Annotated in this window: 53 protein-coding genes and 1 tRNA gene (1 of these 54 only partly in view); 29 read left to right on the top strand and 25 right to left on the bottom strand. The window is 70.0% G+C overall.

What is annotated here, in order from left to right:
- Both N177_RS12465 and N177_RS21685 read right to left on the bottom strand, forming a co-directional pair.
- On the bottom strand, window positions 1-2,153 hold the 5' portion of the coding sequence (locus N177_RS12465; protein ID WP_023432703.1) for a DUF3772 domain-containing protein. 397 nt of this gene lie to the left of the window's left edge; the window shows 2,153 of its 2,550 coding nt (coding positions 1-2,153); it begins with the start codon at window positions 2,151-2,153; the stop codon falls past the left edge of the window.
- 526 nt (window positions 2,154-2,679) lie between these two features.
- Complete coding sequence (locus tag N177_RS21685) at window positions 2,680-2,838, bottom strand: hypothetical protein (RefSeq protein WP_160170931.1); 159 nt, start codon at window positions 2,836-2,838, stop codon at window positions 2,680-2,682.
- Window position 2,839: 1 nt separating this feature from the next.
- On the opposite strand from N177_RS21685, the gene N177_RS12460 reads away from it, so the two are divergent.
- Complete coding sequence (locus tag N177_RS12460) at window positions 2,840-3,166, top strand: hypothetical protein (protein WP_023432702.1); 327 nt, start codon at window positions 2,840-2,842, stop codon at window positions 3,164-3,166.
- 111 nt (window positions 3,167-3,277) lie between these two features.
- Here N177_RS12460 and N177_RS12455 read toward each other — a convergent pair.
- Window positions 3,278-3,354: transfer RNA gene (locus N177_RS12455), tRNA-Arg, on the bottom strand.
- Here N177_RS12455 and N177_RS12450 point away from each other — a divergent pair.
- Complete coding sequence (locus N177_RS12450; protein ID WP_152527913.1) at window positions 3,327-4,160, top strand: thermonuclease family protein; 834 nt, start codon at window positions 3,327-3,329, stop codon at window positions 4,158-4,160. The two genes, N177_RS12455 and N177_RS12450, sit on opposite strands and share 28 nt — an antisense overlap.
- A gap of 34 nt (window positions 4,161-4,194) precedes the next feature.
- Complete coding sequence (locus N177_RS12445; RefSeq protein WP_023432700.1) at window positions 4,195-5,649, top strand: M48 family metalloprotease; 1,455 nt, start codon at window positions 4,195-4,197, stop codon at window positions 5,647-5,649.
- A gap of 30 nt (window positions 5,650-5,679) precedes the next feature.
- Here N177_RS12445 and N177_RS12440 read toward each other — a convergent pair whose 3' ends face one another.
- The 6 genes from N177_RS12440 to N177_RS12415 all read right to left on the bottom strand — a co-directional run bounded on the left by N177_RS12440 (window position 5,680) and on the right by N177_RS12415 (window position 12,623).
- Window positions 5,680-6,543: an RNA polymerase factor sigma-32 gene (locus N177_RS12440; RefSeq protein WP_040485749.1), complete on the bottom strand. Its 864-nt coding sequence runs from the start codon at window positions 6,541-6,543 to the stop codon at window positions 5,680-5,682.
- A 144-nt stretch (window positions 6,544-6,687) separates the two neighbouring features.
- Window positions 6,688-7,275, bottom strand: a complete 588-nt coding sequence (locus tag N177_RS12435; protein ID WP_023432698.1) for a CarD family transcriptional regulator — start codon at window positions 7,273-7,275, stop codon at window positions 6,688-6,690.
- Window positions 7,276-7,567: 292 nt separating this feature from the next.
- Window positions 7,568-7,906 (bottom strand): ferredoxin FdxA, encoded by a 339-nt coding sequence (gene fdxA, locus N177_RS12430; protein ID WP_023432697.1) that lies wholly within the window; start codon window positions 7,904-7,906, stop codon window positions 7,568-7,570.
- Window positions 7,907-7,989: 83 nt separating this feature from the next.
- Entirely contained in the window at window positions 7,990-8,280 is a 291-nt protein-coding gene (locus N177_RS12425; RefSeq protein WP_023432696.1) for an RNA-binding S4 domain-containing protein, read from the bottom strand.
- Window positions 8,280-11,555 carry a helicase-related protein gene (locus N177_RS12420; RefSeq protein ID WP_023432695.1) on the bottom strand — a complete coding sequence of 1,092 codons (3,276 nt, stop codon included), beginning with the start codon at window positions 11,553-11,555 and terminating at the stop codon, window positions 8,280-8,282. Before N177_RS12420 ends, N177_RS12425 begins: the two co-directional genes overlap by 1 nt.
- A gap of 213 nt (window positions 11,556-11,768) precedes the next feature.
- Window positions 11,769-12,623, bottom strand: a complete 855-nt coding sequence (locus N177_RS12415) for a DUF3108 domain-containing protein (protein ID WP_023432693.1) — start codon at window positions 12,621-12,623, stop codon at window positions 11,769-11,771.
- A 254-nt stretch (window positions 12,624-12,877) separates the two neighbouring features.
- Here N177_RS12415 and rpmB point away from each other — a divergent pair, with 254 nt between their 5' ends.
- The gene (gene rpmB / locus N177_RS12410) at window positions 12,878-13,171 is read left to right on the top strand and encodes a 50S ribosomal protein L28 (protein ID WP_040485746.1); all 294 of its coding nucleotides are present in this window, start codon (window positions 12,878-12,880) and stop codon (window positions 13,169-13,171) included.
- A gap of 64 nt (window positions 13,172-13,235) precedes the next feature.
- Window positions 13,236-13,808: a queuosine precursor transporter gene (locus N177_RS12405; protein WP_023432691.1), complete on the top strand. Its 573-nt coding sequence runs from the start codon at window positions 13,236-13,238 to the stop codon at window positions 13,806-13,808.
- A 27-nt stretch (window positions 13,809-13,835) separates the two neighbouring features.
- Here the strand turns inward: N177_RS12405 and N177_RS12400 are convergent, their stop codons facing one another.
- The 4 genes from N177_RS12400 to N177_RS12385 all read right to left on the bottom strand — a co-directional run bounded on the left by N177_RS12400 (window position 13,836) and on the right by N177_RS12385 (window position 18,451).
- The gene (locus N177_RS12400; protein WP_023432690.1) at window positions 13,836-14,819 is read right to left on the bottom strand and encodes an esterase-like activity of phytase family protein; all 984 of its coding nucleotides are present in this window, start codon (window positions 14,817-14,819) and stop codon (window positions 13,836-13,838) included.
- A 20-nt stretch (window positions 14,820-14,839) separates the two neighbouring features.
- Window positions 14,840-16,744 carry a cobaltochelatase subunit CobT gene (cobT, locus tag N177_RS12395; RefSeq protein WP_023432689.1) on the bottom strand — a complete coding sequence of 635 codons (1,905 nt, stop codon included), beginning with the start codon at window positions 16,742-16,744 and terminating at the stop codon, window positions 14,840-14,842.
- Window positions 16,745-16,764: 20 nt separating this feature from the next.
- Window positions 16,765-17,751: a cobaltochelatase subunit CobS gene (cobS, locus tag N177_RS12390; RefSeq protein WP_023432688.1), complete on the bottom strand. Its 987-nt coding sequence runs from the start codon at window positions 17,749-17,751 to the stop codon at window positions 16,765-16,767.
- 70 nt (window positions 17,752-17,821) lie between these two features.
- Window positions 17,822-18,451, bottom strand: coding sequence for a J domain-containing protein (locus tag N177_RS12385; RefSeq protein ID WP_040485743.1), 630 nt, complete (start codon window positions 18,449-18,451; stop codon window positions 17,822-17,824).
- A gap of 137 nt (window positions 18,452-18,588) precedes the next feature.
- On the opposite strand from N177_RS12385, the gene N177_RS12380 reads away from it, so the two are divergent.
- From N177_RS12380 to chrA, 3 genes are all read left to right on the top strand, one after another.
- Entirely contained in the window at window positions 18,589-18,858 is a 270-nt protein-coding gene (locus N177_RS12380; protein WP_023432686.1) for a BolA family protein, read from the top strand.
- A 131-nt stretch (window positions 18,859-18,989) separates the two neighbouring features.
- Complete coding sequence (locus tag N177_RS12375; RefSeq protein ID WP_023432685.1) at window positions 18,990-19,814, top strand: chromate resistance protein ChrB domain-containing protein; 825 nt, start codon at window positions 18,990-18,992, stop codon at window positions 19,812-19,814.
- Between the two features lies 1 nt (window position 19,815).
- Complete coding sequence (chrA, locus tag N177_RS12370) at window positions 19,816-21,222, top strand: chromate efflux transporter (protein WP_023432684.1); 1,407 nt, start codon at window positions 19,816-19,818, stop codon at window positions 21,220-21,222.
- A gap of 16 nt (window positions 21,223-21,238) precedes the next feature.
- Here the strand turns inward: chrA and N177_RS12365 are convergent, their stop codons facing one another.
- From N177_RS12365 to N177_RS12355, 3 genes are read right to left on the bottom strand one after another with little or no spacing between them, the layout of a single operon-like run.
- The gene (locus tag N177_RS12365) at window positions 21,239-22,549 is read right to left on the bottom strand and encodes an HlyC/CorC family transporter (protein WP_023432683.1); all 1,311 of its coding nucleotides are present in this window, start codon (window positions 22,547-22,549) and stop codon (window positions 21,239-21,241) included.
- 27 nt (window positions 22,550-22,576) lie between these two features.
- Window positions 22,577-23,716, bottom strand: coding sequence for a 3-dehydroquinate synthase (gene aroB, locus N177_RS12360; RefSeq protein WP_023432682.1), 1,140 nt, complete (start codon window positions 23,714-23,716; stop codon window positions 22,577-22,579).
- Between the two features lie 7 nt (window positions 23,717-23,723).
- Complete coding sequence (locus N177_RS12355; RefSeq protein ID WP_023432681.1) at window positions 23,724-24,341, bottom strand: shikimate kinase; 618 nt, start codon at window positions 24,339-24,341, stop codon at window positions 23,724-23,726.
- A gap of 143 nt (window positions 24,342-24,484) precedes the next feature.
- Here N177_RS12355 and N177_RS21885 point away from each other — a divergent pair, with 143 nt between their 5' ends.
- The 4 genes from N177_RS21885 to N177_RS20640 all read left to right on the top strand — a co-directional run bounded on the left by N177_RS21885 (window position 24,485) and on the right by N177_RS20640 (window position 28,146).
- A complete protein-coding gene (locus N177_RS21885) occupies window positions 24,485-24,631 on the top strand; it encodes a hypothetical protein (protein ID WP_023432680.1) in 147 nt (48 codons plus the stop codon).
- The gene (locus tag N177_RS12350; protein WP_023432679.1) at window positions 24,628-25,587 is read left to right on the top strand and encodes a site-specific tyrosine recombinase XerD; all 960 of its coding nucleotides are present in this window, start codon (window positions 24,628-24,630) and stop codon (window positions 25,585-25,587) included. The genes N177_RS21885 and N177_RS12350 overlap by 4 nt, the downstream gene beginning before the upstream one ends.
- 53 nt (window positions 25,588-25,640) lie before the next feature.
- On the top strand, window positions 25,641-26,594 hold the full coding sequence (locus N177_RS12345; protein WP_023432678.1) for an acetyl-CoA carboxylase carboxyltransferase subunit alpha: 954 nt from the start codon (window positions 25,641-25,643) through the stop codon (window positions 26,592-26,594).
- Window positions 26,595-26,769: 175 nt separating this feature from the next.
- The gene (locus tag N177_RS20640; protein WP_152527912.1) at window positions 26,770-28,146 is read left to right on the top strand and encodes a L,D-transpeptidase family protein; all 1,377 of its coding nucleotides are present in this window, start codon (window positions 26,770-26,772) and stop codon (window positions 28,144-28,146) included.
- 162 nt (window positions 28,147-28,308) lie between these two features.
- On the opposite strand, the gene N177_RS12335 is transcribed toward N177_RS20640, so the two are convergent.
- Window positions 28,309-29,202: an AraC family transcriptional regulator gene (locus N177_RS12335; protein WP_023432676.1), complete on the bottom strand. Its 894-nt coding sequence runs from the start codon at window positions 29,200-29,202 to the stop codon at window positions 28,309-28,311.
- A gap of 147 nt (window positions 29,203-29,349) precedes the next feature.
- Here N177_RS12335 and N177_RS12330 point away from each other — a divergent pair, with 147 nt between their 5' ends.
- Window positions 29,350-30,075, top strand: a complete 726-nt coding sequence (locus N177_RS12330) for an SDR family oxidoreductase (protein WP_023432675.1) — start codon at window positions 29,350-29,352, stop codon at window positions 30,073-30,075.
- Between the two features lie 63 nt (window positions 30,076-30,138).
- Here N177_RS12330 and N177_RS12325 read toward each other — a convergent pair whose 3' ends face one another.
- The 3 genes from N177_RS12325 to secA form a co-directional block, all read right to left on the bottom strand.
- Entirely contained in the window at window positions 30,139-31,302 is a 1,164-nt protein-coding gene (locus N177_RS12325) for a mandelate racemase/muconate lactonizing enzyme family protein (RefSeq protein WP_023432674.1), read from the bottom strand.
- Between the two features lie 109 nt (window positions 31,303-31,411).
- The gene (locus tag N177_RS12320) at window positions 31,412-32,293 is read right to left on the bottom strand and encodes a lipid kinase (protein ID WP_023432673.1); all 882 of its coding nucleotides are present in this window, start codon (window positions 32,291-32,293) and stop codon (window positions 31,412-31,414) included.
- 169 nt (window positions 32,294-32,462) lie between these two features.
- The gene (gene secA, locus N177_RS12315) at window positions 32,463-35,282 is read right to left on the bottom strand and encodes a preprotein translocase subunit SecA (protein WP_023432672.1); all 2,820 of its coding nucleotides are present in this window, start codon (window positions 35,280-35,282) and stop codon (window positions 32,463-32,465) included.
- A gap of 349 nt (window positions 35,283-35,631) precedes the next feature.
- Between secA and N177_RS12310 the strand changes: the two genes are divergently transcribed.
- The 4 genes from N177_RS12310 (at window position 35,632) to N177_RS12295 (ending at window position 38,456) form a co-directional block, all read left to right on the top strand.
- A complete protein-coding gene (locus tag N177_RS12310) occupies window positions 35,632-36,588 on the top strand; it encodes a peptidylprolyl isomerase (RefSeq protein WP_023432671.1) in 957 nt (318 codons plus the stop codon).
- 67 nt (window positions 36,589-36,655) lie between these two features.
- A complete protein-coding gene (gene argJ, locus N177_RS12305) occupies window positions 36,656-37,846 on the top strand; it encodes a bifunctional glutamate N-acetyltransferase/amino-acid acetyltransferase ArgJ (RefSeq protein WP_051402362.1) in 1,191 nt (396 codons plus the stop codon).
- Complete coding sequence (locus N177_RS12300; RefSeq protein WP_023432669.1) at window positions 37,843-38,253, top strand: (deoxy)nucleoside triphosphate pyrophosphohydrolase; 411 nt, start codon at window positions 37,843-37,845, stop codon at window positions 38,251-38,253. The genes argJ and N177_RS12300 overlap by 4 nt, the downstream gene beginning before the upstream one ends.
- 17 nt (window positions 38,254-38,270) lie before the next feature.
- Window positions 38,271-38,456: a Flp family type IVb pilin gene (locus tag N177_RS12295; protein ID WP_152527911.1), complete on the top strand. Its 186-nt coding sequence runs from the start codon at window positions 38,271-38,273 to the stop codon at window positions 38,454-38,456.
- 22 nt (window positions 38,457-38,478) lie between these two features.
- On the opposite strand, the gene N177_RS12290 is transcribed toward N177_RS12295, so the two are convergent.
- On the bottom strand, window positions 38,479-39,384 hold the full coding sequence (locus N177_RS12290; protein ID WP_023432667.1) for a methyltransferase domain-containing protein: 906 nt from the start codon (window positions 39,382-39,384) through the stop codon (window positions 38,479-38,481).
- Window positions 39,385-39,512: 128 nt separating this feature from the next.
- On the opposite strand from N177_RS12290, the gene N177_RS12285 reads away from it, so the two are divergent.
- From N177_RS12285 to N177_RS12265, 5 genes are all read left to right on the top strand, one after another.
- Window positions 39,513-40,334, top strand: a complete 822-nt coding sequence (locus N177_RS12285) for a ComF family protein (protein WP_023432666.1) — start codon at window positions 39,513-39,515, stop codon at window positions 40,332-40,334.
- A gap of 34 nt (window positions 40,335-40,368) precedes the next feature.
- The gene (grxC, locus tag N177_RS12280; RefSeq protein ID WP_023432665.1) at window positions 40,369-40,632 is read left to right on the top strand and encodes a glutaredoxin 3; all 264 of its coding nucleotides are present in this window, start codon (window positions 40,369-40,371) and stop codon (window positions 40,630-40,632) included.
- 7 nt (window positions 40,633-40,639) lie between these two features.
- Window positions 40,640-41,500: a nitrilase-related carbon-nitrogen hydrolase gene (locus N177_RS12275; RefSeq protein ID WP_023432664.1), complete on the top strand. Its 861-nt coding sequence runs from the start codon at window positions 40,640-40,642 to the stop codon at window positions 41,498-41,500.
- Complete coding sequence (locus N177_RS12270; protein WP_023432663.1) at window positions 41,497-41,961, top strand: DUF1178 family protein; 465 nt, start codon at window positions 41,497-41,499, stop codon at window positions 41,959-41,961. Before N177_RS12275 ends, N177_RS12270 begins: the two co-directional genes overlap by 4 nt.
- Window positions 41,962-42,060: 99 nt before the next feature.
- Complete coding sequence (locus N177_RS12265; RefSeq protein ID WP_023432662.1) at window positions 42,061-43,230, top strand: glycine cleavage T C-terminal barrel domain-containing protein; 1,170 nt, start codon at window positions 42,061-42,063, stop codon at window positions 43,228-43,230.
- A gap of 76 nt (window positions 43,231-43,306) precedes the next feature.
- On the opposite strand, the gene ubiG is transcribed toward N177_RS12265, so the two are convergent.
- Window positions 43,307-44,071 (bottom strand): bifunctional 2-polyprenyl-6-hydroxyphenol methylase/3-demethylubiquinol 3-O-methyltransferase UbiG, encoded by a 765-nt coding sequence (ubiG, locus tag N177_RS12260; protein WP_023432661.1) that lies wholly within the window; start codon window positions 44,069-44,071, stop codon window positions 43,307-43,309.
- Between the two features lie 147 nt (window positions 44,072-44,218).
- Between ubiG and N177_RS12255 the strand changes: the two genes are divergently transcribed.
- The 5 genes from N177_RS12255 (at window position 44,219) to N177_RS22065 (ending at window position 51,026) form a co-directional block, all read left to right on the top strand.
- Window positions 44,219-45,472: an aspartate kinase gene (locus tag N177_RS12255; protein ID WP_023432660.1), complete on the top strand. Its 1,254-nt coding sequence runs from the start codon at window positions 44,219-44,221 to the stop codon at window positions 45,470-45,472.
- A gap of 86 nt (window positions 45,473-45,558) precedes the next feature.
- The gene (ptsP, locus tag N177_RS12250) at window positions 45,559-47,820 is read left to right on the top strand and encodes a phosphoenolpyruvate--protein phosphotransferase (RefSeq protein WP_023432659.1); all 2,262 of its coding nucleotides are present in this window, start codon (window positions 45,559-45,561) and stop codon (window positions 47,818-47,820) included.
- An 81-nt stretch (window positions 47,821-47,901) separates the two neighbouring features.
- Window positions 47,902-48,993 (top strand): peptide chain release factor 1, encoded by a 1,092-nt coding sequence (prfA, locus tag N177_RS12245; protein ID WP_023432658.1) that lies wholly within the window; start codon window positions 47,902-47,904, stop codon window positions 48,991-48,993.
- Window positions 48,990-49,859 carry a peptide chain release factor N(5)-glutamine methyltransferase gene (gene prmC / locus N177_RS12240; protein WP_023432657.1) on the top strand — a complete coding sequence of 290 codons (870 nt, stop codon included), beginning with the start codon at window positions 48,990-48,992 and terminating at the stop codon, window positions 49,857-49,859. Before prfA ends, prmC begins: the two co-directional genes overlap by 4 nt.
- A gap of 393 nt (window positions 49,860-50,252) precedes the next feature.
- Window positions 50,253-51,026, top strand: a complete 774-nt coding sequence (locus N177_RS22065; RefSeq protein WP_040485706.1) for a DUF4167 domain-containing protein — start codon at window positions 50,253-50,255, stop codon at window positions 51,024-51,026.
- A 136-nt stretch (window positions 51,027-51,162) separates the two neighbouring features.
- On the opposite strand, the gene N177_RS12230 is transcribed toward N177_RS22065, so the two are convergent.
- The 3 genes from N177_RS12230 to N177_RS12220 form a co-directional block, all read right to left on the bottom strand.
- Window positions 51,163-51,534, bottom strand: coding sequence for a YdeI/OmpD-associated family protein (locus tag N177_RS12230; RefSeq protein WP_023432655.1), 372 nt, complete (start codon window positions 51,532-51,534; stop codon window positions 51,163-51,165).
- Between the two features lie 107 nt (window positions 51,535-51,641).
- Window positions 51,642-52,388, bottom strand: coding sequence for a class II aldolase/adducin family protein (locus N177_RS12225; protein WP_023432654.1), 747 nt, complete (start codon window positions 52,386-52,388; stop codon window positions 51,642-51,644).
- Entirely contained in the window at window positions 52,385-53,524 is a 1,140-nt protein-coding gene (locus N177_RS12220; RefSeq protein ID WP_023432653.1) for a TauD/TfdA family dioxygenase, read from the bottom strand. The genes N177_RS12225 and N177_RS12220 overlap by 4 nt, the downstream gene beginning before the upstream one ends.
- A 104-nt stretch (window positions 53,525-53,628) precedes the next feature.
- Between N177_RS12220 and N177_RS12215 the strand changes: the two genes are divergently transcribed.
- Both N177_RS12215 and N177_RS12210 read left to right on the top strand, forming a co-directional pair.
- Window positions 53,629-54,609, top strand: coding sequence for a LysR substrate-binding domain-containing protein (locus tag N177_RS12215; protein ID WP_023432652.1), 981 nt, complete (start codon window positions 53,629-53,631; stop codon window positions 54,607-54,609).
- 273 nt (window positions 54,610-54,882) lie between these two features.
- Window positions 54,883-55,116, top strand: a complete 234-nt coding sequence (locus N177_RS12210; protein ID WP_023432651.1) for a hypothetical protein — start codon at window positions 54,883-54,885, stop codon at window positions 55,114-55,116.
- Window positions 55,117-55,197 lie beyond the last annotated feature (81 nt).

Raw genomic sequence — 55,197 nt, 5'->3', positions numbered from 1 at the left:
TTCTTGACCGTGCCGGTGATCAGGTCGGAGTTCGGGACGATGACGGTGCCGCGGTCGAAGGTCTCGATCTCGGTCGCGCGGATCGAGATCTTGCTGACATAGCCCTGCTCCGGCCCGACGACGATCCAGTCGCCCTCCTTGATCGGCCGCTCCGTCAGCAGGATGAGGCCCGACACGAAGTTGTTGACGATCGACTGGAGGCCGAAACCGATACCGACGGAGAGCGCGCCGGCGAGCAGGGCGACGTTCTCGAGGTTCAGCCCGACATAGGAGAAGGCGAACACGGCGGCCGCGATCACGCCGACATAGCCCGACATCGTGCGGATGGAGTTCCGCATGCCGACATCGAGCCGCGTGTTCGGCAGGTAGTTGTTGCCGAGCCAGTTCTGGATGGCGCGCGTCGCCACCATCCCGCCGCCGAGCAGCAAGAGCGCCGTCAGGATCGCGGAGATCGAGATCGTGACCTCGCCGACCTTGAAGCCGAAGAAGGCCGCCCGCAGCCATGCCGTCCAGCGGTCCGCCTCGAAGCCCCATGGCAGGAGGATCAGCATGCCGGTGAAGACGATGAGGGACAGTCGCACGATCCCGCTGACGAGCACCGCGACCTGCCTGACGCCGCTCGAGGTGAGGCCGAAGCCGGCCTGGAGCGCGTGGCCGATACGCTGGCCCGGCCGGACGAAGTTCGTGATGAGGTCGTCCGTCACGCCAAGGGCGAGCCACAGGAGCGCGAGCATCGAGACGGCGAAGACGAGCTGCACGGCGAGGAAGCTCGCGAGCGGCACGTAGCCGAGCACCAGCGCCGCGGCGATCACGGCGAGCACCGCCCAGAGCACGGTCAGCAGGATGACCGCCCACGGCCCCTGGTCGCGATCCGCCTCCGCGCCGCCGCCATCCGTCCACTCCATCGCGAGCCGGCGCAGCGCCATGATGAAAAAGAACATGATCAGGAAGGCCGTGACGACCCGCCGGGCGATGTCGAGGGAGACGGTGGCGACGAGCACGTCGTTCAGCACCTGCAGGAAGATGCTCCCGCCGAGCACGCAGCCCACGGCCGTCACGTAGACGCTCATGCGGTGGGCGGCGCGGTCGCTCAGGCGCAGCACGCGCCAGCGCGGCGAGTTCGGCTCCAGGAGGGCGCGGGCGAGCGCGAAGACGAACACGACGGTGCCGATGCCGACGAACAGCCCGCGCAGGAGGCCCGTCGCACGGTCCGGCAGGACGACGTAGGACTCCAGGATGACGAACAGGGCGACGAGGAGGAGGTTCGGCAGGACGCCGATCGACAGCGTGATGAGTGCCGCCCGCAGGAGCTTGCGCGAGGCGGAGGCTTCCTCGCCCTCGAGATCGACGACGCCGTAGCGCGCCTTGAGCCCCCGCACGAGGCGCAAGCCGAAGACGACCATCCCCAGCGACAGACCGAGGGCCACGAAGGGTCCGGCCGCGAGCCGCTCCCACGCGACCCCGCCTGTTTCGACGACGAGGTCGACGAGCTCTTCCACGCCCCGCGCGCCGTCCTGCACCACCTCGCTCCAGAGGGTGGGGCTGAGGGCGCTGGGGCCCTGTGCCGTCAGCCGCTCGGTCATGCGCGCGCGCCGGGTCGCCGAGATGTCGAGCGCGAGCTGTTCGCCCTGAACGGCCACGAGCCGGATGTTCCTCAGCGCCGCATCGGTGCGGGTGAGCTCGCCCTGCTCGGCGAGCCTGCGCTCGCGCAGCTCACGCGGCTCCTCGGCCGGATCGTCCGGAGCCGCCCCCAGCTGGTCGAGGCGGGCCCGCACCGCCTGGAGCTGCGGCTCGAGCCTGGCCTCCTGCGCCCGGGCATTGGCGGCGATCGACTCGACTTCCGCGCGGAGCGTCGCGAGCCCCTCCTCCCCCAGCTCCTCGCCCGTCAGGCGGTCGGAGATCACCTGCAGCCGCGCGCGCCATTCGTCGGCCCGAGCGTTCGCCCGGTTCGGATCGACGACGGAATCGAGCGACGTCCCGGTCATCGGCTCGCTCGGCTGCGGTCGCGGCTCCGCCTCCTCCGTCGCCTCCGGCTGCGCCTGCCCGCCCCGCGTGACGATGTCGGGCAGCGGCTGCGCGAGCGCGGCGACCACCGAGACGACGAAGGCCAGGACACATAGGAAAGCGAGACGGAGGGGCTGGCGGCGGGTCATGCCGGGCTCGAGGGTCGTGTGGCGGGAGGGCGACGCCGCCTTGATAGCCGAGCAAAAGCGACCGCACAAAGGCAGGCTCGGTCACGACTTGCAGGGCCGGCGGCCGGCGGCTCGCCCTGCCCCGCGCCGAGGCTGAGATCCGCTTCTCCCCCCGCCGGATCCGGTGCATACTCGGGGAAGCTCCCCCGGGCGCGGGGCCCATCGGGAGACGGGCGGCCGGTCATGTCGCTGGTCAGGCGGGTCTTCGCGGGTCGGGGGGCAGGCCGACGTGGCGCAGGAGCGTCAGGTCGGCGCGAGCGTCCGCGCACCTTCCGCTCCGCCATCGCAGTGGCCCTCGCCGCCGCCTTGGGACTTGGCCTTCACGTCTCGTCGGCGGAGGCCGCCTGTCCCTCCGCCGTCGGCTCGCCGCTGCCGTCGGCGGGCAGTACCAGTCCTTCTTCCACGGCGAGATCGCGCACTATTCCGCATTCCCGGGCGGCGCCTCCACGCCGGAGTGCCCGTTCGGCTTCAACCACTACGTCGCGTTCTACCGCGAGCCCTGCAACGACGACGACTGCAGGGACGCGGCGGGAGACGACGGCAACGAGAGCTTCGGCTTCTTCGAGGCGACGCCGTGGCGCAGCTTCGAGACGTACCGGGCCGAGGTCCTGCAGAAGAACGAGCCGGAGGACTTCGTCTTCGACAAGGTGAACGTCTATCGCAGCCCCACGGGGCGCATCATCAGCTTCATGGTGAAGAGCGACGACGAGAACTGGGACATCGTAGGCCTGAACAATGCCGGCTCCGCGGTCAGCCCCGAGCGCAGGTTCGACAAATGGCCGATCGCGCAGGGCCCGCTCGTCTCGTCGCCGCAGAAGGCCTGCATCCTCGTCGACAATCTGAACCTCGCGCAGCGGCTGATCCTCGACCACACCGATGTCGGAAGGCCCCGGCGCGCGGTCATCGAAGCCGCCATGGCCGGCCGGTGCGGCTGTCCGCTCCAGGATTATTGCCTCTCGCCGCGATCGGAATGACGCAGGTGCCCCGCCAGCCGCAGCCACCCGTCAGCGCATGCACGGCATGTCTGCCCCTCCCCGCGCAGGCGCGGGACATAGCCGTTCGCATTCATGATGATATGAAAAGAGTGGTGTCCCCGACAGGATTCGAACCTGTGACCCTCAGATTAGGAATCTGATGCTCTATCCTGCTGAGCTACGGGGACATATGGGCATCTGCCTATCACAGCTTGGGCGCCGCCGCCATGCCCTCGCGACGCTCCTGGCAGCCATGTCGCTCTGCGCGGTAGCGCACGGGCCGGCCGTCGCGGCCGCCTGTGGCGCCGGTGCGGAGAAGGCGGAGCCCGTCGCCGTTTCGGGCGTCCGCGAGGACGGCGGCATCGTGCTGGCGGACGGTCGCGCCGTCAGGCTGTCCGACATCGTCCTGCCGCCGCCGCCCTGGCGGGAAGACGTCCTCGCCGCGATCGCGCCCGTCGCGGCGGAGGCATACGCGCTCCTGCCGCGCGACGGGAGGCCCGACCGCCACGGCAGGCTGCCGGGCAACCTTCTGCTGAAGCAGGACGCGACGCTTTCCTGGCGCCTCGCCGAGAAGGGCCTGGCGCTCGCCATGCCGGAGGAGCGCGAGCCGTGCGGCGAGGCGATTCTCGCGGCGGAGGCGGAAGCGCGTGCCGCCGGCGCGGGGCTGTGGGCGCAGGGCGGCTTCGAGGTGCTGCCGGCCGAGGACCCGGCGCGGATTCTCCTCAGGCGTGGCGAATTCGTCCTAGTCGAGGGGACCGTTCTGTCCCTAGGTGAGCGGCCGCGGCGGACCTATCTGAATTTCGGCACATTCTGGAACGAAGACTTCACCGCTTATATAGACACTGACACGGTCGCGGAGATCGCACCGGAGGGGCATTCCCTAGGCGATCTCGTGGGCCGGCGCGTTCGAATCAGGGGCTACGTGCTTGACGAAAGGGGACCGGCGATCGCGGTCAGTCGGCCGACGCAGCTGGAACTGGTCGACGATCGCTAGCGCATGCACCACGCGTGCCGGGGCGGCGCGGGCGGTGGCGCTGTCGCTCGCGCTGGTGCTCGCCGGCTGCTCCGGCGGGCTGACCGGCCTCGGCGGCACGGGCGGCGTGGCCAACCTCTCGCCCCAGCCCGCCAGGCACGATGGCGCCTATGATGCCCGCGAGGCCGCACTCGGCGCGCGCGAGCATCCCGAGGTGGTCGCGGCGTTCGGCGGAGCCTATGCGGACCCGCAGCTCCAGGCCTATCTCGACCGCACGATCCAGCGGCTGCGCCCGGCGTCGGACCGGCCGGACTACGGCTATCGCGTCACGATCCTGAACTCGCCGTCGATCAACGCCTTCTCGCTGCCGGGCGGCTACATCTACGTCACGCGCGGGCTCCTCGCCCTGGCCAACGATTCGGCCGAGGTCGCTGCCGTGCTCGCCCACGAGATGGCGCACGTCACCGCCCGCCATGCGATCGAGCGCGAGCAGAAGGCCGCGAACGCCGCCGTCGTGAGCCAGGTCGTCAACGACATGGTGGGCGACCCCGAGGCCGGCGCCGCCGCGGTGGCACAGACGCGGGGGGCGCTCGCGCAGTTCTCGAGGCAGCAGGAGCTTGCCGCCGACGAGATCGGCATCCGCACCATGGCGAAGGCCGGCTATGATCCAGACGGCGCCGTCACCTTCCTGCGCGCGCTCGAACGGCAGGTCTCGCTGCAGAGCAAGATCCTGAACCAGGAACGCGAGGCGGGCAGAGTGGACATCTTCTCGAGCCATCCCGCGACGCCGCAGCGCATCCTGGCCGCGGAGGCCGGCGCCCGCGCCATGGCCGCCGCCTACAGGGGCGAGCGCGACCGCGACGGCTATCTGCGCACGCTGCAGGGCCTCGCCTATGGCGACGACCCGAAGGAAGGCTTCGTGCGCGACCGCACCTTCATCCATCCCGGCCTCGGAATCACCTTCTCGGTGCCGGAGGGCTACGCGCTCGAGAACACGCCGAGCGCGGTCGTCGGGTTCTCGCCTGGCGGCGACATCATCCGGTTCGACGCGGTGTCGGTGGCGCGCGAGGTCTCGCTCGAGACCTACCTGAAGCAGGACGCGGTGCGCGGCGGCGACGTCAGCGAGGTGACGCCCGTCACGATCGGCGGGCTTTCGGCGGCGACCGCCATCGTGCGGAGCGACGACTGGGAGTTCGCCGTGGCGGCGATCCGCGGCAACGGCACCGACGTCTACCGCTTCATCCTGGCGTCGCGGCAGCTCCACGACGGCCTGCGGCGGGAGCTCGCGCAGTCGGCGGGAAGCTTCCGGCTGATCTCGAGCCAGGAGGCGCGGGCGGTCAGGCCGCAGCGCGTCGAGATCGTGCAGGCGCGGCCGGGGGACAGCGTCGGGTCACTCGCCGCTCGCATGGATTTCTCCGACCACCGGGAAGACCGGTTCCGCGCGCTCAACGGCCTCTCGCCCGGCGACAGGGTGCAGCCGGGCCAGCTCGTCAAGATCGTCGCGCGGTAGGCGGCCACGGCCCACCGCGGGCCGCAGCGATCACATGACGGGGCTCGCCCCCTTCTCCACGAGCGCGCTTCTGAGCTTCTCGAGCGCCCGGCTCTCGATCTGACGCACCCGCTCCTTCGAGATGCCGAGGGTCGTGCCGAGCGACTCGAGCGTCGCGCCGTCCTCGGAGAGGCGCCGCTCGCGCACGATCTGCAGCTCGCGCGCATTCAGCACCTGAAGCGCCTCCTGGAGCTGCTTGCTCCGCTTCTCCCGGTCGAGCGATTCCCCCACCATCTCGTCCGGCAGCGGGTCGTCCGCCACCAGGAAGTCCTGGCGCTCGGCACTGCCTTCGGACGATTCGAGGAGCGGCCCGTTGAGGCTCGTGTCCGGCGCGGACAGGCGCGAATCCATCAGCGCCACGTCCTCCTCGGAGACGCCGACGGCCAGCGCGATCTGGCGGTGCACGTTCCGGTCGACGGAATCCGGTTCCGCGCCGCTCGCCAGCCGGGCCCGCAGGCGGCGAAGGTTGAAGAAGAGCGACTTCTGGGTCGAGCTCGTCCCGCCCCGCACGATCGACCAGTTCCTGAGGATGTAGTCCTGGATGGAGGCACGGATCCACCAGGTGGCGTAGGTCGAGAAGCGCACCTCGCGCTCGGGCTCGAAACGGGCCGCAGCCTCCAGCAGGCCGACATGCCCCTCCTGGATCATATCGCTCATCGAAAGGCCGAAATGGCGGAAGCGGCCGGCGATCGCGATGACCAGGCGCATGTGCGCCTGCGTCAGCCTGTGAAGTGCTTCCTCGTTACGGCCTTCGCGCCAGGTCACGGCAAGGAGATGCTCTTCCTCCCTGTCGAGATATGGCGCGCTCATTGCCGCGCGAACGAAGCTCCTGCGCGAACTCGTCTCTGTCTGCATGGCGACCCCGACATTCACTGCGGAAGGTAAGACGCATCCAGGGGTACGCCGGTTCCACGAAATCGGTTCATCCAGACATGGAAACGCCGCCCGGCTAGGGCCGGACGGCGTGAAATCAAGCGATCGTGATCTCTAGGGTGCCGCTCAGGCGGCCTCTTCCTGCTCGTCCTCTTCGTCGTCGGCCTCGGCCGCCACGGCGGTGGCCCGCTTCGGCGCCTTCGCCAGCGTCGTCTCGATCTCGCGGACGGCTTCCGTCTCGGTGATGCGCTTCACGGCCGAGATCTCGCGGGCCATGCGGTCGAGCGCGGCCTCGTAGAGCTGCCGCTCGCTGTAGGACTGCTCGGGCTGCGTGTCGGCGCGATGCAGGTCACGAACGACCTCGCCGATCGAGACGAGATCGCCGGAATTGATCTTCGCCTCGTATTCCTGGGCGCGACGGCTCCACATCGTGCGCTTCACGCGCGCACGGCCCTTGAGAACCTCGAGCGCGCGGCCGACCACGTCGTCCTCGGAGAGCTTGCGCATGCCGACAGAGCCAGCCTTCGCGGTGGGAACGCGCAGCGTCAGCTTGTCCTTCTCGAATGTGATGACGAACAGCTCAAGCGTGAGGCCGGCGACCTCCTGCTCCTCGATGGAGACGATCTGGCCGACGCCGTGAGCGGGATAGACGACGTGCTCGCCCGTCTTGAAGCCCTGACGCTGAGCCGACTTCTTGTTGTTTCGGATGGTCATACTCGATCTCGAACTCCTGCGATCCGCAGACCCGAGAGGGCCACGCTTTCGCACGAAATTCCATCGACCGCGGCTTGTACCGGAACCCGAAAAGGGCTACTCAGCGCTTCGGCCGACCTGATTTCGTTACCTCGTGCGGAAAACGACCTGCCGACGGCGGCATGCGTGTGTGAATTGCCGGCAGACACAGAACCGTAACACAAAATGTAGGGTCCGCCAACGGCCGTTCCACCCCAAGATAGGGGAAAATTCGTACGCGCTTGCGTCTTCCGGCTGCGTCGCTCCGGGGCGGTCAGTCGCCCTGGCCGGGCTCCGCCGAGAAGTACTGCTCGAACTTGTTCGGCTTCCCGTCCCACTCCTTGGCGTCGTCCGGCGCCTCGCGCTTCACCGTGATGTTCGGCCACTTGTCGGCATATTCGGCGTTGACGGTGAGCCACTTCTCGAGGCCCGGCTCGGTGTCGGGCTTGATCGCCTCGGCCGGACATTCCGGCTCGCACACGCCACAATCGATGCACTCGTCGGGGTGAATGACGAGCATGTTCTCGCCTTCGTAGAAGCAGTCGACCGGACAGACCTCGACGCAGTCCATGTACTTGCACCGGACGCAGTTGTCGGTCACGACGTAGGTCATAAGAATCTCCTGATACGCGGAAAGCCGGCGCTTTCGCGCCGGAACGCGAGCCGCGTGCTCCGTACCCGCTCACGATATGGGTTTCAAGTCGCTTCGGGGCCAGAGAGCTCTTCGTAGAGCAGCCTTGCATCCGCCGGAGAGCCGCGACGCTCGGCGAAGCCTAGAACCTTGATCACGCGGGCTCCGCCGACCGACAGCGTGACGACATCGCCGGCGCGCACCGGGCGCGCCGGCTTCTCGACCCTCAGGCCGTTCACCCTCACCTTGCCCCCGGCGACGAGCGCCGCGCAGGCGGAACGGGTGCGGGCCACCCGGGCGTGCCAGAGCCACAGGTCGAGCCGCTGCCCGCCTGCGCTGCCGGCCGCCTCCGCCATCAGCGCCGCCGGCCTGCCAGTTCGTCGCGCAGGGCGGCGAGCTTGGCGAAGGGCGAATCGGGATCGGGCTCCTTCTCCCGGCGGGGCGCGGGCTTGCCCTCGGGCCGCGGGCGAGGCGGCGGCGCGCCCTTCTTGCGCGGCGGCTGGCCGCGGCCGCGCCCCTTGCCCCGGGCCTCCTCGCGCCCTTCCGGACGCTCGCCGTCTCGCGCCGGGCCAGTGCCGGCCCCGGCCCCGGCCTGGGCCGGCTGCTCGCCGCCACGGCGACCCCGTCCTCCCTGGCGCCGCGGGGCGTTCGCGGGCCGGCCGCCACGGGCGGGACGCCACACGACGTGCTCCTCCTCGGCGGGCGTCTCCGCTCCGGCCTCGCCGGCAGTCGCCTCGGCCTCGGCCTCGGCCTCGGCGACGAGAGCCTCCGCCAGCGGCTCGGCAGCCTCGGCGGGCGCCGCGATCGCCTCGGGCGTGGCGCCCTGTTCGGGCGTCGCCGGAACCTCCTCGGTGTCCGGCAGCGCGGGCTCGGCGCCCGCCGGCGTGGCGGCTGCGACCTCCGGCCCGGCCGTCCCGGCCTCTTCGGGGAGGACGGCGGCAGGCTCCGCACCGCCCCCGCCTTCGGGCGAGGCCGCGATATCGACGGCAGCGGCGTCGGGCAGATCCTCCCCGGCCTGCGGCAGCGCCTGGACCTGGGCCTCCGCGGTGTCGGCCGCCTCCACGGGGGCGCCGGCGGCATCGGTCGCGGGCGCGGTCGAACCCTCAAGCGGCGCCGCCTCCGGGGTCCGCCGCTCGACCGGTGCCGTCGAGGCGACGCCCGACCACGGGCGCTGCAGCGGGCCCTTGCGCGTCTCGCTGCGATAGCCGAGCGAGCGCAGGATCGCGTCGAAGTCCTCGCCCGCGCAGCCCACGAGAGAGGTCATGTTCTCGCTCACCGCGAAGACGCGACCGTCGACGGCACCGGCCGGTGCCGGGCTGTTCTCGCCGGGCTTCCAGGCGAGCGCGGCGCGGATGATGTCTGCGAGGCGCTCGAGAATGTCGACGCGCACGGCGCGCGCGCCGCAGACACGGTAGCCGAGCGCGCGGTAGAGGCCGCGCGACGTGCCGGCGCCGACCGCCACCGACATGCGGCCCGAGCGCGCGAGGCTCACGAGTTCGTCGAAGCCCGGCTGGTAGAGACCGCCGTGCTGGAGCGCCCAGAGCTGGGCCGCGAAGACGCGCGGGCCGGGCTTCAGGAGCGCCGGCAGGAAGATGTGGTGGGCCCCGAAGCGCACGCCGTGGCGGCGCAGGGCCCCGCGCTGGTTCTGGTCGAGCTCCTTCACCTCGTCCGAGACGGACTGGCGCTCGAGCACGCCCAAGGCCTCGACGAGCTGGAAGGCGACACCACGGCTCATGCCGGCGAGGCCTTCGTCGCGCTCGAGCGCGAGAAGCGGCCCCAGAAGCGTCTCCATGCGCGAGGCCAGCCACGCCTCGAGCCGGGCCTGCGCCCGCTCACGGGCCGCACCGGCCAGGAGCTCGTCGGCGAGGAGCACGATCCTCGGCGACAGCGGCCGCTCGCCCTTCTCGAGCCTGGCGACGGGGTTCGCGTTCCAGAACACGAGCCCGTTGAGCTCGAGCGTCAGCGCCTCGTCCGATGCCTTCGCCAGCGCCTCGGCCCGGCTCTCGAGCTCGCCCGCCAGCGCCTTCCGGCCCGCCGCCGTCACCGCCTTGTCCGCGCCGGGGTCCGGCGAGAAGCGGAGGCCTTCCAGCCGCCCGACATGCTCGCCCTCCACCGTGACGTCCCCGTTCCTGTCTATGTCAGCCTCCAGCACAGAATTCTCCCGCAGCCTGCGCGCCAGAACGCTCGTCCGCCGATCCACGAAACGCTGCGCGAGCCGCTCGTGCAAGGCGTCCGACAGGCGGTCCTCCACCGCGCGCGTCTTCTCCTGCCATCCTACCGCATCCTTCAGCCACTCCGGCCGGTTGGCAACGAAGGTCCAGGTGCGGATATGTGCAATGCGGTTGGCCAGCGTGTCGAGGTCGCCGTCGATCCTGTCGGCATAGGCGACCTGGCTCGCGAACCACTCCTCGGCGATCTCGCCGTCGTCGATCAGGTGGCGGTAGAGCGTCGAGACGAGCTCGGCGTGGTTTGCCGGCGCGATCTTGCGATAGTCCGGAACCTGACAGACGGCCCAGAGCAGTTCCACCGCCTTGCGCGACCGCGCCCGCTCGCTGACGCCGGGATCGCGTGCCGCGGTTTCCAGCGCCTGCACGTCGTCGCCCCCGGGCGCCCGCGTCAGCACCGGGTTGCGCGGCGCGACCGCGAGGCTGTCGCGCAGGGCGTCGAGCGAGGCGAAGTCGAGGTCGGGGTTGCGCCACTGCAGCATCCGCACCTCGTCGAACTCGTGCGCCTCGAGCCGTTCGACGAGCATCGGGTCGAGCGGGTCGGCGCGGCCGGTCACGCCGAACGTGCCGTCGCGCATGTGGCGCCCGGCGCGGCCGGCGATCTGCCCCATCTCCGCCGGGTTCAGGTTGCGGAACTGGAAGCCGTCGAACTTCCGCAAGCCGCCGAAGGCGACGTGGTCGACGTCGAGATTGAGGCCCATGCCGATGGCGTCGGTGGCGACCAGAAGATCGACGTCGCCCGACTGGTAGAGCTCGACCTGAGAGTTGCGCGTCCGCGGAGACAGAGCGCCGAGCACCACGGCCGCCCCGCCGCGCTGGCGGCGCAGAAGCTCGGCGATCGTATAGACCTCCTCGGCCGAGAAGGCGACGATCGCGCTTCTCTCCGGCAGGCGCGTCAGCTTCTTCTGGCCGGAATAGAGGAGCATCGAGAGCCGCGGCCTCGTGATCACGTTGATGCCCGGCATCAGCTTCGACAGGATGCCGCGCATCGTCGCGGCGCCCAGGAGAAGCGTCTCCTCGCGGCCGCGCCGCCTGAGGATGCGATCGGTGAAGACGTGCCCGCGCTCGAGGTCGGCGGCCAGCTGCACCTCGTCGACGGCCACGAAGGCGACGTCGAGATCCTGCGGCATCGCCTCGACCGTCGAGACCCAGTAGCGGGCGTGGGGCGGCTTGATCTTCTCCTCGCCCGTGACGAGCGCGACGGCCTCGCGGCCCACGCGCGCGACGAGCCGGTCGTAGACCTCGCGCGCGAGCAGGCGCAAGGGAAGCCCGATGATGCCGCTCGAATGGCCGAGCATCCGCTCGATGGCGAGATGCGTCTTGCCGGTGTTGGTGGGTCCGAGAACGGCGGTCACGCCGGCGCCGGGCGCGGCTGCCTGATGACCGTCACGAGAGTCTATGATCATGGCTTGATCTCGATGGCGGCGGCGGGCGGCATAGCTGGCATCTCGGGCGCAGCCTGTAAAGCACCGCTTCTAGAAGGGAAGCTTCGTCCTTCCGAAGTTTCGATCCGTCGCCTGGATGGAAGTGGCGCGGCACGGGGCCGCGCAGCGTTTCTAGCCTTTTCCGACGGCGCCGTCACCCATGCGCGGAGGAGTTCGTGCCCTGCCCGCTGATGATCAGCGGCCGGTCAGGGATGCGGCCTTCGTGCGCAGCGCACCCTCGGCCTTCAGCGCCGTCATCACGATCGAGCCGGTGCCGATGGGGGTCGGCACGCTGAGCCGGTAGGGAAGCGCCAGGTCGGCGCCCGGCACGGGAACGTAGATCACCTCTGCGGCGCGGCTCGCGAAGTACTTCACCTCGTCCTTGTCGGACCGGTGCCCCGAGATCGGCCGGTAGCGCGCCTCGCACACGACCGCGGGCCCCCTGTAGCCCGGCTCGGAGATCTCGCGCCGCTCCTTGTAGGCGAGCACGATGTCGAAGCGCTCGCGGCCGTTGAAGACCGGGAACGTCCGCTTGCAGACCGAAGGGTCGAGCTGCCCGTCGCCCATCGCGCCGAGGATCATCAGCGCGCTCATCGGGTCGATGATGCCGCGCTTGTGGCTCTCGGTCACGGCGACGCGCGCGGGGTGCTCGCTCTCCCGCAGCGGCGGCTCGAGCGCGATGCGGCGGACATTGTCGCCGACGAGCGTCATGCGGACCTTCGTCATCTTCTTGCCGTCCGTGGCGTCGACGCTGAAGGCGGACGGAAGCGTTCCGCCGCGGCCGAGCCGGCCGGCGGCCGAGGCGCTGCCCTTGTACTCCATCAGCGCGCCGGCTAGGCCCGTCAGCTTGCCGCGCCCGTCGATGCGGTAGTCGGCCCCGTCGAATTGGCCGCTGACGACGGCCTGACCGAGCTCGAGGCCGCTGATCGAGACGCGGTAGGTCGCGTCGAAGGACATGTCCGCGGCCGAGGCAGGGAGCGCCGTGAGCCCAAGTCCCGACAGAGCGATCAACACCGCGCCCATGCGGCGCGTCATGGCGAGCAGTGCCATCGGCAAGCCTTCATCCGTGTGAGACGATATCAGCCGTCATCGGCGTCAAGCCTTCAGCCGGCATGGTTAAGGATCGGTTGATTTGGCGGCCGGATTGTGGCGCATGCGCCGGCGGAACCGCTTCGCGTGCGTGTGCCTTGACGCGTCTGCGAGGCGGGACTATACGCTGCCTCTCGAATTCCCAGAGATTAGCGGTGATCACGATCCGCGAAGGCCGGCGCCCGGCGCGGCCCGAAGAGAACGAGGATTTAGCCATGGCCCGGCGATGCGAGCTGACCGGCAAGGCCGTCATGAGCGGCAACAATGTGAGCCACGCCAACAACAAGACCCGGCGTCGCTTCCTGCCCAATCTCGTGAACGTCTCGCTCCTGAGCGACACGCTCGGCCGCACGGTGCGCCTGCGCGTGTCGGCGCATGCCCTGCGCACGGTCGAGCATCGTGGCGGTCTCGACGCCTTCCTCATGAAGGCGAAGGACGACGAGCTCTCCGAGCGCGCGCAGCTCCTGAAGCGCGATATCACGAAGCGCACGGCCGAAGCCGCCGCGTGACCGCCCCCGGCGCCGGATCGTTCCGGCGGCCGGGCACTACGGCAAAGAGGCTGAAGGGCGCATCATGTCGCGTCTCCTGATTCCCGTGGCCGCCATGGCGATCGTCGTGGTGGCCTCGAACGTTCTGGTCCAGCATCCGGTCCAGATGTGGGGTCTTGAGGATTATCTGACCTGGGGCGCCTTCACCTACCCCTTCGCATTCCTGGTTACGGACCTGACGAACCGCCGCTTCGGGCCGGCGGCCGCGCGGCGCGTCGTTTATGTCGGCTTCGCCTGCGCCGTCGTCCTGTCCTTCGTGCTGGCGACCCCGCGCATCGCGATCGCCTCGGGCGCGGCCTTCCTGACGGCGCAGCTCGCCGACGTCGCGATCTTCAACCTCTTGCGCCACAAGGCCTGGTGGCGGGCGCCCCTGACCTCGTCCTTCATCTCGGGCGGCGTCGACACCGCGATCTTCTTCACCCTCGCCTTCGCCGCGACGGGCCTGCCGAGCGCCGAGTATGCCGGCCTCGCCCTCCCCGTCTGGATCGGCTGGGCGTTCTTCGACTATCTCGTGAAGATGGGCCACGCCGTCGTCATGCTGGTCCCGTTCCGGGCGATCAGCCTACGCTTCCAGCGCACGGCCGGGCAGCCGGCCTGACAGGCCCCGCCCCGGCGACGCCCGCGCCTAATCCACGATCTCGAAGCGCAACAGCAGGTTGCGCTGCAGGATGTTGAAGTTGTCGTCGGACACGACGGTCAGGATCGCGCGGCCCTCCTCGTCGCGATGGAAGGCGATGCCTTCCATGTTGTCGACGACATAGTTCATCCGCGCCGTGATCAGCGTGTCGCCGGCGAGCACCGCGCCGGGCTCGATCGAGGCTTCCGCAAAGCGCCTGATGCGCATGGCGACGCCGAAGAGCGGCTTGTAGCGCCGCTCGAGAAGGATGAGGTCGCCCTCGTCGGTGAAGACGGCGTCGGTCGCGGAGAAGTCGTCGGAGGCCTCGGCGTAGATCGTCCCGAGCTCCCGGCCCTGCGCGTCGAGGACCCAGCCGTGCAGGCGGCCATCCCCACGCTCGGCCTCGCCGAACATCACCGTGAGGCCCGGCCGCGGCGTCCCCGGCGGCGCGACCGCCAGCGCCTCCAGTCCCTGGTTGTGCGGCAGGTCCCGCACCGCATCCGGCACCGGCACGAGGCGCGGCTCCGTCACCCTGCCCTCCGGCGAGGCCTCGTAGCTCAGCACGCGGTTGTCCCGCTCGAACCCCACGAGGACGCGCTTCCCGTCCGGCGCGCGCCGCAGCGCCTCCGCGTCGGAGCCGTGCTTGCCGCCGAGCCTGCGCCCGTCGGCCCCGACGAGCGGCCAGGCCTCGACGTCGACGAGGCGCGCCGGGCGCCCCGCCTCCTCCTCGAGCCGGGCCTGGATCATGTTTCCCGTGTCGGTGACCATCAGGAGGTCGCGGCCGTCGGCGCTGATCTCGAGGCCCGAGAGGCCGCCGAAGCGGTCGTCGCGCGAATCGAGCTGCAAGCCCCCGATGAAGCGCAGCGCGCCGAAGATCTCGGCATCGCTGCCCGGCTCGAAGGCCGTGAAGGCCGTGGACGAAACCTCCACCGGGTCGGCTCTGAGCGGCACAGCCGTCGTCACGAGAAGGGCGGCCCAGAGGCCGCCCCGCATCAGGAGCTTCCCGAGAGCCCTCACGCCGGCACGGCCCGCCGCCTGCGGCTGCGGCTGCGGCTGCGGCCAGGCTCGCCCGTCCGGCCGCGCGAGGCATCCTCCTCGAACAATTCCGCGAGCTTGTCGGTCATCGCGCCGCCGAGCTCCTCCGCGTCGACGATCGTCACCGCGCGGCGGTAGTAGCGCGTCACGTCGTGACCGATGCCGATCGCCAGGAGCTCGACCGGCGAGCGCGTCTCGATCTCCTCGATGACGTGGCGCAGGTGCTTCTCGAGATAGTTGCCGGCGTTGACGGAAAGGGTCGAGTCGTCGACCGGCGCCCCGTCGGAGATCATCATCAGGATCCGCCGCTGCTCGGGCCGCGCGAGCAGCCGGTCGTGCGCCCATGAGAGTGCCTCGCCGTCGATGTTCTCCTTCAGCAGCCCCTCGCGCATCATCAGGCCGAGGTTCCTGCGGGCCCTTCGCCAGGGCTGGTCCGCCGCCTTGTAGACGATGTGCCGGAGGTCGTTCAGGCGGCCGGGCGACTGCGGCTTGCCGGCGGCGAGCCACTGCTCGCGGCTCTGCCCGCCCTTCCAGGCCCTGGTGGTGAAGCCCAGGATCTCGACCTTCACGCCGCAGCGCTCGAGGGTGCGGGCGAGGATGTCGGCGCAGGTGGCCGCCACCGTGATCGGCCGGCCGCGCATCGAGCCCGAGTTGTCGAGCAGCAGCGTGACGACCGTGTCGCGGAATTCGGTGTCACGCTCGGTCTTGTAGGAGAGCGGGTGCATCGCGTCGATGACGACGCGGGTCAGGCGCGCCGCGTCGAGCACGCCTTCCTCCTGGTCGAACTGCCAGGAGCGGTTCTGCTGCGCCATCAGCCGCCGCTGCAGACGGTTCGCCAGCCGCGTCACGACGCTCTGCAGGCTCGAAAGCTGCTTGTCGAGGTAGCTCCGCAGCCGGTCGAGCTCCTCGGTGTCGCAGAGATCCTCGGCCGCGCTGATCTCGTCGAAGCGGGAGGTGTAGATCCGGTAGCCCGCGCCGTCGGGCATGTTGTTGAAGGGGAAGTTCGGCCGCCACGGCTCCGACGCGTCGTCGCTGTCGGCGGTCTCGCCCTCGTCGCTGTCGTCCTGCGTCTGGCTGTGCGTCGCCTCTGCCTCGCCGTCCTGCTCCTCGGAGGTGTCCTCCGCCTCCTCGGCCGAGGCTTCGGCGGAGGCATCGCGTTCGCCCTGCTCCTGCGCTTCGGCGGAGGAATCGGAGTTCTCGTCGCCCTCGGATTCCTGCTCCTCGTCGGCCTCTTCCGGGCCGAGCTCGTCGGACATGTCGAAGGCCGAGATCATCTCGCGGACGATGCGGCCGTAGGCCTGCTGGTCGCCGACATTCTCGCACAGGCGCTGCAGCTCGTCGGCGGCCTTCTCCTCGATCCAGTCCCGCCAGAGCTCGACGAGCCGCGACCCGCTCTCCGGTGTCCTGTGGCCCGTCAGCCGCTCCCGCGCGACCGCCGCCACCGCCTCCTCGAGCGGCAGGTCCGACCGGCTCTCGGCCGCCGCGACGTTCATCTTCGTGTAGCGGGCGTCGAGCATCGCATCGATGTTGCCTGCGACGCCCGACATCGAGCGGGCGCCGATCGCCTCGCAGCGCGCCTGCTCCACCGCCTCGAAGAGCGCCCGCGCGTTGCGCCCCTGCGGCTGCAGCTTGCGGTGCGTCTTCTGGTCGTGGCAGGCGATCCGCAGGGCCAGCGCGTCGGCCTGGCCGCGCGCCACGGCCAGGTCCTTCGCGGTCATCTTGCGAGGCGGCTCGGGCAGCCTCACCGTCGTGCCGGAGACGGAGGCGCGGTCGGAGGAAAACGAGACCTCGACGTCGTCGCGGCCGGCCAGCGCCCGCGAGACGCCCGTCAGCGCCCGCTTGAATTCCTCGTTGCGCGTCTGCTTCCCGCTCGGCTTCTGCATGTCGGGGGCTTTCGGGTCGGTCAGGTCAGGACGATGTTCGCGGTCGATTCCGGAAGCTCCTTGCCGAAGCAGCGTTGGTAGAACTCGGCCACGATGCCGCGCTCCTCCTCGTCGCACTTGTTGAGGAAGGTGAGGCGGAAGGCGGCGCCGAGATCGCCGAAGATCTGCGCGTTCTCCGCCCAGGTGAGCACCGTCCTCGGGCTCATGACGGTCGAGAGGTCGCCGTTGACGAAGGCGTTGCGGGTGAGCTCGGCGAGCCGGACCATCTTCGCCACGGTCTCCGGCCCGTCACCGGTCTGGAAGTGCTTCGCCTTGGCGAGCACGATATCGACCTCGTCCTGGTGCGGCAGGTAGTTCAGCGTCACCACGATCGACCAGCGGTCCATCTGGCCCTGGTTGATCTGCTGGGTGCCGTGATAGAGGCCCGACGTGTCGCCGAGGCCGATCGTGTTCGTCGTGGCGAAGAGCCGGAACGCCGGGTGCGGCCGGATGACGCGGCGCTGGTCGAGCAGCGTCAGCTTGCCCGACTGCTCCAGGATGCGCTGGATCACGAACATCACGTCCGGCCGGCCGGCGTCGTACTCGTCGAAGACGAGTGCGGTGTTCGTCTTGAGCGCCCAAGGCAGGATGCCGTCCTGGAACTCGGTCACCTGCATCCCCTCCTTGACGACGATCGCGTCCTTGCCGACGAGGTCGATGCGGCTGATGTGGCTGTCGAGGTTCACGCGCACGCAGGGCCAGTTGAGCCGCGCGGCGACCTGCTCGATATGCGTCGACTTGCCGGTGCCGTGGTAGCCCTGCACCATCACGCGGCGGTTGTGGGCGAAGCCCGCCAGGATCGCCAGCGTCACGTCGCGATTGAAGAGGTAGTCGGGGTCGAGATCCGGCACGTGCGGATCCTGCTCGGAATAGGCCGGAACCTCCAGATCGCTGTCGATCCCGAAAACCTGCCGGACCGACACCTTCATGTCGGGCAGGCCGTGAGGTTCGGTGACTTCGGTATCCATTTCGCCTCCCGGAGGCACTGCGCCAGCGCCCCGCAATTTCGTCGTTTTCGATCGCGAGCCGCGACCTTAATCAGCTATCGGCATAGAAACCAGAGGCCTTGAGGGTTCGATAGGCCTCGATGATCTCGCGAAGGCGGCGTTCCTTCGAGCGGTCGCCGCCATTGGCGTCGGGGTGGTGGCGCTTCACGAGATCCTTGTATCTCGCCTTGATTTCGGTCCCGGTGGCCGTCTCGTCAAGGTTCAGCGCGTCGAGCGCCCGGCGCTCGAGCTTGCCGACGACCCGCTTCGGCTCGTCCGGCTGCGAGGTGTCCCGGCGGGGATCGTCGTCGAAGAAGCCGAATGGGTCGCGGAAGGTCCGGCTCCAGTCGGTCGGGGGCCCCTCCCCCCGCCTGGCGCCCATGGTCCAGGTCGGGCGGTGGCCGGTGGCCTTCGACTGCAGCCACTCCGCCACCTGCTCGTCCGACATCCCGTCGAACCAGTTGTAGCTCTTGTTGTACTCGCGCACGTGATCGAGACAGAAGCGGTGGTACTCGTTCTCCCGCTGCCGCCCCTTGGGCGCCTTGTACTCCGCCGGCTCGGCGCAACCCGGCACGTCGCAGCGCGCCTTCGCCGCCTGCCGCGGCGCGGAGTCCCGCCGCCCCCGGCCCCCGCGGGCGGAGCCGATGCGGATGGAGTCGAACCAATGCGAGTCGAGTTTCATGTCCGAGACTATGTTGGCCACCATCGAACGTGACAAGGGAGCGCCGGCAACGGCCGTTGCCTGGCCCGAGCTTCACATGTAGTCGAGGGGCGCCCGCCGCCAAGCGCGGCCAGAGCGCCCCAGAGGGAGTTTTTCCGATGTCGCGACGCGATCGCATCGCCGCCCTGCTCGAGACGGCCTTCTCGCCCGAGCGGATGGAGATCCTCGACGAATCCCATCTCCACCATGGTCATGCCGGATGGCGGGAAGGTGGCGAAACCCACTATCGCGTCCTCGTCGTGTCGTCCGCCTTCGAGGCAAAGAACCTCATCGAGCGTCACCGAATGGTTAACGAGGCGCTAAAGCCGGAGCTCGATGCAGGTCTGCACGCCCTCGCGATCACCGCCCGGGCACCCGGGGAGGCGTAGTCCGCTCCGGACAGCCACTGCTTGACAGCGGCGGAGAGCGAATGCGGAATGTCGGGCATGGGGACGGCGATCTCCCCACGAGGCCACGGCCGAAGCATCGCGTTCCAAGCCTCAAGCAGGAGGGACGCGCCATGCCGTCACCCGACACGATTTCCACCGACAAGCTTGCCCGCCTCATCGGCACGCCCAAGTGCCCGATGCTGGTCGATGTTCGAACGGACGAGGACTTCGCGGCGGATCCCCGGCTCGTTCCCGGCTCCGTCCGCAGGCCGGCGGCCGGGGCCGCTGACTGGGCGGGATCCTTCCGGGGCGGCTCGATCGTTGCGATCTGCCAGCGCGGCCTGAAGCTCAGCCACGGCGCCGCCGCCTGGCTGCGCCACGAGGGGGCCCGCGCGGAGGTGCTCGAAGGCGGCTTTGCGGCCTGGCGTCAGGCCGGGCTCCCCGTGGTGCCGGAGGCGAAGCTGCCGAGGCGGGATGCGGACGGCCGCACCGTCTGGGTCACCCGGTCGCGGCCGAAGGTCGACCGGATCGCCTGCCCCTGGCTCATCCGCCGCTTCGTCGACCCGCACGCCGTCTTCCTGTTCGTCGCTCCTTCCGAGGTGCCGGCGGTGGCGGAGCGCTTCGATGCCGCACCGTTCGACATCGACCTCGAAGGCGTCTTCTGGAGCCACCGCGGCGAGCTCTGCACCTTCGACGTGATGGTCGAGGAGTTCGGTCTCGCGACCGAACCGTTCCTGCGCCTCGCGACGATCGTCCGGGGCGCCGATACCGCGCGGCCCGACCTCGCGCCGGAGGCCGCCGGTCTTCTCGCGGCGTCGCTCGGCCTCTCTCGGATGCATTCCGACGATCTCGAGCAACTGGAGGCCGGGATGCTTCTCTACGACGCCTTCTACCGCTGGTGCCGGGATGCCACGGACGAGACCCACAACTGGCCGACAAACCGACCAGGAGCGTGAGATGAACGAGAGCACCGTTGCCGCGAGCCCTTCGCCGGCCCGATCCGCCGCGCCGCTGCCCTATCCGGGCTTCGCGGAAGCCCTCCGCACCTGGACGCGCATCGCGCTCCTGAGCTTCGGGGGGCCTGCCGGACAGATCGCCGTCATGCACCGCATCCTCGTCGAGGAGAAGCGGTGGCTCGGGGAGGCGCGGTTTCTGCACGCCCTCAATTTCTGCATGCTCCTGCCCGGCCCGGAGGCGCAGCAACTGGCCGTCTATGTGGGTTGGCTGATGCACCGGACCCTCGGCGGCATCGTCGCCGGCGTCCTGTTCGTCCTGCCGGGCCTCCTCGCCATCATGGCGCTGAGCGTCGTCTACGTCGTCTACGGCAACGTGCCGGTGGTGGAGGGCCTGTTCTTCGGGCTGAAGGCGGCCGTCCTGGCCATCGTCCTCCAGGCGGTCCTCCGCATCGGCCGCCGGGCGCTCCGGAACAACGTGATGGTCGGGATCGCGGCGGCCTCCTTCGTCGCGATCTACGGCTTCGACGTGCCGTTCCCGATCATCGTGGCGGCCGCCGCGCTCGTCGGCTTCCTCGGCGGCCGGGCTGGCCATCCAGCCTTCCGGCCGGGGAGCGGCCATGGCTCCGTCGGGGCGAGCCACGTCGCCGATGCCGAGACGGTGCTCGGCACGGAGGTGCCCGCCCATGCGCGGCCGGACCGATCGTGGTCGCTCAAGGTTTCGGCGATCCTGCTCGCCCTCTGGCTCCTTCCCACGGCGTTGCTCGTCGCGGCGCTCGGCTTCGACAACGTCTTCTCGCAGATCGGCGTCTTCTTCAGCCAGATGGCCGTCGTGACCTTCGGCGGCGCCTATGCCGTTCTCGCCTATGTCGCGCAGGCCGCCGTCGGGACCTATGGCTGGCTCGAGCCGGGGGAGATGCTCGACGGCCTCGGCATGGCCGAGACGACGCCGGGGCCGCTGATCATGGTCACGCAGTTCGTCGGCTTCCTCGCCGCCTACCGGGAGGCAGGAGGGTTCTCGCCGCTCACCGCCGGCGTCCTCGGCGGCCTGCTGACGACCTGGGTGACGTTCGCGCCGTGCTTCCTCTGGATCTTCCTCGGCGCTCCCTACATCGAACGGCTGCGCGAGAACCGCGCGCTCTCGGCCGCCCTCGCGGCGGTGACGGCCGCCGTCGTCGGCGTGATCCTCAACCTCGCGATCTGGTTCGGGCTGCACGTCCTGTTCGAGGAGACGACCTCCTACCGCCGGTTCGGCCTCGACGTCGACGTGCCGGTCCTCACCTCGCTCGACCCCGTGTCGGCGCTGATCGCCGCGGCGGCGGTCGTGGCGCTCACCCGGCTGCGCCTCGGTGCCGCACCGGTGCTCGCGGGCTGTGCGCTGGTCGGCATCGGCCTGGCCGTCCTCACCTGACCCGGCGGCTGGCCGCTCAGGCCGGCTCCGCCGACGTCCGCGGCTTGTTCCTGAGCCCCTTCTTCAGGGGCGTCACCTTCAGCGCGGTGATGCGGTTGCGGCTCTTGCGCAGAACCTCGAAGCGGAAGCCGTGGAAGGTGAAGGCCTGGCCGGGCTCGGGGATCATCCGCGCCTCGTGGATGACGAGGCCGGCGATCGTCGTCGCCTCGTCGTCGGGCAGCTGCCAGTCCATCGCCCGGTTCAGGTCGCGGATCGGCACCGAGCCGTCGACATTGATCGAGCCGTCGGCCTGCGGCCGCACGCCCTGCACGACGATATCGTGCTCGTCGGCGATGTCGCCGACGATCTCCTCGATGATGTCCTCGAGGGTGACGAGGCCCATCACCTCGCCGTACTCGTCCACCACCATCGCGAAGTGCGACTTGCGCTTCAGGAACGCGTTCAGCTGGTCCTGCAGGGTCGTCGTGTCGGGCACGAACCAGGCCGGCCGCGCGATCGAGATGATGTCGAGCTTCGTCGCGTCCCCGCTCGCCGCCGCGAGCGCGCGCAGCAGGTCCTTGGCGTGCAGCACGCCGACGATGTTCTCCGTCTCCCCCTGCCACAGGGGCAGGCGGGTGTAGGGGCTCGACAGAACGTCGCGCACGATCTTCTCGGGCGCATCGTCGATCGACAGCGCCTGGATCTTCGTGCGGTGGATCATCACGTCGGAGACCTCGAGGTCGCGCAGGTCGAGGATGCCGCCCAGCATGTCGCGGTCTCCTTTCACCACGCCGCCCTCGCGGTGGTGCAGGTCGATCGCGCCGCGCAGCTCCTCGTGCGCGGAGAGGAGGTCGCCCTTGCCGAGGTCGGAGCCGAAGAGGATGAGCACGCGCCGCACCACCGCGTTGATCGCGAGCGTGACAGGCCCGAACAGGGCGACGATCACCCGCACCGCGGGCGCGACGAACAGCGACATCCGGTCGGAATGGCCGAGCGCGTAGGTCTTCGGCAGCACCTCCGAGAAGATCACGACGAGCGCCGTCATCACGAGCGTCGCGTAGACGACGCCGGCCTCGCCGAACAGGTCGAGGAACAGCGTCGTCGCCATCGCGGAGGCGAGGATGTTGACGAGGTTGTTGCCGAGCAGCAGGCCGCCGATCAGCCGCTCGCGCCTGTCGAGGAGCGCGTTCACGATGGTGGCGCGCCGGTCGCCGTTCCTGGCGATCTGGAACATGCGGGCCTTCGAGACCGCCGTGAGCGCCGTCTCGGAGCCCGAGAAGAACGCCGAGCAGACGAGCAGCACGAGCACCCCGAAGGCGATGGCCCACGTCGTCAGCGAGATGTCCATGTCGTCTTCAGGTCCCAGCCAGGAGGATCATCGGGCAGACAGCCGCTCTGCGAGATATTCCCGCACGTCGCCCGCGTCGACATTGCGGGCGATGAAGGCGTGGCCGATCCCGCGCGCCAGGATGAAGGTGAGCGAGCCGCGTTCCACCTTCTTGTCCTGCATGATGTGGTCGATGAGGCTCTCGGCGTCGCCGATATCCCCCTCGATATGGGCGAGGTCGGTGGGCAGGCCAACCGCCTCGAGATGCGCCCGCACCCGGCTCTCGTCCGCCGGCTTGCACAGGCCGAGCCGCACGGAGTAGCCGAAGGCCAGAACCATGCCGATCGCCACGCCCTCGCCGTGCACCAGGCGCTGCGAGAAGCCCGTGGCGGCCTCGAGCGCGTGGCCGAAGGTGTGACCGAGATTGAGGAGCGCCCGCTGGCCGGACTCGCGCTCGTCGGAGGCGACGATACGCGACTTCGCCCGGCAGCTCGCCGCGATCGCCTGCTCGCGCGCGGGGCCGCCGGCGAAGATCTCCCGCCACGAGCCCTCGAGCCATTCGAAGAACGAGGCGGCGTCGATGAGCCCGTATTTCACGACCTCGGCGTAGCCGGCGCGGAACTCCCGCGGCGACAGCGTGTCGAGCAGACTCGTGTCGGCGACCACCAGCGCTGGCTGATGAAACGCGCCCACGAGGTTCTTGCCGTGGCGGGTGTCGATGCCGGTCTTGCCGCCGACGCTCGAATCGACCTGGGCGAGCAGGCTCGTCGGCACCTGCACGTAGCGCACGCCGCGCCTGAGGATCGCGGCCGCGAAGCCCGCGAGGTCGCCGACCACGCCGCCGCCGAGCGCCACCACGAGATCGCCCCGCTCGAGCATCGCGTCGAGCATCTCCTCGACCACCCGCTGGAGCTCGCCGAAGCACTTCGAGCTCTCGCCCGGCGGCACGATGACCGACGGCGCGAGCGCGACGTGCCCCGCGAGCGCGCGCTCCAGCCGCTCGAGATGGCAGCGCGCGACATTCTCGTCCGTCACGATCATCACCCGGCCACCGGGCGCGAGCTCGCCGAGACGGGGCCCGAGCTCTTCGAGGGCACCCGAACCGATCACGATGTCGTAGCGCCGGGTGCCGAGCTCCACACCAACCACTTCCGTCGCGGGCCGCGTGGCCACGCCCCCGTCGCTCATGCCTCGTTCATCCTTCCGTCTTCCGCCTGTCTTCCTCGTCCAGAACGTCCGCCACCTGCGCGAGAACGTCCCGGACCACGACCTCGTGCGAGGCGTCGCGTGACTCCACGATCCGGTCGGCCATGGCGTAGACCGGCCCGCGGATGTCCGCGAGGCGCCGCAGCGTGCCTTCGGGATCGGGTCCCTGGAGAAGCGGCCGGTCCTGGCGCCGCCGGACCCGTTTCAGCAGCACCTCCACCTCGGCGCGCAGCCAGACCGAGATGCCGTTCTCGGCCACGGCCTCCCGCGTCTCCGGCGCCATCCAGGCCCCGCCCCCGGTCGCGAGGACCTGCGGCCCGCTCTCGAGAAGCCGCCTGATGACCTTCCGCTCCCCGTCCCTGAACTCGGCCTCGCCGTGCCGATCGAAGATCTCGGGGATCGTCATCCCCGCCGCCGTCTCGATCTCCGTGTCGGCGTCGACGAAGGGCAGATCGAGCTGGGCCGCGAGGCGGCGCCCCACGGAGGACTTCCCGGCCCCCATCATGCCGATCAGCACGATGGAGCGGGCTCCGAGCCGCTCCCTGATCCGCGCGGGCTCAGTCTCGGGGCGCGACGGGCCGTCCTCCTTCGGCCGGGGAACGTCCATAATCTTCCACTAACCGTTCGGGTTGCACTCTTCGGGTCCGGTCGGGCGGTCTTGCCGCCCGCGGCCTTTCTCACTATCGACGTGTGCGCGGCGAAACAAGCGCCGCCTCCGGGGGCGGAGCCAAGAACTGCGCGGGAGACGTCGTGCCAAGCCTCTTTCGCTTCCTGATGATCGTCGGCATCATGGCCGGAATCGTCTATGGCGGCATGTATGCCCTCGTGATCTTCGTGAAGCCGGAGCCGCGCGAGATCACCGTCCGCATCCCGGTCGAGCGGCTGCAGCGGCCGTGACCGGCACGCACGCCCCCGCCCGCAGCCTCGCGCATATCGAGGCCTTCCTGGAGATGATCGCGGCCGAGCGCGACGCGGCCGCGAACACGCTCGACGCCTATCGCCGCGACCTCCTCGACTTCGCCGGCTTCTGCGCCGGCCGGCAGGTGCGGCTCCACGAGACGGATCGTGAGGCGGTGGCAGCCTATATGCGCGACCTCGCCGCCCGCGGCTTCGCGCCCACCACGCACCGCCGGCGCCTGTCGGCGCTGAAGCAGTTCCACCGCTTCCTCATCGAGAACGGGGTGCGGGCGGACGACCCCACCCACGGGATCGAGGGTCCGCAGAAGGGTCGCCCGCTGCCGAAGACGCTTCAGGAGAAGGACGTGACGGCCCTGCTCGACCGCGCGGAGGCCGAGATCGGCGAGGCGGGGAGCGAGTTCGGCCGACGCCGGGCGCTGCGCACGCGCTGCCTGGTGGAGCTGCTCTACGCCACGGGCCTGCGGGTCTCCGAGCTCGTCTCCCTGCCGGCGAGCGCCGCGCGGAGCGAGCGTCCCCTCCTGATGGTGAAGGGCAAGGGCGGCCGCGAGCGCCTCGTGCCGCTGACCGACAAGGCGCGCGAGGCCGTCGCGCGGTGGGACGAGGCGCGAAGGGCCGCCGGCGCCGCCGGGCCGTGGCTCTTCCCCGCCGACGGCGAGGCGGGGCATCTCACGCGGCAGGCCTTCGCGCGCGACCTGAAGGATCTCGCCGCCCGTGCCGGTCTCCCGGCCGACAAGATCTCGCCCCACGTCCTGCGGCACGCCTTCGCGAGCCACCTCCTGTCGCACGGCGCCGACCTGCGGGTCGTGCAGCGCCTGCTCGGCCACGCCGACATATCGACGACGCAAATCTACACCCATGTCCTCGAGGAGCGGCTGCGGCGGACGGTGACGGATCATCACCCCCTCGCCCGCCGTCCCGCCCCGGCGCGGACTTGACACACCGGCGCCCTCCGCGCCACTTAGCCCACTCACTCGAGAACCGGACCGGAATGAAAGCCTATCTGGACTTCGAAAAGCCGGTCGCCGACCTCGAAGGCAAGATCGCCGAGCTGCAGGCGCTCGGCGACGAGCAGGGATCCGTCGGGATCGACGACGAGATCAGCCGCCTTCGTGAGAAGGCCGACCAGGCGCTCCGCGACATCTACGCCAAACTGAACCCGTGGCAGAAGACGCAGGTGGCCCGCCACCCGCGCCGCCCGCACACGCGCGACTACATCCAGCGTCTGATCGAGGAGTTCACGCCGCTGGCCGGCGACCGCTCCTTCGGCGAGGATGCGGCGATCATGGGCGGGCTCGGGCGCTTCCGCGGCCGCCCCGTCGTCGTGATGGGCCACGAGAAGGGCCACGACACCCAGACGCGCCTCGAGCACAATTTCGGCATGGCGCGGCCCGAGGGTTACCGCAAGGCGGTGCGCCTGATGGAGATGGCCGACAACTTCGCCATGCCGGTCGTCACCTTCATCGACACGGCCGGCGCCTATCCCGGCATCGGCGCGGAGGAGCGCGGCCAGGCCGAGGCGATCGCCCGCGGCACGGACGCCTGCCTGAAGCTCGGCGTGCCGAATGTCGCCACCGTCGTCGGCGAGGGCGGGTCGGGCGGCGCGGTCGCGATCGCCACGGCGAGCCGCGTCCTGATGCTCGAGCATTCGATCTACACCGTCGCCTCGCCCGAAGCCTCGGCGTCGATCCTGTGGCGCGATTCCGCGCGCGCCGCCGACGCCGCCACGGCGATGAAGATCACGGCGCAGGACCTCCAGGGCTTCGGCGTCATCGACCGGATCGTGAAGGAGCCGGTCGGCGGCGCCCACCGCGACACCGAGACCGCGATCGACGCGGTCGGCGACGCCATCGCGGAGGCGCTGGCCGAGTTCGACGGCCGGGCTCCGGAGGAAGTCCGCCGCATGCGACGCGAGAAGTTCCTCGCGATCGGTCGTGGCTTGTGACATCTGCGCAACGGCCGCGACAGTATTGACGCAGGGTCAGGATTCGCCTTGCAGTGTCGAAACTTCGCCTGCAAAACTTCGACGCGACGGGGGTCGCCGGTAAACCGACGCTTAACGGAACCGCTCTACCTTGACGGGCAGAGATCGTACCTGCGTGTGAGGGACACATATCCCGATGAGTCGCCAAACCAATTCTCGCCTGCTCCCTCGGCTGCGCATGGCAGCGGCCGCACTTTCCGTCCTCGCCCTCGCGGGCTGCATCGGTGAGGACGGCAATGACGTCGCCAAGCACCTGCGCCCGCTCTCCTACCAGACGGTGGCCGAGCTGAAAGCGAACGACATGGCGGTGGAGTCGCCGCTCCTCATACGCATCTTCAAGGAGGAGTCGGAGCTCGAGGTCTGGAAGCAGACGAGCGCCGGCCGCTTCAAGCACTTCAAGACCTACGAGATCTGCGCCTGGTCGGGCGAGCTCGGGCCGAAGAAGAAGGAGGGCGACCGCCAGGCGCCGGAGGGCTTCTACACCGTCACGCCCGCGCAGATGAACCCGAATTCGAGCTACCATCTCTCCTTCAACATCGGATTCCCGAACACGTTCGACCGGCAGCTCGGGCGCACCGGCAAGCACCTGATGGTGCACGGCGCCTGCTCGTCGGCCGGCTGCTACGCCATGACCGACGAGGTCGTCCAGGAAATCTACGGCATGGCCCGCGAGTCGTTCCGCGGCGGCCAGCGCTCCTTCCAGGTGCAGGCTCTTCCCTTCCGGATGACGCCCGCGAACATGGCCAAGCATGCCGACAACCCGAACATGCCGTTCTGGCGCAACCTGAAGGAGGGCGTCGACCACTTCGAGGTCACCGGCGTGCCGCCCGAGGTGGGCGTGTGCGACCGGAGGTACGTCTTCGGCGCCGGCTCGGGCCGCGACGGCGGATCGCTCTCCATCTGCCCGAAGATCGAGACGCCGGAGGAGGTGCGTGTCGCGGTCGCCCAGAAGCAGATGAAGGACGAGATGGCCTTCCAGGTCGCGCTCGCCGACATCCGCGCCCGCTCGATCGGCGAGACGCCGCCGTCCGAGGGTGGCAACTACTCGCCGATCATGGTCGCCGGCCGCATGATGCCCGCCGAGGAGCAGGGCTCGACCGATACGCCGTCCGAAGCGCCTCAGCAGGTGGCGATGACCGTGGAGACCGCGCAGGATCCCGCACGCGCCGCGACGCCCGAGGTGGTGCCCGGCGTCACCGCGGAGCCGGCCGCGTCCGCCACGGCCTATGCCCCGACCGAGCCCTTCGCCAGCGCCGTCACGGGCGTCTGGGGCCGCATCGTCGAGATGACCCGCGGCGGCCTGCGGCAGCCGACGCCGGAAGCGGCCGGCACGATCGATCCCATCGAGACCGGCACCGTGCCCGGCGCGGCCGAGCAGGCCGGCTCGCCCGCCTCGCTCGCGAGCGCCTTCGCCTCGCCACGCCTCTTCCCGGAAGATCCGTTCGCCGTGTTCAAGATGTTCGAGAGCGTCGACGGCGTCTCGGTTCCCGCCGACACGGTTTCACGGCGCTAGGCGGAAGCGGCCGCAGCCATCCTCCCCGGCCATCTGGGCCGCGCCCCGGGCGCGGCTCTTTCTTTTCCGCCTCCGGCAGGGTGGTACCCGCGGTGAGGCAACGGCTGTCGGAGGCACGGCGGCTCATGAACGCGAAGGATCCCGCGCCGGTGGCCCGCCCCCTCAGGCGGCGAAGTAGGCGTCGGAGGCGTGCAGACGCTCGACGTCCTGCCGGGGCGGCACCCCGAACAGCCGGCGATACTCCCGGCTGAACTGCGACGGGCTGTCATAGCCGACCGCGAAGCCGGCCGAGCCGGCGCCCAGCCCTTCAGACAGCATCAGTCGCCGCGCCTCCTGGAGGCGAAGCTGCTTCTGGTACTCGAGCGGCGTCATCCGGGTCACGGCCTTGAAATGCTCGTGCAGGGAGGAGACGCTCATGCCCGCCGCCGCGGCGATCTCCTCCGTCGGGAGCCGATCGCGATAGCGGCCGCGGATCTTCGCGATCGCCCGGCTGACCTGGCTCAGCCGGCTGTCCGGACGGGCGAGGTGGCGCAGCGTGGGGCCCTGCGGCCCCGTCAGCAGCCGGTAGAGGATCTCGCGCTCGATCAGCGGCGCGAGCGCGGGGATACTCTCCGGCCGCTCAAGGAGCTTCACGAGCCGGCACACCGCGTCGACGAGGTCGGGGTCGCTCGGGTGGACCGACAGCACCTCGGCACCGGCCGCGCCCGTCGCCCCGCCCTCCGTGGCGATCAGATCCGCCAGAACCCCCTGGTCGAGGTCGATCTTGCAGCAGAGATAGGGCTTTCCGGGGCTCGCCTCCGTCACGTGGCCGACGAGCGGCAGGTCCACCGAGACGAGAAGATAGCGCGACGCGTCGTAGACGACGCTGTGCTCCCCGAGCGAGACGCGCTTCGACCCCTGGGCGATCAGGCAAAGCGAGGCCTCGTAGACGGCCGGCGTGGGCACCGTCGGCTGGTCGGCGCGAATAAGCGACAGCGCCGGCACCGAGGTGCCGGCCATTCCGCTGTGCCCCGCGTGACGCATCACGAGCGCGGCAAGTTCCTGAAGCCTGTCCATGCTTCATCTATCGATGAAGGAAGCACCCGGGGCAAGGATCGCCGGGCGGTTTCGGAGGATCGTGCAAAGCGTTCGGACGATCGCTCTAACGCCTGGGCGAGCGGATCCACGATCTTGGGGGCGTCCCGAACGAGACAGGAGCGACCCATGAGTGGAATGACCGACAAGATCGTGCTCGTGACCGGCGCGTCGAGCGGAATAGGCGAAGCGACCGTGCGCGAACTGGCCGCGGGGGGTGCCCGCCTCTTCATCGGCGCGCGCCGGGCCGGGCGGCTGGAGGCGCTGGCCGGAGAGCTCGGCGAGCAGGTCGCGTGGAAGGAGCTCGACGTGACGGATGCCGGCAGCTTCGAGGCTTTCGCCGCCGCCGCCGAGGCGCGGTTCGGCCGGATCGACGTGCTGGTGAACAATGCGGGCGTCATGCCTCTGTCGCCCCTCGCGGCCCTGAAGCGCGACGAGTGGAGGAGGATGATCGACGTGAACATCCACGGCGTCCTCAACGGCATCGCCGCCGTGCTCCCCCGCTTCCAGGCCCAGGGGCGGGGGCACGTCGTCAACGTCGCCTCGATCGCCGCGCATCTCGTGATGCCGACGGCGGCCGTCTACTGCGCCACGAAGCACGCCGTGTGGGCCATCACCGACGGCCTCCGGCAGGAGCACGACGACATCAGGGCGACGATTGTCTCCCCCGGCGTCGTCGCGACCGAGCTGGGGCACGACATCACCGACCCGGACGTCGCCTCCGCCCTTCAGGAGTGGCGCAAGAAGTCGCTGACGCCGGACGCCATCGCCCGCGCGATCCGCTTCGCCGTAGAACAGCCCGATGGCGTCGACATCAACGAAGTGATCGTGCGTCCGACGGCCGCCGGCATGTGACCGATGCCACCGGGAGGCGGGCTCGCCCTCGGGGGCGTCCCGCCCCTCGCCTCCCCGGCCCCCTCATTCGGCGAGCTGGCGCATGACCGGGATCAGGTCGGCCTTGCCCTCGAAGCCGATGCCCGGCGGCTCCGGCATGACGATGTGCCCGTCCTCGACGCGCACGTCGTCCGGGAAGCCCCCATAGGGCTGGAACAGGTCGGGATAGCTCTCGTTGCCGCCGAGGCCGAGTCCGGCCGCGATGTTGAGCGACATCTGGTGCCCGCCATGCGGGATGCAGCGGCCGGGCGACCAGCCGAACTGCGCCAGCACGTCGAGGGTGCGCAGATACTCGACGAGGCCGTAGGACAGGGCGCAGTCGAACTGCAGCCAGTCCCTGTCGGGGCGCATGCCCCCGTAGCGCAGCAGGTTGCGGGCATCCTGGTGCGAGAACAGGTTCTCGCCGGTCGCCATCGGCCGGGGATAGAACTCCGAGAGGGCGGCCTGCAGCGCGTAGTCGAGCGGGTCGCCCGCCTCCTCGTACCAGAACAGGGGGTAGTCGCGGAGCATCTTCGCGTAGGCGATCGCGGTCTCGAGGTCGAAGCGGCCGTTCGCGTCGACCGCGAGCTGCGCCTGCGACCCGATCTCGTCGAGCACCGCCTCGATCCGCCGCCGGTCCTCCTCGATCGGGGCGCCGCCGATCTTCATCTTCACGACGGTGTAGCCACGGTCGAGATAGCCGCGCATCTCCGCCCGAAGGGCGGCGTCGTCCTTGCCGGGATAGTAGTAGCCGCCGGCCGCGTAGACGAAGACCCTCGGATCGGCCTCCCGGCCCGCCCGCTCGGCCAGGAGGCGGAACAAGGGCTGCCCCGCCACCTTCGCCACCGCGTCCCAGACCGCCATGTCGAGCGTTCCGACCGCCACGGAGCGCTCGCCGTGGCCGCCCGGCTTCTCGTTCCGCATCATGGCGGCCCAGACCTTGTGGGGGTCGAGATTGTCGCCGCGGTCGTCGAGAAGGCTCTCCGGATCCGCCTCGAGGACACGGTCGCGGAAGCGCTCGCGGATGAGGCCGCCCTGGCCGTAGCGGCCGTTCGAGTTGAAGCCGTAGCCGACGACCCGCCGCCCGTCGCGCACCACGTCGGTGACGACCGCGACGAGGCTCGTCGTCATCTTCGAGAAGTCGATATAGGCGTTGCGGATCGGCGAGGAGATCGGCTGCGTGATCTCGCGGATGTCGATGATGCGCAAGGTGTGTGGCCCTCTTCGGACGGACGTGGCGCTTCCCTACACGATGAGGCAAGGGCCGGCCAGTGCGCCGGACCCAGACCCGGACCGCGGAGCGGCCGCCGGCCCCGCCTCAACCCTCCGCCGGCACCAGCACCGGCAGCGCCTGCCGGTCGACCGTGAAGGTGACCGGTGTCTGGGTCGTCACCTCGCCGTCGGTGTTCACCGGCATCGGGCGCTCCGTCTCGATCGTCGCGCTCGAGCCCCGGAAAACCGAGACGTCGGTGTAGCGGCCGAGCGTGCCGGATCGGATCGCCGGCGCGAGGGTGAGAAGGTCCGTCAGGGACAAGGTCTCGATCGCGTAGAGGTCGAGCATGCCGTCGTCTATGCGTGCCGATTCCGAGACGATCATGCCGCCGCCGTAGTGGACGCCGTTGCCCACCGCGATCTGGTAGGCCTCGACCTCCTCGCGCCGGTCGCCGCAATCCACCGTCGCGCGGAAGCGATCGGCCTCGCCCAGCACTTCGAGCGTCGTCAGGACGTAGCTCAGGGCGCGCCACTGGCGCTTCCGCTCGACGTCCTGCCGCTGGGCCACCTTCACGGAGATCCCGACGCTCGCCACGTTGACGAAGGGCACGTCGTTGGCGCGCGCCACGTCGATCGGCCGTGGCATGCCGTGGGCGATGGTCCGCGCCGCGTCGACGGGGTCGTCGGGAATGCCGAGCGTCAGGGCGAGGTCGTTCGCCGTGCCGAAGGGGAGTATGCCGAGCGGCAGGCCGCAGTCGAGAAGGCCCGGCAGCGCCGAGCTGATCGTGCCGTCGCCGCCGCCGACCACGATCGCCTCGGCGCCTTCGCAGCCTCGCCGGATGAGGTCGTTCATGGACTCGCGGTCGTCGGAGTGCCGCAGGTCGACGTCGTAGCCCTCGTCGGCGAGGGCGCCGATCGCCGGCCCGACCGCGATCGAAGCGCGGGAGGCCTGCATGTTGACGATTACGAGAAGTCGCTTGCGCGCCACCAGATCTCTCCCCTCGACGGGACGGCCATGCGGCGCGCCCCTGGCTGACCCGCCGCGGCCTGCCGCGGAGGCGTCCTGACGCGGATCACCGAGGCGCTCCGGGACGTGATCGAACGTCCCGGCCGCGCGGCGAGTGGGCGGTGGAGGCCTCTCTCCCGGGCGTGCGCTCTCAGGCGAACCGCCCGTGACAATGCTTGAACTTCTTTCCGGATCCGCACGGACACAGCTCGTTGCGCCCGACCTTGCCCCAGCTCTCCGGCCTTTCGGGGTCGCGCTCGAGCTCGGCGACCTCGCCGCCCGCGGCGCGGGCGGGTGCGGAGGCCGCTCCGGCCGACGCCATGGCCGGACGGTCCTCGGGGATCTCGTCGACACCGCTCGAGGCGTCGATGTGGTGCGCGTGCATCTCCGGCGCCTGCGGCATGGGGGGCGCCTCGCGCACGAGCTCCACCCGCATCATCTGGCCCGTCACCTGCTCGCGCAGCCGGGTCAGCAGGCTCTGGAAAAGCTCGAAGGCCTCCGTCTTGTACTCGTTCAGCGGGTCGCGCTGGGCATAGCCGCGGAAGCCGATCACCTGCCGCAGATGGTCGAGCGTCACGAGGTGCTCCCGCCAGAGGCTGTCGAGCGTCTGCAGGAGAACCGCCTTCTCGATCTGGCGCATCACGCTCGGCGAGAAGTCGGCGACCTTGCGGGCGAACTTCTCGTCGGCGGCCTTCGTCAGGCGCTCGCGGATCTCCGTCTCGGCGATGCCCTCCTCGGCCGCCCACTCGCGCACCGGCAGGTCGAGCCCGAGGACCTCGCGCACCTTCTCTTCGAGGCCCTCCGTGTCCCACTGCTCGGCATAGGCCTTCTCGGGGATGTGCTTGGCGACGAGGTCCTCTATCGTCTCGTGGCGCATGTCGGCGACGGTCTCCGACACGTCCTCGCCGTCCATCAGCTCGATGCGCTGCTCGAAGATGACCTTGCGCTGGTCATTCATCACGTCGTCGTATTTCAGCAGGTTCTTGCGGATGTCGAAGTTGCGCGCCTCGACCTTCTGCTGCGCCTTTGCAAGGGCCCTGTTGATCCATGGATGGATGATCGCCTCGCCCTCCTGCAGGCCGAGCTTCTGCAGCATCGAGTCCATGCGGTCGGAGCCGAAGATGCGCATCAGGTCGTCCTGCAGCGACAGGAAGAAGCGCGAGTGGCCGGGGTCGCCCTGGCGGCCCGAGCGGCCGCGCAGCTGGTTGTCGATGCGCCGGCTCTCGTGGCGCTCGGTGCCGACGACATAGAGGCCGCCGGCCTCCTTCGCGACCCCCTTCAGCCGCTCGACCTCGGCGCGGATCTCCGCCTCCTTGGCGGCCCGCTCGACGGGATCCTCGATATGGGCAGCCTCTCCGGCGATGCGCATGTCGGCATTGCCGCCGAGCTGGATGTCGGTGCCGCGACCGGCCATGTTGGTCGCGATGGTGATCGCGCCCGGCACGCCGGCCTGGGAGATGATCTGCGCCTCCTGCTCGTGGTAGCGCGCGTTCAGCACGGCGAACACCTTCTCCTCGCGCGTGCCCTGGTCGCCGTCATAGAGCGGCCGGAACGCGTCGGGGTCGGAGAAGTCCTTCTGCCGGTAGCCGTTCGTCTTCAGGAGCGTCGCCAGCTGCTCCGACTTCTCGATCGACGTCGTGCCGACGAGGACGGGCTGGCCGCGCTTCTTGCAGTCGTCGATCAGCGCGAGGATCGCGGCCGCCTTCTCCTTGTCGGTCCGGTAGACCTCGTCGTCGTCGTCGATGCGCGAGATCGGCAGGTTCGTCGGGATCTCGAGCACGTCGAGCCCGTAGATGTTGCCGAACTCCTCGGCCTCGGTCAGCGCCGTGCCGGTCATGCCGGCAAGCTTCTTGTAGAGCCGGAAGTAGTTCTGGAAGGTGATCGAGGCCAGCGTCACGTTCTCGGGCTGGATCTTCACCTGCTCCTTCGCCTCGAGCGCCTGGTGAAGCCCCTCGGAGTAGCGCCGCCCCTCCATCATCCGGCCGGTGAACTCGTCGATGATGACGACCTGGCCGTTCTTGACGATGTAGTCCTTGTCGCGCTGGAAGAGCTTGTGGGCCTTCAGCGCCTGGTTGATGTGGTGGACGACCGTGACGTTCTCCACGTCGTAGAGGTTGTCGCCCTGGAGGAGGCCCTCCTCGCGCAGCCGGTTCTCGATGAATTCCTGGCCGCTTTCGGTGAGCGTCGCGGAACGCTGTTTCTCGTCCACCTCGAAATGCTCGGCCGCGAGTTCCGGGACGAAGCCGTCGAGCCGCTGGTAGAGTTCGGAGCGGTCCTCGGCGGGCCCGGAGATGATGAGCGGCGTGCGCGCCTCGTCGATCAGGATGGAGTCGACCTCGTCGACGATCGCGAACTGGTGGCCGCGCTGCACCATCTGGCCGCGCTCGTACTTCATGTTGTCGCGCAGGTAGTCGAAGCCGAGCTCGTTGTTCGTCGCGTAGGTCACGTCGCAGGCATAGGCCTCGCGCCGCTGGTCGTCGTTCAGCCCGTGCGTGATGCAGCCGACCGTCAGCCCGAGGAAGCGGTAGACCTGCCCCATCCACTCCGCGTCGCGCGAGGCGAGGTAGTCGTTCACCGTGACGACGTGCACGCCCTTGCCGAGCAGCGCGTTCAGGTAGACGGGCAGCGTGGCGACGAGCGTCTTGCCCTCGCCCGTCTTCATCTCCGAGATCCTGCCCTCGTGCATCACCATGCCGCCGATGAGCTGCACGTCGAAATGCCGCTGCTTCAGCGAGCGCTTTGCCGCCTCGCGAACCGTCGCGAAAGCCGGGACGAGCAGGTCGTCGAGCGACTTGCCGTTCGCGATCTCCTCCCGGAACCTGACCGTCCGCTGGCGCAGCTCCTCGTCGGAAAGGGCCGAGACTTCCGGCTCGAGCGCACCGATCGCTTCGACGCGGGCACGATAGCCCTTGACCCTGCGCTCGCTGGAGGAGCCGAAGATCTTGCTGGCAAGATTGCCGATACCGAGCATGGGTCTCTTGTCTTTCTGCCTCGCGGTGGACCGGCCGTCGCTCCGGAGCGGTCCGGGGAGGCGGCGTCTGACCAGGCGGTCATGGCCGGGCGACCAGTCTTCGAAGGCCGGACGGCGCGGCTTCTCGTTTGTTCCCGTGAACCTGCACGCGTGGAACGTGGCGCGCGGGATCTGAGATAAGAGTCGCTTTTCACCTTGTCAACGCGACCCAGTTGGGCCAGCGTCGCGCCGCCGCGGCAGCCCCCGGGGATCGCTTCGGGCGGTGGCGGCGTTGCAGCCATGTGCATATCGCCCCGCAGACGGCCGGGGCGACGGCTGCAGACATGAACCACCGACCGGGAAGGAAGACATGCCCCATTCCGCACGCCCATTCTCGCTCGCCCTCGGCATCGCGGGCGCCCTCTTCGTCGGCGGTGCCGCCCTCGCCCAGGAGCAGGCCGCCCCGGCCGAGCCGCCTTCCGTCTCCGGCGAGGTGCCGGCCGGCGCGAGCGAGGTCATCGCGCGGCTCGGCGACCGCGAGATCACGGCGATGGACGTGGCGATCGCCGCCGAGGATCTCGCCCAGACGTTGCAGCAGCTTCCCGCCGAGCAGCGCGACAGCTACCTCCTCACCTATGTCGCCGATCTCGAGCGCATCGCGAAGGCCGCGCGCGAGACGGGGATCGAGGACGAGGAGGAGTTTCAGCGCCGCCTGCGCTACGTGACGGACCGCACGCTGATGGAAGCCTATCTCGGCATGGTCGGCGACGAGGCCGCGACCGACGAGGCGGCCCGCGATCTCTACGAGCAGGAGATCGGCCAGGCCGAGCCGCAGCAGGAGCTGCACGCTCGCCACATCCTCGTTCCGACCGAGGAGGAGGCGAACCAGATCAAGCAGCAGATCGACGAAGGCGGCGACTTCGCGGCTCTCGCCGCCGAGCACTCCAAGGACCCCGGTTCCGGCCAGAACGGCGGCGACCTCGGCTTCTTCACGCCCGACCAGATGGTGCCGGAATTCGCACAGAAGGCACAGGAGCTCGAGCCGGGCGAGGTCTCCGATCCCGTGCAGACCCAGTTCGGCTGGCACGTCATCAAGCTCGAGGACCGGCGCGACCAGGAGAAGCCGGACTTCGAGCAGGTCGAGGAGCAGCTGAAGTCGGCCCTCGCCCGCCAGGCCCAGCGCGACCTCATCATGTCGCTGCGCGAGGGCAGCCAGATCGAGGTGGTGGGCCAGGACGGCGCCGACCCCGCGAATGCCGAGACGGACGCGGCTCCCGAGGGCGACGCCGCCTCGGAGAACGCGTCCGGCGCCGGCGGCAGCCAGTAACGCCGCAGCGGCTCGCGAGGGAGAGAACAGAGTGGCTGGAAAGGTCTCGCCGCTCGCGCCCGCCCGCATGGCCGACCTCCCCCCGATCGACGGGGTGAGGCTCGCCGCGGCCGAGGCCGGCATACGCTACAAGGGCCGCAAGGACGTTCTCCTGGCGGTCTTCGACGAGGGCGCGAGGGTCGCGGGCGTCTTCACGCGCTCGCGCTGTCCCTCGGCGCCGGTGGAATGGTGCCGGGACAGGCTTCCGGGCGGCAGCGCCCGCGCCCTCGTCGTCAACTCCGGCAACGCGAACGCCTTCACCGGCCGCAAGGGCCGCGACGCCGTCGCCGAGACGGCGCGGATCGCGGCGGAGGCGGTCGGCTGCTCGCCGGACGAGGTCTTCCTCGCTTCGACGGGCGTGATCGGCGAGCCGCTCGACCCCGCGCCGTTCGGCCGCGTCCTGAAGGGCCTGTCCGGCGACGCGGCGGCCGACGCCTATGAGGCGGCCTCGCTCGCGATCATGACGACGGACACGTTCCCGAAGCGTGCCACTCGCAGGATCGAGATCGGCGGCACGCCCGTCACGATCAACGGCATCGCCAAGGGCGCCGGCATGATCGCGCCGGACATGGCGACCATGCTCGCCTTCGTGTTCACCGACGCGGCGATCGCCACTAAGGCGCTCCAGCAGGCGCTGGCCGAGGCCGTCGGCCGCACCTTCAACGCGATCACCGTCGACGGCGACACCTCGACCTCCGACACGCTCATGGCCTTCGCGACCGGCCGCGCCGGAAACGCGGAGATCCGCGGGGGGGATGATCTCGCCGCGTTCGGCGACGCGCTCGAGGACCTGCTGCGCGAGCTCGCGCAGATGGTCGTCCGCGACGGCGAAGGCGCGACGAAGTTCATCACCGTCGACGTCGCCGGCGCCGTCTCGGACGCCTCGGCCCACCGCATCGCGCTGTCGATCGCGAATTCGCCGCTCGTGAAGACCGCGATCGCCGGCGAGGACGCGAACTGGGGCCGCGTCGTCATGGCCGTCGGCAAGGCCGGCGAGGAGGCCGACCGCGACCGCCTGTCGATCGCCTTCGGCGACATCACCGTCGCGACGGAGGGCGAGCGCGCGCCGTCCTACGACGAGGCGGAGATGTCGGCCTACATGAAGGGCGAGGCGATCCGCATCGGCGTCGACCTCGGTCTCGGGGCCGGCAAGGCCACCGTGTGGACCTGCGACCTCACCCACGCGTACGTCTCGATCAACGCGGACTACCGCAGTTGAGCGGGGGCTCGCCCCTCCTCCTCGTCGCCGCCTGCGCGCTCGTCGACCCCGACGGGCGCGTCCTCCTCGCCCAGCGGCCACCGGGCAAGAGCATGGCGGGCCTGTGGGAGTTCCCGGGCGGCAAGGTCGAGGCGGGCGAGCGGCCGGAGGAGGCGCTCATCCGCGAGCTCGCCGAGGAGCTCGGAATCGACGTGAACGAAGCGTGTCTGGCTCCATTGACCTTCGCGAGCCACGATTACGGAAACTTTCACCTCTTGATGCCACTCTTCGTCTGCCGACGCTGGCGCGGCGAGGTGTCCGCACGCGAAGGGCAGGAGCTCGCATGGGTCCGGCCGCTTCGCATGGGGACATATCCGATGCCGCCGGCCGACGTGCCGCTCGTCGCCGCGCTGCGCGACCTCCTGTGAGGGACAGAGTGCCGATCATGGACCCGATCCGGACCGGACGACGCCTCTGCCGTGACACCGGCGGGGCAACCGCCATCGAATACGCTCTGATGGCCGGCTTCATCGGCGCCGCCATCGCCGCGACCGTCTTCACCCTCGGCGGCACGGTGTTCGCGGACTACTACCAGACCATCTCCGACGCCCTCTTGGCGCAGAAGGGCTGACCTCTCCCGTCGACGCGGCGTTTCAGCGCCCGGTCTTCTCCCCCGCCGGCCTCTCCTCGACCCCCAGCGCGTCGGCGAGGCGCATCCGGGCGCTGCCGGGCCTGAGCGGCTTCTGCTGGCTTTCGTGCGGCGCCCAGCCGGAGGCGTAGACGATGTCGAAGCGCGCCCGCACCTTTCCGTCCTCGTCCGACGCGCTTCCGGCATAGAGCTCGAGCGCGCGCGCCAGCACGTCCCGCCGCAGCGGCCTGCGGCTGCGCGCGTTGAGCGCGTTCGTCCAGCCCATGTGCCTGAGATCGCGCAGCAGGTTGATGGGGTTGCCGTAGCGCACCGTCAGCGTCTCCGCGTCGGCGACCGGCAGGGCGAAGCCTGCGCGCTGGAGGAGCGCGCCCATGTCGCGGATCTCGATCATCGGCGCGACCCGAGGCGCAGCCCCGCCGGTGATCTCGGCCTCGGCGTCGAGCAGTGCCTGGCGGAGATCGCGGAGCGTCTGGCCGCCGAGCATCGCCGCCAGGAACAGCCCGTCGGGCTTCAGGGCCCGCCTGATCTGGACGAGCGCGCCCGGCAGGTCGTTGACCCACTGGAGCGACAGGCCGGATGCGACGAGATCGAGCGAGCCCTCCGCGAATGGCGGGAACTCCTCGTCGCAGGCGACCCGCAGGCCGCCCTGCCGCATCAGGAGCGGCACGTCGCTTTCCGTCGCGACCACGGTCTCCACCTTTCCGCTCGCCCGCAGCGCCTCGCCCACGAGCCCTGAGTGCGCGCCGAAGTCGACGGCGAGGGGGAAGCTGCGGGCGACCGTCGAGAGCCGGTCGCCTATGCCGTCGGCGGCCTCGCGCAGCAGGAAATCGGCTTCGACCAGGGCGTCGCGGGTTCTGGCGCGACGCCGCCTGAGGAGCTGGCGGTCGAAGAGTTCGGCGGGCTGGTCCAACGGGGCCTCGCTTGGAGTGTCGTTTCCCGGCACATAGGCCCGGGCCGGCCCGGCGTAAAGCGCTTGACGCGGATCCGCCCCCGGCCCACGCTGTGGGCTCGCGGCGATGTTCTCGGGTGGAGGGTGCGATGGCGCTCCTCGGACGGGAAGACTCCGGCGAGCTCGACCGTGCCGCGCCGTCCTTCGCATGGCGCGCCGCGCGCATCGGCACGCTGCGGCGAGCCTTCGCCGCCTCGCTCGATTTCCTGCTGCCGCCGCGTTGCGGGGCGTGTGCCGAGCCCGTGGCCGGTGGGGCCGGCCTCTGCGCGGAGTGCTGGGCGCGGGTCGAGTTCATCGGGCCGCCGCTCTGCGACAGGCTCGGCCTCCCCCTGCCCTACGATGCTGGTCCCGGCGCGCTCAGTCCGCAGGCGCTGCAGAACCCGCCGGCGTTCGACCGGGCCCGCGGCGTCGCCGCCTATCGCGGGCCCGCCCGCGCGCTCGTCCATGCCCTGAAGTTCCACGACCGGCTCGAGCTCGTCGACATGATGGCCGGCATGATGGCCCGCACCGGCGCCCAGGTCGCGGCCGGGAGCGAAATCGTCGTCCCCGTGCCGCTTCACCGGCGGCGCCTCCTCGGCCGGCGGTTCAACCAGTCGGCCCTCCTCGCCGCCGGCATCGCCCGCCGGATGAACCTGCCCCACGACGCGATGGCGCTCCAGCGGATCCGCCCCACCCGCCAGCAGCTCGGCCTCGACGCGGCCGAGAGGCGCCGGAACGTCGCCCGAGCCTTCGCCGTTGCACCTTCCGGAACGGCGGCGATCGCGGGCCGGCGGGTGCTTCTCGTCGACGACGTCTTCACCACCGGCGCGACGGTCGAGGCGTGCACGAAGGCCCTGCGAAAGGCCGGCGCCACGGGTGTCGACGTCCTCGTCTTCGCGATGGTTGTGAGGGGCGAGACCGCCGCCATATAAGCTTCATGAACGTTTCGCGAAGGATGATCGCGTCATGGCGAAGGTCGTCATCTACACCACCATGTTCTGCCCCTACTGCCACGCCGCCAAGCGGCTCCTGCAGGAGAAGGGCGTCGAGTTCCAGGAAATCGACGTGACGATGGATCCCGCCGAGCGCGGCCGGATGCGCGAGCGCGCGGGCGGACGGAACTCCGTGCCGCAGATCTTCATCGACGAGAAGCACGTCGGCGGCTGCGACGACCTGCACGCGCTGGAGCGCCAGGGGCGGCTCGACGACCTGCTGCAGGAGGCCGCGTGAGACCGAGATGGGCCACACCTTCACCGCCGCCTGCGTCCAGCTCACGAGCGCCCGCGACATTCCCGACAATCTCGACGAGGCCGTCCGGCTGATCCGCGACGCGGCGGAGCGGGGGGCCGATTTCGTCCAGACGCCGGAGCACACCGACATCGTCGAGCGCGACGGCGGACGGCTCCTCTCGCTGACCTCCGACGAGGAGGGCTGCGAGCCGCTCCGGCGCTTCGCCGCGCTGGCACGAGAGCTTCGGATCTGGCTCCATGTCGGCTCGCTCGCCATCCGCCTCGACGGCGAGATGCTCGCCAATCGCGGCTTCCTCCTGAGCCCCGACGGCGAGGTGACGGCGCGCTACGACAAGATCCACCTCTCCGACCTCGCCCTCTCCGCAGGGGACGAGGAGACGGAGTCGCGTCACGTCCGGCCCGGCAACCGGGTCGTCGCCTGCGACGTGCCGTGGGGCGTCCTGGGCATGACGATCGGGCATGATCTCCGCTTCCCGGAGGCCTACCGCACGCTCGCGAAGTCGGGCGCGACGATCCTCACCTGCCCCGCCAGCACCGCCCTCGCGGCCGGCGAGCCGCATTGGCACGCGCTCGTGCGGGCCCGCGCGATCGAGAACGGCGCCTTCATGATCGCCGCCGCCCAGGCCGGCGGCGCCCCCGGTGGCCCGAGGACCTTCGGCCACAGCCTGATCGTCGGCCCCTGGGGCGAGATCCTCGCCGAGGCCGGCGAGGAGCCGGGCGTCATCCTCGCGGCGATCGACGTGGAGGCCGTCGAGGTCGCCCGCCGCCGCATCCCCTCGCTCCGGCAGGACCGTCCCTTCGACCAGCCGCCGGAGATCCACCGCGGCCCCGCGAGGCTCGCATCATGATCCGCTACGCCGTGCGCTGCGAGCGCGGCCACGAGTTCGAGGGCTGGTTCCGCGACAGCGAGGCGTTCGACCGGCAGTCGGCCGCGGGCGAGCTCGCCTGTCCGAGCTGCGGCTCGACCGACGTCTCGAAGTCGCTGATGGCGCCCGCCGTCGCGAAGGCTGCCGGCGCGCCGCCACGGGCGAATGCCGCCGACACCAGCCCAAGCGTCCAGCCGCACGCGCTCGCGGCCGATCCGCGCGCCCGCGCGCTCCTCGAGGCGGTGAAGGAGCTGCGCCGGCACGTCATCGAAAACGCCGACTATGTCGGCCGCAACTTCGCAGAGGAAGCGCGCCGGATCCACTACGAGGAGGTCGAGCGCCGCGACATCTACGGCGAGGCGAGCCTCGAGGAGACGCGCGCCCTCCTCGACGAGGGCATCGAGATCGCCCCCATTCCCGAGCTGCCCGACGACAAGAACTGAAACTGTGGCGGCGGTCCGGCTCCTCCCCGGTCGCTTGGCGACGTCTTGAAACGCGCTTCCCAAGATGCGAGTCGAGCACGGCTCGTCAGCGGGCGACGGATGCAGCGGAACATGGGGGCGCTCGTCATGATGCGATCGGGAGAGTTCGGGTTCGGCACGCAGATCCGCAAGTCGCCTTACTTCGAGGCGACGGTGCGCTGGGGCGCGCGGCAATTCTCCGTGTACAACCACATGTACATCCCGCGCGATTTCGGCGACCCGGAGCAGAATTTCTGGAATCTGGTGCAGGCTGCCATCCTGTGCGATGTCGCGGTCGAGCGGCAGGTCGAGATCACCGGGCCGGATGCCGCCGCCTTCACGCAGTTGCTGACGCCGCGAGATCTCTCGAAGGTCTCGGTCGGCCAGTGCAAGTACGTCCTGATCACGAATGCCGACGGGGGGATCCTGAACGACCCCGTCCTGCTGCGGCTGGGGGACGACCACTTCTGGCTCTCGCTGTCCGACAGCGACATCCTGCTATGGGCGCAGGGCGTGGCGGTCCATTCGGGCATGGACGTCACGATCCGCGAGCCGGACGTCTCGCCGCTCCAGCTTCAGGGCCCCGCCTCCGGCGACATCATGAAGGCGCTGTTCGGCGAAGCGATCCTGGATCTGCGCTACTACTGGCATCGCGAGGCGGATCTCACCGGAATTCCGCTGATCGTCTCCCGCACCGGATGGTCGAGCGAGCTCGGCTACGAGCTCTATTTGCGCGACGGCTCGCGCGGCGACGAGCTGTGGGAACGGATCATGGCCGCGGGCGCTCCGTTCGGGCTGAAGCCCGGCCACACCTCCACGATCCGCCGGATCGAAGGGGGCATGCTGTCGTACCACGCCGACGCCGACATCTGCACCAACCCCTTCGAGCTCGGCCTGGAGAGGTTGGTCGATCTCGACATGGAGGCCGACTTCATCGGCAAGCAGGCCCTGCGCCGGATCCGTGCCGAGGGGGTGAGGCGCAAGCAGGTCGGGCTGCGCATCGACGGGCCGCCACTGGCGGGTCCGAACACCGCGTTCTGGCCGGTCCGCAGGGATGGAGAGGCAGTCGGCAAGGTCACGTCGGCCGTCCACTCCCCGCGCCTCGAGCAGAACATCGCCCTGGCTATGGTCGCGGCGGATCACGCCGAGATCGGTCTCGCGGTCGAGGTCGCCATGCCGTCGGGCCCGGTTCCGGCGCAGATCGTCGAAAAGCCCTTCTTCGATCCACGAAAGAGCCTCGCCGCAAGCTGACCGCGATGCTCCGCTCGGCGTGAAAGGCCTGATGGGCCGCGAGGGGAGCCGTCTCCGCCACGCACGGCCGCCCGCGTCAGTTCGCCGCCCTCTCCGCCACCAGCATGTAGTTCACGTCGAGGTCGCGGCTCGAGAGGTGCCAGGCATCGGCGAGGGGATTGTAGACGACGCCGCTCCGGTCGGTGACCGTCAGGCCCGAGAGCTCGAGCTCCCGCGCCAGCTCCTCCGGCCGCACGAGCTTCGAGTAGGTGTGCGTGCCGCGCGGCAGCCAGCCGAGCACGTATTCCGCGCCGACGATCGCCATGGCGAAGGCCTTCGCCGTCCGGTTGATCGTCGCCGCGAAGAGAAGCCCCCCGGGCTTCACGAGGCCTGCGCAGGCGGCGAGGAAGCCCGGCACGTCGGAGACGTGCTCGACGACCTCCATCAGCACCACGACGTCGAAGCGCGCGCCCTCCGCGGCCAGCGCCTCGGCGGTCGTCGCGCGGTAGGTGACCTCGACCCCCGCCTCCTCCGCGTGCAGCGCCGCCGTGGCCACGTTCGTCTCGCTCGGATCGACGCCGGTCACCTCGGCGCCGAGCCGCGCCAGGGGCTCCGAAAGCAGGCCGCCGCCGCAGCCTATGTCGACGATCGACAGGCCGTCGAGGCTGCGGATCCGGCGGGCGTCGCGGCCGAAATGGCGCACGCTGTGGTCCCGGATGTAGTCGAGCCGCACGGGGTTGAACTTGTGGATCGGCCTGAACTTGCCGTTCGGGTCCCACCATTCCTCGGCGAGCCTCGCGAAGTGCTCGACCTCGCGCGCGTCGACCGAACCCCCGCCAGGCGTCGCGCCCGTCTCCGACATGGCCGAATTCTCCCTCCGCGCACGGCCCTTCGCGGGCCCTCCAGTTGCGCCACCTTCTGTGACAGAGTATCTAGGCGCGCGCAAATATCGGCACCGGCAGCCTGCCGCGCCCGCCGGGAAGTTGAAACGCCGGGATCCCTTCCAGCCATGGCCCGCATCGTCATGAAGTTCGGCGGCACCTCCGTCGCCGATCTCGATCGCATCCGCAACGTCGCGCGCCACGTCAAGCGCGAGTACGACGCGGGCAACGACGTCGCCGTGGTCGTCTCGGCGATGGCCGGCGCCACGAACCAGCTCGTCAACTGGACGAAGCAGGCCTCCGCGATGCACGACGCGCGGGAATACGACGTCGTCGTCTCCTCGGGCGAGCAGGTGACGGCGGGGCTTCTCGCCATCACGCTCCAGTCGATGGACGTGCACGCCCGCTCGTGGATGGGCTGGCAGATCCCGCTGAGGACCGACGGGTCGCACGGTTCGGCGCGCATCGCCGACATCGACGCGAGGAAGCTCGTCGAGCGCATGGGCGAGCGTCAGGTGGCCGTCATCGCCGGCTTCCAGGGCGTGAGCCCCGACAACCGCATCACGACGCTCGGCCGCGGCGGATCCGACACGAGCGCCGTCGCGATCGCGGCGGCGGTGAAGGCCGACCGCTGCGACATCTACACCGACGTCGACGGGGTCTACACGACCGACCCGCGCATCGTCCCGAAGGCCCGCCGGCTCGACCGCATCGCCTTCGAGGAGATGCTGGAGATGGCCTCGCTCGGCGCCAAGGTGCTGCAGGTCCGCTCGGTCGAGCTCGCGATGATCCACGGCGTGCGCACCTTCGTGCGCTCGAGCTTCGACGACCCCGACGCGCCGCAGGCCGGCCCCGGCGGTCTTCCCCCTGGCACGCTCATCTGCGACGAGGACGAAATCGTGGAAAAGCAGATCGTCACCGGCATCGCCTACTCCAAGGACGAGGCCAAGATCACGCTGCGCCGCGTGGCCGACAAGCCGGGCGTCGCCGCCAACGTCTTCGGCCGCCTCGCCGACGCGAACATCAATGTCGACATGATCGTGCAGAACGTCTCCGCCGACGGCGACTTCACGGACATGACCTTCACCGTGCCCGCCTCCGAGCTCGACCGGGCGCTGGCGACGCTGAAGGACGGCGGCGTCGGCAGCGACTATGCCGACATCCAGGGCTCCGCCGACATCGTGAAAGTGTCGGTGATCGGCATCGGCATGCGCAGCCACGCCGGCGTCGCGGCCCAGATGTTCAAGGCGCTCGCCGGTAAGGGCATCAACATCCAGGCCATCACGACCTCCGAGATCAAGATCTCCATCCTGATCGACGCGGCCTACACCGAGCTTGCGGTGCGGACTCTGCATTCGCTATACGGGCTCGACACCCAATAGACACGACGGAGCGACCTTGGCCGTTGCCGCACTGGCCGAGGTCGGCGATCCTTTGATCAGCCTTTGCCCGAAGAGGGATACGTGGGATGCGGGGTTCTATCGTGGGCCCGCGCGTCATGCTTCGCCGTTTGCGGGAGCTGATGGCGGAGCCGGTCAACGCGCAGGAACGGCTCGACAAGATCGTCGTCACGATCGCCTCGAACATGGTGGCCGAGGTATGCTCGGTCTATGTCCTGCGTGAGGACGGCACGCTCGAGCTCTTCGCGACGGAGGGCCTGAAGCGCGAGGCCGTCCACCTGACGAGCCTCAAGCTCGGCGAAGGCCTCGTGGGCACGATCGCCGCCCAGGCGGAATCGCTCAACCTCTCCGACGCGCAAGGCCATCCGGCCTTCGCCTACCGGCCGGAGACGGGCGAGGAGAGCTATTCCTCCTTCCTCGGCGTGCCGATCCTGCGCGGCGGCCAGACCCTCGGCGTGCTCGTCGTGCAGAACCGCGCCTCCCGCGTCTACAGCGAGGAGGAGGTCGAGGCGATGCAGACCACCGCCATGGTGATGGCGGAGATGATCGCCGGGGGCGAGCTCGAGGCGCTCGTGAAGACGGGCGAGAAGCTCGCCATCAGCCGCCCCCGCCACCTCTTCGGCCACGCGCTGTCGGAGGGCATAGGCCTCGGCCACGCGGTCCTCCACGAGCCGCGGATCGTGCTGAAGAACCTGATCGCCGAGGATGCGAGCCAGGAGCTCGCCCGGCTCGACGCGGCGCTGCGCTCGCTCAGAACCTCGATCGACGCGCTGCTCTCGCGCACCGAGATCGCCCGGCCCGGCGAGCACCGCGAGGTGTTCGAGGCCTTCCGCATGTTCGCGCACGACCGCGGCTGGGTCGAGCGCATGCGCGAGGCCGTCATGTCGGGGCTGACGGCCGAGGCGGCCGTCGAGCGCGTCCAGAACGACACCCGCGCCCGGATGCAGCGCCAGACGGACCCCTATATCCGCGAGCGGCTGCACGACCTCGACGACCTCGCCAACCGCCTGTTGCGCGAGCTCGTCGGCTGGGCGCAGCACCCGGCGAAGGCGGATCTGCCGAAGGACGCGATCCTGATCGCCCGCTCGATGGGTCCGGCCGAGCTCCTCGACTACGACCGCGACACGATTCGCGCGCTCGTGCTCGAGGAGGGCGCGCCGACGAGCCACATCTCGATCGTGGCGCGGGCGATGGGCATCGCCGCCGTCGGCCAAGTCGAAGGTGTCCTCGACCTCGTCGATGCCGGCGATTCCGTCATCGTCGACGGTCTCTCCGGCGAGGTGCACATCCGCCCGACGGCCGAGGTCGAGCGCGCCTATATCGACAAGGTGCGCTTCAGGGCGCGCCGGCAGGAGCAGTATCGCCAGCTCCGCGACAGGCCGTCCCGCACGAAGGACGGCCAGGACATCAAGCTGCTGCTGAATGCCGGGCTCCTCGTCGACCTCGCGCAGGTCTCCGATGCCGGCGCCGCAGGGATCGGCCTCTTCCGCACCGAGCTGCAGTTCATGGTGTCGGCCACCTTCCCGCGCATGCGCGACCAGCGCGAGCTCTACCGCAGCGTCATAGACGCCGCGGGCGAATTGCCCGTCACCTTCCGATCGCTCGACATCGGCGGCGACAAGATGCTGCCCTACATCGCAACCGGCCACGAGGAGAACCCGGCGCTCGGCTGGCGAGCGATCCGCATGGCGCTCGACCGCCCCGCCCTGCTGCGCACGCAGATCCGCGCGCTCCTCCACGCCGCGGCGGGCCGCCAGCTCAGGCTCATGTTCCCGATGCTGACCGAGGTGGCGGAGTTCGACCGGGCGCGCGATCTCGTCGAGAACGAGCGCCAGCACCTCCTCAGGCACGGTCACGAGATCCCGCACGAGGTGCTCCTCGGCACGATGATCGAGGTGCCGTCCGTCCTCTGGCAACTCGACGAGCTCGTCGCGAAGGTCGACTTCCTCTCGGTCGGGTCGAACGATCTCCTGCAGTTCATGTATGCGGCCGACCGGACGAACAGCCGTGTCGCGGGGCGCTTCGACGAGCTTGCCCCCGCTCCGCTGCGGGCCCTGCGGACGGTCGTCGAGGCGGCCGATCTCGGCGGCGTGCCGCTCACGCTCTGCGGCGAGATGGCCGGCCGGCCGATCTCGGCGATGGCGCTCCTCGGCATCGGCTTCCGCGCGATCTCCATGGCGCCATCGGCCATGGGGCCGGTGAAGGCGATGATCCTGAGCCTCGACCTTCAGAAGCTGCAGGACTGGCTCCTGCCCGAGCTCGCGATGCCGCGCCAGTCCCTGCGTGAAGACCTTGTCGCCTTCGCCCGGGATCACGATGTGCAGCTCTAGTCCGCCGGACGCCGTGGCCCCGGGGCCCGCGCCGCGCGCGGACGGGCGCGGAGCCTCCTGCTCCTCGAACGACGAACGAGAATGATCGCCAAGGACAAGCTGAAATCCCTCTCCGACCGGCTCGAGCTGATCGAGATGCAGATGGCCGACGGGGCCGACGCCGACACCTATGTCAGGCTGTCGCGCGAGCACGCCGAGGTCGCCCCGGCTGCCACGAAGGCGCGCGAGCTCCTCGGCATGATGGAGGAGCGCGCCGGCATCGAGGAGATGATCGGGGACCCCTCGACCGACCGCGAGATGCGGCAGCTCGCGGAGGGCGAGCTCGCCGATCTCGACGAGCGGCTCGAGGCGCTCGGCAGCGAGATGCGGATCCTCCTCCTGCCGAAGGACGCGGCCGACGAGAAGAGCGCGATCCTCGAGATCCGCGCCGGCACCGGCGGCGACGAGGCGGCGCTCTTCGCGGGCGACCTCTTCCGCATGTACCAGCGCTATGCCGAGCTGAAGGGCTGGAAGGTCAACGTTCTCTCCGCCAGCGAGTCCAATCTCGGCGGCTTTCGCGAGATCATCGCGGAGGTGGCCGGGCGCGGCGCCTATGCCGAGCTCAAGTTCGAATCGGGCACGCACCGCGTGCAGCGTGTGCCGGAGACCGAATCGGGCGGCCGCATCCACACCTCCGCGGCGACCGTCGCTGTCCTGCCCGAGGCCGAGGAGGTGGATTTCGAGCTGAACGAGGGCGACCTCCGCATCGACGTCTACCGCTCGTCGGGGGCCGGCGGCCAGCACGTGAACACGACGGATTCGGCCGTGCGCATCACCCACATCCCCACGGGCGTCGTCGTGGCGGTGCAGGACGAGCGCTCGCAGCACAAGAACAAGGCGAAGGCGATGACGCTTCTGCGCTCGAGGCTGTTCGACGCCGAGCGCGAGCGCTCGGCCTCCGCCCGCGCCGCGGAGCGGAAGAGCCAGGTCGGCTCCGGTGACCGGTCGGAGCGCATCCGCACCTACAACTTCCCGCAGGGCCGCGTCACCGACCACCGCATCAACCTCACGCTCTACAAGCTCGACAAGGTGATGATCGGCGAGGCGCTGGGCGAGCTGATCGACGCGCTGATCACCGAGGACCAGGCGCTGCGGCTCGCGGCCGTCGAGGCGGAAGGCGGCCGCCGCGCATGAGCGGGCTCCGCGCCTCCGAGGCGGCGCGCGCCCTCGCCCGCCGCCTCGCGGAACGCGGATGCGACACGCCGGACCTCGACGCGCGGCTCCTGACCTCCCACGCCGTCACCGGCGATGCCTCGCGCTACGTCCTGATCGCGCGCGACCCGCTCGACGTCGAGGCCCGGGCGCGGCTGGAGGATCTGGCCGGCCGCCGCCTCGCCGGCGAGCCGGTGGCGCGCATCCTGGGACGGCGCGAGTTCTGGAGCCTCGACTTCGAGCTGTCCCCCGACACGCTCGACCCGCGGCCCGACACGGAGACCCTTGTCGCGGAGGCCCTGTGCGAGATCGACCGCGGTCCCGGCCGGGAGGCGGCGCTGCGGCTTGCCGACTTCGGCACCGGGTCGGGCTGCATCCTCGTGGCGCTTCTGAGCGAGCTTCCGAACGCCCGGGGTCTCGGCATCGACGTGAGCCCGCACGCCCTCAGGACCGCCCGCCGGAACGCCGAGGCGAACGGGGTAGGCGAGCGCGCGCGCTTCGTGGCGGGGGACTGGGGCGCGGCGATTTCGGCCCGGCTGGATGTAATCGTCACAAACCCTCCCTATATTGAATCGGAGAACGTTCCAGGCCTCGCTGCGGAAGTCGCCCGATTCGACCCGCGGCGCGCGCTGGATGGCGGCGATGACGGGCTTGAGGCCTATCGCGCGCTCCTGCCGCAGGTGCCGGCCCTGCTCGCACCGGACGGCGTGTTCATGGCGGAGATCGGCTCGAGCCAGTCCGCCGCCGTTTCGGAGCTCGCCACAGCGCACGGATTGCGCGTCGACCGGGTGGCGAGGGATCTCGCGGGGCGAGACCGCGTCGTCGTGGCGCGCCGGATGCGCCGATAACTTGGCCTAACTGTCAGAAAGCGCTTGGATACCGGGCACGAAAAGGATAGGGTCAAAGCGGTTCCGGGGGAGCATAGACATCTCGCCACCGCTTCGTTCGCAGAGAGCGACGGGCCGTGGTTGCATGATTGTCTTGACGGGTTGAGCCCCAGGGTTTCGCAGGCGACCCCACCATCCATCAAAGGACCGCCCAAGCGGTCATGCAGTGGAGCGATTTGATTCCGGCGTCGAGCCAGGAACAGGCAGCTTTCGCATGATGAGATCCGGCCGATCGGTTGTGCGCCGGACATTTGGATTCTGCCGCGGGCGAGGACATGCCCGAGCGTCTGTCGGCCGAAGGACGGCTCGCCACTCTTCGGCTTTGTGTATTGAAACGGAGACTTCTAACTCCCCATGAGACCGGGACAGCAGAACAAGCGCATGCGCAGCCGCGGACGCCGTGGGCCGAGCCCCCTCTCCCGCAGCTACGAGAGCAACGGGCCCGACGTGAAGATCCGCGGCACGGCCAATCACATCGCGGAGAAGTACCTCCAGCTCGCACGGGATGCAGCGGCCGCGGGCGACAGGGTCGCCGGCGAGAACTACCTGCAGCACGCCGAGCACTACTTCCGCATCATCGCCGCCGCGCAGGGGTCGAACCAGCAGCAGAGCGACCAGCAGTCGCAGCCGCGCGACCGCTTCAGCAGCGCAAACGACGACGATCAGCCCTACGAGGATGACGGCGGCCGCGACGAGCGCCAGCAGGGCGACGGCCGGAGCCGCGACCAGGACCGGCAGCGCAGCCAGGATCGTCAGCGCGACAACCGGCAGCGTGACGAGGCCCCGGAGGCGCGCGCCGAGGAGCATCGGGACGCGCAGGGTGGCGACGAGGGCCAGAAGCAGGGCGAGGGCGAAAGCCGCTCGAGCCGCCGCCGGCGCTCGAGCCGCTCCAAGGGCAACGGCCACGCCGAGCCGTCGGTGAGCGAGGCGCAGGGCGAGGCGCAGCCGGAGGCGAGGGCCGAGGAGCCCGCGCCGCAGCCGGCGGCTGCCGAAGCACCGGAGGCCGCCACGGCTTCGGAGGAGGCCGCAGAGGCGCCTGCTCCGAAGAAGCGCCGCGCGCCGCGCAAGAAGAAGGACGCCGATCAGGCCGAGGCGTCCGCGCCCGAGACCGAGGACGCGAACGCCTGAGGGTTCGCCCTCGGGAGCGGCCGGCCTATGCACCCGTCGCCGGGGCGGATCCCATCGCCCCGGACGCCCCTTCGACGCCGACACCCGCCGCGCCGCTGCGCCGAACCGGGCGCCGCCAGGTCGCCCGCGCGGCGCCTCACGGCGCCTTCTTTCTCTTCCCGTCGATCAGCACCGCCTGCTGCCATCGGCTCGGCGGCTTGTCGGTCCGGTGGATGCAGCCCGCCCAGCAGGAGGGCCGCGTCTTGCCCTCCTTCAGCTCCTCGCAGGTCCGCACGATCCGGCGCTGCCGCGTGGCGGCTCGTTTCGCATCCTCCACCCAGCAGATGAACTCGTTCCGCCCGAGCGGCGTCAGCTTCTCCCACAGCGCGAGCGCTTCGGGGTCCGACTGAACCGCCACCCGAAGATCGTCGGCTGCTTCGTGCACGGTGCCGTGCGGAAAGGCGTCTGCCGCGAGACCCCCAGGGCATGCCGCGCCGGCAGGGCCGGTCATCTTCTCCGAAGCGGCCATGATGATCTTCGCAACCGGGCCAGGCGATGTTCACGACGAGCCGGCACGCACGGCGGCGACGCATCTGCATGCGCCGTCGCCCACTGGTCGCACCGGCGCAGATAGCCTCAACCTTCGCGGTCGAGCGTCGATTTCAGGTAGTCGAAGTGCCGCTGTGCCATCCCCCGATACGCGACCCAGCCATCGGCGGTGTTCTGCGCGACCTCGTCGCTGAGGATCGAGAGCGGCTGACCAGACGACCGCGCGAGGATTACGGTCTGCGCCGCCTTCTCGAAGAAATAGAGGTCCTCGAAGGCATCGGCCACGGTCTCGCCGGTGACGGTCACGCCGTGGTTGCCCATGACGAGGACCGACTTGTCGCCCAGGGCGCGCGCCAGGTGCTGCCCTTCCGCCTCGTTGTCGGAGATCCCGCCGAACTGAAGGTCGTAGCCGATCCGGCCGAAGAACCGCGCCGTGTTGTTGTCGATGGGCGGCATGGTCGGGTCCTGCAGGCAGGCGAGCGCCGTCGCATAAGGCGAGTGGCAGTGCAGGATGACCCGCGCGTGCGGCGCCTCCCGGTGGAGCGTGCCGTGGACCGCCCAGGCCGACGGGTCCGGCGCATCCGGCCCCTCCATGTCGGGCGGCGCGTCGAGGTCGAGCTCGAGGAGGTCTTCCGGCCGGATCGTCGCGAAATGCTGCCAGCGCCGGTTCAGCAGGAACCGTCGCCCGTCGGCGGACAGCGCGGCGCTGAAGTGGTTGCCGACGGACTCGCTCCAGCCGAATCTGTGGCAGAGCCGGAAGGCCGCGGCCAGGTCCTGCCGCAGCGCGGCAGGATCGGCGACGTCGGAGCCTGCAACCCGGGCTGCGACGTTCATCGCTTGAACCTCCCCTCGGCCACCAGCGCGCGGTAGGTCGAGCGCATCTCCGCCCGGTCCGTATAGCAGCCGCGGATATAGCGGTCGCCGCTCGAGGCGGTGTAGGCGGCCCGGCCGTGCACGATGCGGTGGTTGTCGAAGACGATGCACTCGCCGGCCTTCAGGGTGAAGCGCATGACGTACTTGTCGTCCTGCAGGAGCTTGCCGAAGCGGCAGAACGCCGGATACCAGTCGTCGAGCAATGTCTGCGGCAGGTCCACGAGGTCCAGCATGTGCTGGCTGATCGTCAGGCCGGACACCTCGCCATACTGGTCGAGCTCGATGATCCGCTGCCAGGACCGCATGTCGTAGTCGTCGTGCTCGCAGTAGAACGGCACGTCGGTCTCCGCCAGCAGGCGGAAGCCCTTCGGGTCGATCTCGCGGAAGTCGTTGGCCGCGGCCATGCCGTCGCCGAACAGGTTGCGCCCGCCCTCGACCGTGTTCGCGCGCATGTGCAGGAGCTGGATGCCCGGCGCATGCTCTTCGGCGGGCGTGTCGGTGTGCAGCTCGAGCGCGGAGGCGGTGTAGGCCGTGTTGGTCGGGTTGATGTGCGTCTTCACGTCGAAATAGGTGCCGAAGAAGGTCGGGCGCACCTGCCCCATCTGGTTCGCGAGCTCGGTCAGCGCGGCGTCGGTGTCGGGCATCTCGGTGACGACGGCGACGCCCTCCACGATCAGCGCCTCGAGCCACTGGCGGCGCTTCTCGCCGTCGGACGTGACCTCGGCGTGGGTGAAGCGGGCGACCTCGGGATAATGGTCGCCGTACCACGGCCGCCGCGCCAGGTCGGCCGGATCGGGGCGGCGGTTGCCGCCGGCATAGGCCTCGAGCCACTCCAGCGGCATCCGGGTCGTGTGGTCTTCGTTCGCCCAGTCAATCAGCAGCGCGTCGCCCTCCACCGTGGCCGAGCGGGCGACGGGCGCCTCGCTCAGGTGGAAGATGTCGAAGCTGCGCTCCCGCGTCTCCGGGTTGAAGCTCGTGGGATCGTTGTCGCGCAGCCAGTAGTAGTTGAAATAGGCATCGCCCTTCGAAAGTGAAAGCGTCAGCCCTTTCGTGCCGAGGGTGACGGCGGAGGCCACGGGGGCTGTCATCACGTTCATTGGTGTCCCTTCCCGGCTGATGGTAAGATCCGCCCAAGGAAGCGCGCCCTGAGCCCGCCGGAGAAGGCCGAAATCGCTAAAGCCGAGGTAAGCTCCAGGTTTACATGCAGAGGCTGCCTCCCCTTCGCCTCCTCGTCACCTTCGAGGCCGTTCGCAGGCTCGGCTCGATGCGCCTCGCGGCCGCGGAGCTGAACGTGACGCGCCCGGCGGTCAGCCAGGCGATCAAGTCCCTGGAGGCCTGGGTCGGCGTTCCCCTCTTCGACAGGACGACCAAGCCCTCCGTCGCCACCGAGGCGGGCGAGCGCCTGGCGCGGGTGACCCGCGCGAGCCTCGGGCAGATCGGCGAGGTGGTCGACGAGATAAGGCTCAGCGCGGGCGCCGACGACCGGCAGATCACCGTGTCCTGCACGATCGGCATGGCGACCTACTGGCTGATGCCGAGGCTGTCGGCGTTCTACGGCCGGTTTCCCGATGCGATGGTGAGCGTCCAGGCGCCCCCCTCCGACATGCCGGCCTTCTCCGCCGGGATCGACGTGGCGCTGCGCTACGGCCCCGCCCCCTGGGACGACGGCGAGACCGTGAAGGTCTTCGAGGAGCGCGCCTTTCCGGCCGGACAGCCACGGAGGATGGCCGCTCTCGGCTCCGACCTCGCGGTGCTCCGCACCGTTCCGCTGATCGAGGTCCGCACGCCGCACGGCAACCACTGGGCTGGGTGGCGGGACTACTTCGCCGCCAAGCGCATCGACCCGCCGACAGGGCCCCGGCAGACCTTCGACAATTACGTCCAGGCGACGCAGGCCGCGCTCGACGGCCACGGCATCATGCTCGGCTGGCGCTCGATCAACGACGCCCTCCTCTCAGAAGGACGCCTCGCCTCCCTGGCGGACGGCGTCCACGATTTCGGCACGACCTACTGGGCGACCTCGGCCCGGAGGCGGTCGAGCAACCCCTTCGTCCGGGGCTTCCTCGAATGGGTCGGAGAAGCGGGCGCGGCCTTCGAGCGAACCGTCCACGACCAGGCCCCGGCACGAACCCCCGCCCCCGACGCGCCCCGCCCCGGCCCGTCCCGCGGCCGAACGAGCTGAGGCCCGAGCGGCGGGTCGCCCCGAGCGGCACGCCGACATGCCGTTCAGTCGCCCGCAGCCTCGGCACCGCCTGCCACCGCCAGCGGCACCGCCCTCGCCCAAGGCGACCAGTCGGGCGGCGACGCCCCCATGACGGCCGGCGCTGCCGGCTTCCCGTGCCGCCCTGTCCGACGCAGCCTTGATCCGCATCAAGGGGCGCGGCGGCCGGTCGAGGCAATGTATGGCGAGCCGGTTGGCACGAGCAGGCAGGATAGGGACGGGAGACGCCGGGTCATGCAGTGGTGGCTGAACGTGTTCTTCCTCGTGAACGGACTCTGGGTGCCGGGCCAAGAATTCGACGGCTGGGCCCCGCGGCCCTACGCGAGCGAGAGGCTGTGCTTCGAGCGGAAGACGTTCGCCGAGCGCGAATCTCGCCTTCACCCGCTCGACCATCCCGCAGTCTGGATCTGCTCGGAAGGTGAACCGATGCGTGAGCCCCCCGATGACATGCGCGGCCGGTCTTGCTGAGGCTCGAGGTGCGAGAGCGCCATCGGCCATGTCCGGGCCGTCTGCGCGCGGCCGCACCGCGTCCCGCTGCTTTCTGCGCGA

It is taken from the genome of Lutibaculum baratangense AMV1, assembly GCF_000496075.1.
In the GTDB taxonomy this organism is placed as follows: Bacteria; Pseudomonadota; Alphaproteobacteria; order Rhizobiales; family Tepidamorphaceae; genus Lutibaculum; species Lutibaculum baratangense.
Note: the sequence above shows the minus strand (reverse complement) of the source record. Positions and strands in the feature narration are given on the sequence as shown.

Bases quoted from the DNA above. Each gene is read 5' to 3' on its own strand.
- N177_RS12450 (WP_152527913.1), top strand. From the start codon at position 3,327: ATGCTCTATCCTGCTGAGCTACGGGGACATATGGGCATCTGCCTATCA.
- N177_RS12440 (WP_040485749.1), bottom strand. From the start codon at position 6,543: ATGCAGACAGAGACGAGTTCGCGCAGGAGCTTCGTTCGCGCGGCAATG.
- N177_RS12435 (WP_023432698.1), bottom strand. From the start codon at position 7,275: ATGACCATCCGAAACAACAAGAAGTCGGCTCAGCGTCAGGGCTTCAAG.
- fdxA (WP_023432697.1), bottom strand. From the start codon at position 7,906: ATGACCTACGTCGTGACCGACAACTGCGTCCGGTGCAAGTACATGGAC.
- N177_RS12425 (WP_023432696.1), bottom strand. From the start codon at position 8,280: ATGGCGGAGGCGGCCGGCAGCGCAGGCGGGCAGCGGCTCGACCTGTGG.
- N177_RS12420 (WP_023432695.1), bottom strand. From the start codon at position 11,555: ATGATCATAGACTCTCGTGACGGTCATCAGGCAGCCGCGCCCGGCGCC.
- N177_RS12415 (WP_023432693.1), bottom strand. From the start codon at position 12,623: ATGGCACTGCTCGCCATGACGCGCCGCATGGGCGCGGTGTTGATCGCT.
- rpmB (WP_040485746.1), top strand. From the start codon at position 12,878: ATGGCCCGGCGATGCGAGCTGACCGGCAAGGCCGTCATGAGCGGCAAC.
- N177_RS12405 (WP_023432691.1), top strand. From the start codon at position 13,236: ATGTCGCGTCTCCTGATTCCCGTGGCCGCCATGGCGATCGTCGTGGTG.
- N177_RS12400 (WP_023432690.1), bottom strand. From the start codon at position 14,819: ATGCGGGGCGGCCTCTGGGCCGCCCTTCTCGTGACGACGGCTGTGCCG.
- cobT (WP_023432689.1), bottom strand. From the start codon at position 16,744: ATGCAGAAGCCGAGCGGGAAGCAGACGCGCAACGAGGAATTCAAGCGG.
- cobS (WP_023432688.1), bottom strand. From the start codon at position 17,751: ATGGATACCGAAGTCACCGAACCTCACGGCCTGCCCGACATGAAGGTG.
- N177_RS12385 (WP_040485743.1), bottom strand. From the start codon at position 18,451: ATGAAACTCGACTCGCATTGGTTCGACTCCATCCGCATCGGCTCCGCC.
- N177_RS12380 (WP_023432686.1), top strand. From the start codon at position 18,589: ATGTCGCGACGCGATCGCATCGCCGCCCTGCTCGAGACGGCCTTCTCG.
- N177_RS12375 (WP_023432685.1), top strand. From the start codon at position 18,990: ATGCCGTCACCCGACACGATTTCCACCGACAAGCTTGCCCGCCTCATC.
- chrA (WP_023432684.1), top strand. From the start codon at position 19,816: ATGAACGAGAGCACCGTTGCCGCGAGCCCTTCGCCGGCCCGATCCGCC.
- N177_RS12365 (WP_023432683.1), bottom strand. From the start codon at position 22,549: ATGGACATCTCGCTGACGACGTGGGCCATCGCCTTCGGGGTGCTCGTG.
- aroB (WP_023432682.1), bottom strand. From the start codon at position 23,716: ATGAGCGACGGGGGCGTGGCCACGCGGCCCGCGACGGAAGTGGTTGGT.
- N177_RS12355 (WP_023432681.1), bottom strand. From the start codon at position 24,341: ATGGACGTTCCCCGGCCGAAGGAGGACGGCCCGTCGCGCCCCGAGACT.
- N177_RS12345 (WP_023432678.1), top strand. From the start codon at position 25,641: ATGAAAGCCTATCTGGACTTCGAAAAGCCGGTCGCCGACCTCGAAGGC.
- N177_RS20640 (WP_152527912.1), top strand. From the start codon at position 26,770: ATGAGTCGCCAAACCAATTCTCGCCTGCTCCCTCGGCTGCGCATGGCA.
- N177_RS12335 (WP_023432676.1), bottom strand. From the start codon at position 29,202: ATGGACAGGCTTCAGGAACTTGCCGCGCTCGTGATGCGTCACGCGGGG.
- N177_RS12330 (WP_023432675.1), top strand. From the start codon at position 29,350: ATGAGTGGAATGACCGACAAGATCGTGCTCGTGACCGGCGCGTCGAGC.
- secA (WP_023432672.1), bottom strand. From the start codon at position 35,282: ATGCTCGGTATCGGCAATCTTGCCAGCAAGATCTTCGGCTCCTCCAGC.
- N177_RS12310 (WP_023432671.1), top strand. From the start codon at position 35,632: ATGCCCCATTCCGCACGCCCATTCTCGCTCGCCCTCGGCATCGCGGGC.
- argJ (WP_051402362.1), top strand. From the start codon at position 36,656: ATGGCCGACCTCCCCCCGATCGACGGGGTGAGGCTCGCCGCGGCCGAG.
- N177_RS12295 (WP_152527911.1), top strand. From the start codon at position 38,271: ATGGACCCGATCCGGACCGGACGACGCCTCTGCCGTGACACCGGCGGG.
- N177_RS12285 (WP_023432666.1), top strand. From the start codon at position 39,513: ATGGCGCTCCTCGGACGGGAAGACTCCGGCGAGCTCGACCGTGCCGCG.
- grxC (WP_023432665.1), top strand. From the start codon at position 40,369: ATGGCGAAGGTCGTCATCTACACCACCATGTTCTGCCCCTACTGCCAC.
- N177_RS12275 (WP_023432664.1), top strand. From the start codon at position 40,640: ATGGGCCACACCTTCACCGCCGCCTGCGTCCAGCTCACGAGCGCCCGC.
- N177_RS12270 (WP_023432663.1), top strand. From the start codon at position 41,497: ATGATCCGCTACGCCGTGCGCTGCGAGCGCGGCCACGAGTTCGAGGGC.
- N177_RS12265 (WP_023432662.1), top strand. From the start codon at position 42,061: ATGCAGCGGAACATGGGGGCGCTCGTCATGATGCGATCGGGAGAGTTC.
- ubiG (WP_023432661.1), bottom strand. From the start codon at position 44,071: ATGTCGGAGACGGGCGCGACGCCTGGCGGGGGTTCGGTCGACGCGCGC.
- N177_RS12255 (WP_023432660.1), top strand. From the start codon at position 44,219: ATGGCCCGCATCGTCATGAAGTTCGGCGGCACCTCCGTCGCCGATCTC.
- ptsP (WP_023432659.1), top strand. From the start codon at position 45,559: ATGCGGGGTTCTATCGTGGGCCCGCGCGTCATGCTTCGCCGTTTGCGG.
- prfA (WP_023432658.1), top strand. From the start codon at position 47,902: ATGATCGCCAAGGACAAGCTGAAATCCCTCTCCGACCGGCTCGAGCTG.
- prmC (WP_023432657.1), top strand. From the start codon at position 48,990: ATGAGCGGGCTCCGCGCCTCCGAGGCGGCGCGCGCCCTCGCCCGCCGC.
- N177_RS22065 (WP_040485706.1), top strand. From the start codon at position 50,253: ATGAGACCGGGACAGCAGAACAAGCGCATGCGCAGCCGCGGACGCCGT.
- N177_RS12230 (WP_023432655.1), bottom strand. From the start codon at position 51,534: ATGGCCGCTTCGGAGAAGATGACCGGCCCTGCCGGCGCGGCATGCCCT.
- N177_RS12225 (WP_023432654.1), bottom strand. From the start codon at position 52,388: ATGAACGTCGCAGCCCGGGTTGCAGGCTCCGACGTCGCCGATCCTGCC.
- N177_RS12220 (WP_023432653.1), bottom strand. From the start codon at position 53,524: ATGAACGTGATGACAGCCCCCGTGGCCTCCGCCGTCACCCTCGGCACG.
- N177_RS12215 (WP_023432652.1), top strand. From the start codon at position 53,629: ATGCAGAGGCTGCCTCCCCTTCGCCTCCTCGTCACCTTCGAGGCCGTT.
- N177_RS12210 (WP_023432651.1), top strand. From the start codon at position 54,883: ATGCAGTGGTGGCTGAACGTGTTCTTCCTCGTGAACGGACTCTGGGTG.